Annotated in this window: 53 protein-coding genes and 3 tRNA genes (1 of these 56 running past the window's edge); 44 read left to right on the top strand and 12 right to left on the bottom strand. The window is 64.3% G+C overall.

Features of this window, described 5'->3' with window-relative positions; genetic code table 11:
• From E3T46_RS07645 to E3T46_RS07605, 9 genes are all read left to right on the top strand, one after another.
• A protein-coding gene (locus E3T46_RS07645) for a phage tail family protein (RefSeq protein WP_134578072.1) crosses the window boundary here: on the top strand, positions 1-808 show its 3' portion. The gene continues 47 nt to the left of window position 1, outside the view; 808 of the gene's 855 nt are visible here — the last part of the coding sequence; its start codon lies beyond the left edge, outside the window; the stop codon is at positions 806-808.
• A gap of 18 nt (positions 809-826) precedes the next feature.
• Positions 827-1,747 (top strand): hypothetical protein, encoded by a 921-nt coding sequence (locus E3T46_RS07640; protein ID WP_134578071.1) that lies wholly within the window; start codon positions 827-829, stop codon positions 1,745-1,747.
• On the top strand, positions 1,747-2,421 hold the full coding sequence (locus E3T46_RS07635; protein WP_134578070.1) for a M23 family metallopeptidase: 675 nt from the start codon (positions 1,747-1,749) through the stop codon (positions 2,419-2,421). The genes E3T46_RS07640 and E3T46_RS07635 overlap by 1 nt, the downstream gene beginning before the upstream one ends.
• 15 nt (positions 2,422-2,436) lie before the next feature.
• Positions 2,437-3,756: a hypothetical protein gene (locus E3T46_RS07630; RefSeq protein WP_134578069.1), complete on the top strand. Its 1,320-nt coding sequence runs from the start codon at positions 2,437-2,439 to the stop codon at positions 3,754-3,756.
• Complete coding sequence (locus tag E3T46_RS07625) at positions 3,756-4,553, top strand: tail fiber domain-containing protein (RefSeq protein ID WP_166790197.1); 798 nt, start codon at positions 3,756-3,758, stop codon at positions 4,551-4,553. Before E3T46_RS07630 ends, E3T46_RS07625 begins: the two co-directional genes overlap by 1 nt.
• Positions 4,554-4,759: 206 nt before the next feature.
• Positions 4,760-4,978: a hypothetical protein gene (locus E3T46_RS17805; protein WP_166790196.1), complete on the top strand. Its 219-nt coding sequence runs from the start codon at positions 4,760-4,762 to the stop codon at positions 4,976-4,978.
• A 199-nt stretch (positions 4,979-5,177) separates the two neighbouring features.
• Complete coding sequence (locus tag E3T46_RS07615) at positions 5,178-5,579, top strand: hypothetical protein (RefSeq protein ID WP_166790195.1); 402 nt, start codon at positions 5,178-5,180, stop codon at positions 5,577-5,579.
• Positions 5,576-5,875: a hypothetical protein gene (locus E3T46_RS07610; protein ID WP_134578065.1), complete on the top strand. Its 300-nt coding sequence runs from the start codon at positions 5,576-5,578 to the stop codon at positions 5,873-5,875. Before E3T46_RS07615 ends, E3T46_RS07610 begins: the two co-directional genes overlap by 4 nt.
• Positions 5,876-5,897: 22 nt before the next feature.
• On the top strand, positions 5,898-7,121 hold the full coding sequence (locus E3T46_RS07605; RefSeq protein ID WP_134578064.1) for a hypothetical protein: 1,224 nt from the start codon (positions 5,898-5,900) through the stop codon (positions 7,119-7,121).
• 661 nt (positions 7,122-7,782) lie between these two features.
• Here the strand turns inward: E3T46_RS07605 and E3T46_RS07600 are convergent.
• Positions 7,783-7,853: transfer RNA gene (locus tag E3T46_RS07600), tRNA-Gly, on the bottom strand.
• A 184-nt stretch (positions 7,854-8,037) separates the two neighbouring features.
• On the opposite strand from E3T46_RS07600, the gene E3T46_RS07595 reads away from it, so the two are divergent.
• The 6 genes from E3T46_RS07595 (at position 8,038) to E3T46_RS07570 (ending at position 13,697) form a co-directional block, all read left to right on the top strand.
• Positions 8,038-8,111 (top strand) — tRNA-Pro (locus E3T46_RS07595).
• Positions 8,112-8,154: 43 nt separating this feature from the next.
• Positions 8,155-9,564 carry a trigger factor gene (gene tig, locus E3T46_RS07590; protein ID WP_166790194.1) on the top strand — a complete coding sequence of 470 codons (1,410 nt, stop codon included), beginning with the start codon at positions 8,155-8,157 and terminating at the stop codon, positions 9,562-9,564.
• A gap of 180 nt (positions 9,565-9,744) precedes the next feature.
• Positions 9,745-10,341 (top strand): ATP-dependent Clp protease proteolytic subunit, encoded by a 597-nt coding sequence (locus tag E3T46_RS07585; protein ID WP_092450832.1) that lies wholly within the window; start codon positions 9,745-9,747, stop codon positions 10,339-10,341.
• A gap of 66 nt (positions 10,342-10,407) precedes the next feature.
• Positions 10,408-11,067 carry an ATP-dependent Clp protease proteolytic subunit gene (locus tag E3T46_RS07580; RefSeq protein WP_241977922.1) on the top strand — a complete coding sequence of 220 codons (660 nt, stop codon included), beginning with the start codon at positions 10,408-10,410 and terminating at the stop codon, positions 11,065-11,067.
• A gap of 131 nt (positions 11,068-11,198) precedes the next feature.
• Positions 11,199-12,476 carry an ATP-dependent Clp protease ATP-binding subunit ClpX gene (clpX, locus tag E3T46_RS07575; protein ID WP_092450827.1) on the top strand — a complete coding sequence of 426 codons (1,278 nt, stop codon included), beginning with the start codon at positions 11,199-11,201 and terminating at the stop codon, positions 12,474-12,476.
• 30 nt (positions 12,477-12,506) lie between these two features.
• Positions 12,507-13,697 (top strand): benzoate/H(+) symporter BenE family transporter, encoded by a 1,191-nt coding sequence (locus E3T46_RS07570; RefSeq protein WP_134578063.1) that lies wholly within the window; start codon positions 12,507-12,509, stop codon positions 13,695-13,697.
• 89 nt (positions 13,698-13,786) lie between these two features.
• Here the strand turns inward: E3T46_RS07570 and E3T46_RS07565 are convergent, their stop codons facing one another.
• Entirely contained in the window at positions 13,787-15,850 is a 2,064-nt protein-coding gene (locus E3T46_RS07565) for a M3 family metallopeptidase (protein ID WP_134578062.1), read from the bottom strand.
• A 90-nt stretch (positions 15,851-15,940) separates the two neighbouring features.
• On the opposite strand from E3T46_RS07565, the gene E3T46_RS07560 reads away from it, so the two are divergent.
• On the top strand, positions 15,941-16,774 hold the full coding sequence (locus E3T46_RS07560; protein WP_134578061.1) for a class I SAM-dependent methyltransferase: 834 nt from the start codon (positions 15,941-15,943) through the stop codon (positions 16,772-16,774).
• A 15-nt stretch (positions 16,775-16,789) separates the two neighbouring features.
• On the opposite strand, the gene E3T46_RS07555 is transcribed toward E3T46_RS07560, so the two are convergent.
• The 7 genes from E3T46_RS07555 to E3T46_RS07525 form a co-directional block, all read right to left on the bottom strand.
• A complete protein-coding gene (locus E3T46_RS07555) occupies positions 16,790-17,059 on the bottom strand; it encodes a hypothetical protein (RefSeq protein WP_134441207.1) in 270 nt (89 codons plus the stop codon).
• Positions 17,060-17,062: 3 nt separating this feature from the next.
• Positions 17,063-17,509, bottom strand: coding sequence for a GNAT family N-acetyltransferase (locus E3T46_RS07550; RefSeq protein ID WP_134441208.1), 447 nt, complete (start codon positions 17,507-17,509; stop codon positions 17,063-17,065).
• An 8-nt stretch (positions 17,510-17,517) separates the two neighbouring features.
• The gene (valS, locus tag E3T46_RS07545; RefSeq protein WP_134578060.1) at positions 17,518-20,127 is read right to left on the bottom strand and encodes a valine--tRNA ligase; all 2,610 of its coding nucleotides are present in this window, start codon (positions 20,125-20,127) and stop codon (positions 17,518-17,520) included.
• 121 nt (positions 20,128-20,248) lie between these two features.
• The gene (locus E3T46_RS07540) at positions 20,249-21,907 is read right to left on the bottom strand and encodes an ABC transporter ATP-binding protein (protein WP_134578059.1); all 1,659 of its coding nucleotides are present in this window, start codon (positions 21,905-21,907) and stop codon (positions 20,249-20,251) included.
• The gene (locus tag E3T46_RS07535; protein ID WP_241980534.1) at positions 21,904-22,698 is read right to left on the bottom strand and encodes an ABC transporter permease; all 795 of its coding nucleotides are present in this window, start codon (positions 22,696-22,698) and stop codon (positions 21,904-21,906) included. The genes E3T46_RS07540 and E3T46_RS07535 overlap by 4 nt, the downstream gene beginning before the upstream one ends.
• Before the next feature lie 62 nt (positions 22,699-22,760).
• Positions 22,761-23,729, bottom strand: a complete 969-nt coding sequence (locus tag E3T46_RS07530) for an ABC transporter permease (RefSeq protein WP_134578057.1) — start codon at positions 23,727-23,729, stop codon at positions 22,761-22,763.
• A complete protein-coding gene (locus E3T46_RS07525) occupies positions 23,714-25,378 on the bottom strand; it encodes an ABC transporter substrate-binding protein (RefSeq protein WP_134578056.1) in 1,665 nt (554 codons plus the stop codon). Before E3T46_RS07525 ends, E3T46_RS07530 begins: the two co-directional genes overlap by 16 nt.
• Positions 25,379-25,714: 336 nt before the next feature.
• On the opposite strand from E3T46_RS07525, the gene ileS reads away from it, so the two are divergent.
• The 4 genes from ileS (at position 25,715) to ndk (ending at position 31,377) form a co-directional block, all read left to right on the top strand.
• On the top strand, positions 25,715-29,128 hold the full coding sequence (gene ileS, locus E3T46_RS07520) for an isoleucine--tRNA ligase (RefSeq protein WP_277870936.1): 3,414 nt from the start codon (positions 25,715-25,717) through the stop codon (positions 29,126-29,128).
• Between the two features lie 85 nt (positions 29,129-29,213).
• Positions 29,214-30,584: a folylpolyglutamate synthase/dihydrofolate synthase family protein gene (locus E3T46_RS07515; protein WP_134578150.1), complete on the top strand. Its 1,371-nt coding sequence runs from the start codon at positions 29,214-29,216 to the stop codon at positions 30,582-30,584.
• Entirely contained in the window at positions 30,581-30,958 is a 378-nt protein-coding gene (locus E3T46_RS07510; protein ID WP_158251688.1) for a DUF4233 domain-containing protein, read from the top strand. The genes E3T46_RS07515 and E3T46_RS07510 overlap by 4 nt, the downstream gene beginning before the upstream one ends.
• Positions 30,955-31,377: a nucleoside-diphosphate kinase gene (ndk, locus tag E3T46_RS07505; RefSeq protein WP_092450801.1), complete on the top strand. Its 423-nt coding sequence runs from the start codon at positions 30,955-30,957 to the stop codon at positions 31,375-31,377. The genes E3T46_RS07510 and ndk overlap by 4 nt, the downstream gene beginning before the upstream one ends.
• Before the next feature lie 54 nt (positions 31,378-31,431).
• Here the strand turns inward: ndk and E3T46_RS07500 are convergent, their stop codons facing one another.
• Positions 31,432-32,031, bottom strand: a complete 600-nt coding sequence (locus tag E3T46_RS07500; protein WP_241980532.1) for a vitamin K epoxide reductase family protein — start codon at positions 32,029-32,031, stop codon at positions 31,432-31,434.
• A gap of 318 nt (positions 32,032-32,349) precedes the next feature.
• On the opposite strand from E3T46_RS07500, the gene E3T46_RS07495 reads away from it, so the two are divergent.
• Genes E3T46_RS07495 through E3T46_RS07480 form a run of 4 tightly spaced genes read left to right on the top strand, consistent with a single transcriptional unit; the run spans position 32,350 to position 38,590 of the window.
• Positions 32,350-35,292, top strand: coding sequence for a ribonuclease E/G (locus E3T46_RS07495; RefSeq protein ID WP_134578149.1), 2,943 nt, complete (start codon positions 32,350-32,352; stop codon positions 35,290-35,292).
• A 14-nt stretch (positions 35,293-35,306) separates the two neighbouring features.
• Positions 35,307-36,374 (top strand): permease, encoded by a 1,068-nt coding sequence (locus E3T46_RS07490; RefSeq protein ID WP_092450794.1) that lies wholly within the window; start codon positions 35,307-35,309, stop codon positions 36,372-36,374.
• A complete protein-coding gene (locus E3T46_RS07485; protein ID WP_134441216.1) occupies positions 36,364-37,131 on the top strand; it encodes a TIGR03943 family protein in 768 nt (255 codons plus the stop codon). Before E3T46_RS07490 ends, E3T46_RS07485 begins: the two co-directional genes overlap by 11 nt.
• On the top strand, positions 37,121-38,590 hold the full coding sequence (locus E3T46_RS07480) for a hypothetical protein (RefSeq protein WP_134578053.1): 1,470 nt from the start codon (positions 37,121-37,123) through the stop codon (positions 38,588-38,590). Before E3T46_RS07485 ends, E3T46_RS07480 begins: the two co-directional genes overlap by 11 nt.
• A 23-nt stretch (positions 38,591-38,613) precedes the next feature.
• Here E3T46_RS07480 and E3T46_RS07475 read toward each other — a convergent pair whose 3' ends face one another.
• Entirely contained in the window at positions 38,614-38,886 is a 273-nt protein-coding gene (locus E3T46_RS07475; protein WP_134471186.1) for a DUF4031 domain-containing protein, read from the bottom strand.
• Here E3T46_RS07475 and E3T46_RS17800 point away from each other — a divergent pair.
• The 15 genes from E3T46_RS17800 to E3T46_RS07405 all read left to right on the top strand — a co-directional run bounded on the left by E3T46_RS17800 (position 38,885) and on the right by E3T46_RS07405 (position 48,764).
• Complete coding sequence (locus tag E3T46_RS17800; protein ID WP_166790193.1) at positions 38,885-39,028, top strand: hypothetical protein; 144 nt, start codon at positions 38,885-38,887, stop codon at positions 39,026-39,028. The genes E3T46_RS07475 and E3T46_RS17800 overlap by 2 nt on opposite strands.
• A 108-nt stretch (positions 39,029-39,136) precedes the next feature.
• Positions 39,137-39,445, top strand: coding sequence for a 50S ribosomal protein L21 (rplU, locus tag E3T46_RS07470; protein ID WP_092450786.1), 309 nt, complete (start codon positions 39,137-39,139; stop codon positions 39,443-39,445).
• Positions 39,446-39,463: 18 nt separating this feature from the next.
• Complete coding sequence (gene rpmA, locus E3T46_RS07465; protein ID WP_092450784.1) at positions 39,464-39,721, top strand: 50S ribosomal protein L27; 258 nt, start codon at positions 39,464-39,466, stop codon at positions 39,719-39,721.
• A 228-nt stretch (positions 39,722-39,949) separates the two neighbouring features.
• Entirely contained in the window at positions 39,950-41,626 is a 1,677-nt protein-coding gene (obgE, locus tag E3T46_RS07460; protein WP_134578052.1) for a GTPase ObgE, read from the top strand.
• Positions 41,623-42,429 carry a glutamate 5-kinase gene (gene proB / locus E3T46_RS07455; RefSeq protein ID WP_092450780.1) on the top strand — a complete coding sequence of 269 codons (807 nt, stop codon included), beginning with the start codon at positions 41,623-41,625 and terminating at the stop codon, positions 42,427-42,429. Before obgE ends, proB (E3T46_RS07455) begins: the two co-directional genes overlap by 4 nt.
• Before the next feature lie 149 nt (positions 42,430-42,578).
• Positions 42,579-43,385, top strand: a complete 807-nt coding sequence (proB, locus tag E3T46_RS07450) for a glutamate 5-kinase (RefSeq protein WP_134441221.1) — start codon at positions 42,579-42,581, stop codon at positions 43,383-43,385.
• A 47-nt stretch (positions 43,386-43,432) separates the two neighbouring features.
• Positions 43,433-44,701, top strand: coding sequence for a glutamate-5-semialdehyde dehydrogenase (locus E3T46_RS07445; RefSeq protein ID WP_134578051.1), 1,269 nt, complete (start codon positions 43,433-43,435; stop codon positions 44,699-44,701).
• Between the two features lie 121 nt (positions 44,702-44,822).
• Complete coding sequence (locus tag E3T46_RS07440; protein ID WP_134441223.1) at positions 44,823-45,032, top strand: hypothetical protein; 210 nt, start codon at positions 44,823-44,825, stop codon at positions 45,030-45,032.
• A gap of 15 nt (positions 45,033-45,047) precedes the next feature.
• On the top strand, positions 45,048-45,641 hold the full coding sequence (gene nadD / locus E3T46_RS07435; protein WP_092450772.1) for a nicotinate-nucleotide adenylyltransferase: 594 nt from the start codon (positions 45,048-45,050) through the stop codon (positions 45,639-45,641).
• A complete protein-coding gene (locus E3T46_RS07430; protein WP_134578050.1) occupies positions 45,638-46,621 on the top strand; it encodes a hypothetical protein in 984 nt (327 codons plus the stop codon). The genes nadD and E3T46_RS07430 overlap by 4 nt, the downstream gene beginning before the upstream one ends.
• A gap of 124 nt (positions 46,622-46,745) precedes the next feature.
• Positions 46,746-47,159, top strand: a complete 414-nt coding sequence (gene rsfS, locus E3T46_RS07425) for a ribosome silencing factor (RefSeq protein ID WP_104133119.1) — start codon at positions 46,746-46,748, stop codon at positions 47,157-47,159.
• A gap of 73 nt (positions 47,160-47,232) precedes the next feature.
• Positions 47,233-47,308: transfer RNA gene (locus E3T46_RS07420), tRNA-Ala, on the top strand.
• Between the two features lie 317 nt (positions 47,309-47,625).
• Positions 47,626-47,970 carry an Lsr2 family protein gene (locus E3T46_RS07415; protein WP_134471191.1) on the top strand — a complete coding sequence of 115 codons (345 nt, stop codon included), beginning with the start codon at positions 47,626-47,628 and terminating at the stop codon, positions 47,968-47,970.
• A gap of 15 nt (positions 47,971-47,985) precedes the next feature.
• On the top strand, positions 47,986-48,375 hold the full coding sequence (locus E3T46_RS07410; RefSeq protein WP_134578049.1) for a YchJ family protein: 390 nt from the start codon (positions 47,986-47,988) through the stop codon (positions 48,373-48,375).
• 47 nt (positions 48,376-48,422) lie between these two features.
• A complete protein-coding gene (locus tag E3T46_RS07405; protein ID WP_134578048.1) occupies positions 48,423-48,764 on the top strand; it encodes a TIGR02611 family protein in 342 nt (113 codons plus the stop codon).
• 20 nt (positions 48,765-48,784) lie between these two features.
• Here the strand turns inward: E3T46_RS07405 and E3T46_RS07400 are convergent, their stop codons facing one another.
• Entirely contained in the window at positions 48,785-49,183 is a 399-nt protein-coding gene (locus tag E3T46_RS07400) for a hypothetical protein (protein ID WP_134578047.1), read from the bottom strand.
• A gap of 418 nt (positions 49,184-49,601) precedes the next feature.
• Here E3T46_RS07400 and glgX point away from each other — a divergent pair, with 418 nt between their 5' ends.
• The 5 genes from glgX to E3T46_RS07375 all read left to right on the top strand — a co-directional run bounded on the left by glgX (position 49,602) and on the right by E3T46_RS07375 (position 57,221).
• Positions 49,602-51,788 (top strand): glycogen debranching protein GlgX, encoded by a 2,187-nt coding sequence (gene glgX / locus E3T46_RS07395; RefSeq protein ID WP_134578046.1) that lies wholly within the window; start codon positions 49,602-49,604, stop codon positions 51,786-51,788.
• Positions 51,788-54,133 (top strand): malto-oligosyltrehalose synthase, encoded by a 2,346-nt coding sequence (gene treY, locus E3T46_RS07390; RefSeq protein ID WP_134578045.1) that lies wholly within the window; start codon positions 51,788-51,790, stop codon positions 54,131-54,133. Before glgX ends, treY begins: the two co-directional genes overlap by 1 nt.
• Positions 54,130-55,884, top strand: coding sequence for a malto-oligosyltrehalose trehalohydrolase (gene treZ / locus E3T46_RS07385; protein WP_134578044.1), 1,755 nt, complete (start codon positions 54,130-54,132; stop codon positions 55,882-55,884). The genes treY and treZ overlap by 4 nt, the downstream gene beginning before the upstream one ends.
• A gap of 78 nt (positions 55,885-55,962) precedes the next feature.
• A complete protein-coding gene (locus E3T46_RS07380; RefSeq protein ID WP_134578043.1) occupies positions 55,963-56,478 on the top strand; it encodes a hypothetical protein in 516 nt (171 codons plus the stop codon).
• Complete coding sequence (locus E3T46_RS07375) at positions 56,475-57,221, top strand: enoyl-CoA hydratase/isomerase family protein (protein WP_134441233.1); 747 nt, start codon at positions 56,475-56,477, stop codon at positions 57,219-57,221. Before E3T46_RS07380 ends, E3T46_RS07375 begins: the two co-directional genes overlap by 4 nt.
• Positions 57,222-57,347: the final 126 nt, after the last annotated feature.

Below are 57,347 nucleotides of genomic sequence, written 5' to 3'. Positions count from 1 at the left end.
TACAGGCTTCACCATCGGCCGGCTGAAAGGCTGGTGGGATGCCGCGCCGATGAGGTTGAACCAGAACGAGCGTCCTCAAGGGGATGGCAGTTTTGGTTCGGCTAAGAATTGGCGCGGCGCTCGTGTGATCAGCCAGCAGGGTTCCTATGTTGGCGAGACGATGACTGACACGTACGCAGCGATGGAGCAGATCGCGGCGGTTCAGTCGTCGGGGGTTCCGTCACCGTTTCGGGTGAATGAGCCGATCGGCGCGAAACAGTGTGTTGTGTCGCTGGCTAACGGCCCGATGCTGCCGGATCAGATCTACACGCCGTACTTCACGTACACGTTCGATGTCGTCGCGGCTGACCCGTTGAAGTACGGCGATGCACTCACGTTGTCGACCACCCTCCCCACTTCGGGCGGCGGTATCACATACCCGATCACGTACCCGATCAGCTACGGCACGGCAGGCTATCCGGGACGCATCACGGTATCGAATCCGGGCACTGCTGACACGTACTCGCTGCTGGAAGTAACGGGCGGGCTTGCGGGCGGGTTCGAGCTTACGGAGGTTAGCACGGGGCAGGTGATCCGTTTCGAGCGTACCATTCCTGTCGGCTCGACCGTCTACCTGAACCCGCGTACCGGGCGTGCATCCATCGACGGCCAGTCGGATGTGTCGGGCTATCTGACGCGCGCTGAGTGGTGGTCGGTCCCCGCTGCATCTGGCGGCATCCCGGGATCTCGCGAGGTGCAATTCAACGCAATCGGTGCCGCCACTGGCGCACCCACTCTCACGGCGCGTACCAGTGCTGCGTTCTGGTGATCCATTTTCTTCGACTGATTGGAGCCCATTGTGGCCTTGACTGATAGCTTCCCCGGCGCTTCTGGCGCCGTCGATTCCACCGAACTCCGCAAGAATCTCGCGGGTCTGATCATCCGTGATACCTCAGGCATCCCTCGCGCGGGCATCTTCCCGCGCCACGCGAACGCGCTGGTATTTTCCCGCGTAGATATGTATTTGGACATCGCGGCTTTTGAGGGTGTGAGTGTTCGCGGTGGTGGCCCTTTGTTCATGGCGAACGATGGGCTGGCGCAGGTGCAACTTGCAGCTGCTCCTGCATCGAATTCGCGCATAGACGTTCTGTACTTCAAGCAGAACGAGAATGGCTACGGCGGATTCGCCGACGGAGTAACCACTGCCATCTTCGGCGTGGTCACGGGCACTGCCGCAGCATCCCCGACGAAGCCGTCTATCACAGGCATTGCGGGTGCAACCGAGCTCGCAACGATCACGATTCCGTCGACGGCAACGGCCACGAACTCGAGCGGCGTGGTCATCACGAACACGTTCCAGTACACGGCTGCGGCTGGTGGGCTGCTCCTGTTTCGTACCACTGCGGAGCGTGACCTATTTTCTGCTGTTGCGAGCCAGCACGGGTACGTGCTCGCTAATTCGACAGAGTATCTGTGGAATTCTTCAGCATGGGCGACCATTATTCCTACGCAGCCGACGCGCGGAATTGCATCCTTCTCGACGGATGCTTCTGGTCTCGGGTCCATCACTCACGGGCTGGGCTCCACCCCGTCTGCGGTGATTCTTACGCCCGCCTTCACTACGGACACGAACTCCGTCTCCGCAATCGTCAAACCGACTGTCGGCGCCCTGACAAGCACGACGATTCAGGTTGTCACATACCGGACAGATAGCAGTGTCCGCTTGACGGGTACAACAGTTCAAATTCACTGGGTGGCGTTCCCCTAATGGCTTCCCTGTCTCTCATCCGCCCTGCAAATAAAGAGCCGGGCAGGCGCTACGGCGACCGGCCCGTCTCTGGTATCTCCACGATTCGACACCTCGGCAACGATTACGGCTGGGGTAACGGCTGGCAGATTTACGCAGCAGCAGCAGGCCGAGTTTCTGTCGCGCGCTGGTCCTCAACCACAAAGACCAACAGCCGTACTGGTGGTTACGGCAACTACATCATCATCGACCACGGCGACGCATACTCAACGCTGTACGCCCACCTGCCCAACACAGAAATGCTCGTCGCTGTCGGTGATCAGGTCGCGGCCCGCCAGCAGATCGGCGTGATGGGTAATACCGGCAACGCATCCGGGCCGCACCTGCATTTCGAGGTGCGTCTAAACGGTCTGATCATCGACCCTAACCCGTTCATCGGGACCTCTACCGCGGCCAGCAGTTCAGTCCCGATCGTCCTTGCAACCTTCCCCAACTTTGGAGTCAAAATGCCTAACCGTTTCATTACCCGCGACGGTGTAAGCCCGTGGTTCATCACTGACGGACTGACGAAGCGGCTCGTGGCTGACAGTAAAGAATCGCAGTTGCTCGTTGATTGCGGGCTGGCCGTGTACGAAGAAAAGACCAACGGCGTCAACATCGTTGGCGGGCTCGTGGACACCATCCCCAACGCTTAGCCACAAGGAGTTTTCATGACCGAGTACATTCTCGCCAATCTGCGCACTGGCCGGCGCATCCTGAACGTGCCCGTCATGTCGGGTCCGTGGGATGACCGGCTGGGCGCTGCGGAAACTGTCAGTGTGACCGTCGACATGAACGACCCGGACGTGCAGGCGCTGGATCTCCGCAACTCGGGCACACCTGGTCAGTCGGCGCTGTTCGTGGTTGAGGGCGACGTGATCATGGCGGGCGGGCCTGTCTGGGTTCGCAGCTACAACCGCGACACTAAGCGGCTTTCATTGGACGCGCAGGGCTTAGCGTCCTACTTTGATCACCGGCTTATTCTGCCGCTTCTGGCACAGACGGCCAGCGTCAACCAGTGGACCATCCCCGACCCGACAGATACCACTAAGACGATTCCGAACCCTGATCTGTCTTCTGTGTACTCGAACCTGAGTCTTGGAACGATTGCGAAACGGCTTGTGCAGCAGTCGCAAACGTGGACGGGTGGCAATCTGCCGATCGTGTTTCAGGCCGACGAGATCGCCACGGCCACGCGCACCTATCTCGGCGTAGATTTCAAGTCGATCGGCGAGGCACTCTCGCAACTGTCCGAGGTGGAGAACGGGCCGGAAATCAATTTCCAGCCGCGGTTCACCGCTGACCGGCTCGGCATCGAATGGCTCCTGCAAGTCGGCACCACCACACAGCCACTCATTACGTCGTCTGCGGTTCTGGCATGGAACGTCACGGCGCCAGAGTCACCCATCTCAGGGCTGCAGATCAAGGATGACGCCACGAACCTCGGCTCGCTCGCATGGCAGACAGGCGGGCGGATGGCTGACACCGTTCTGGTGGCGCGGTCCTACGATTCGGCACTGGTTGATTCAGGCTTCCCACTGCTCGAACTCACGGACACGTCACACTCGAGCGTCGAGATCCAGTCAACTCTCGACTCCTACGCAAACGCCGACACGGCCACTGGGAAACGCTCGGTGGAAGTCTGGTCGTTCACGGCGAAAGCGCGGCCCTACGACCAGTACGGCAAGGCTGCGGGCCCATTCGTCGGGCAGTATGCCCCCGGAGATTACGTCGATCTGATATTTGACGCACACGATAAAGACACGGGTACGGGCGGGTTCGTCCAAGTCGTGACCAGTTACTTCACCGACGTATTCAGTGACATGTTCGGGCAGATCACTTCGGTATCTGACCCGATAGTCAAGGGCCGGGGTGGCGGCGACCCGTACATGCCCGAGGGTGGAACTTTTCGGCAAAGAATTATTGGGATCTCCGGGGATGCCACGGGCGTCGATATCCAGATTCAATGCGAACCAAGATTGGCAGGCTAATGGCTGGGTACCACACTCCTCCGGGCGACGGCCTAGAGCCGTTCATCCGCGAGCTCAAGGACATTCGCACGCAACTAAGGGACCTTCAAAGACCGTCCGGTACGAACATCGGCAACACGGCCGCTCAGGTGCAACTCCTGGTCGCGAAGGTCGAGGCAACCCTCGTAAATATCGACTCGAGCGTGCAGACATCGATCAGCGCGAACTCGTACACGAAGAGCGTCATCGACGGGAAGATCGCCACCCCGCCGAGTGTGGCCGCGACGGGGGCAGTGTCTGGCACTACGGGAACATTCAATACGGGGCTGTACTCGACGGATGCCTACAGCTTCAATATCACAGGGACTCGGGTTTCGGGCTGGCACCAGAGCGACGGCCACATTGGCACGGCGTCATCGTCGGAACGGTATAAGACGAACATCGCGCCCGCCAATATTGACCCGCTTGCCGTCCTGTCGATCGGAGTCAAACACTACAACTACATCGCGGAAGTTGCCAAACGCGACGACTCCCTCTCGCCGGACTATGTTGGACCGGACTACAAGGTGCACGTCGAAGTTGGTGCCATAGCTGAAGAACTCCATGCAGCCGGGCTCTGGGAATTCGTTGTTTACGAGCGGACGCCAGACGGGAATCTTCTACGAGACTCGAGTGGTGGTCCGATACCTGAGGGCATCCATTACCAGATGTTCAGTGTTGCGGTCCTCTCTGCTGCCCAGTACCTAAACAAGCTCGTTGCCCAACAGGGCAACGAGCTTGCAGATATTCAGGTCCGGCTGACGGCCGCGGGCATTTAGGGCTTATACCACGCCGTGCACTCGTTGTTCTCGTTATAGGCAACGCACGGCTGGTTATCGGCATTCAGCGGTTGACAGTTGCTTTCGTTCCCGCCTGCATCTACCGCGTTCGCTGCGGTTCCATCCGGGCACTTTGTGACCGGCGCGGGCTCGGATGGCGCGGGCTCACTCGTAACCGTTCGAGACGCTTCGGCATCCTGCGCGGCTTGAGCGTCCTGCGCTGCCTGAGCATCTGCGGCGGCCTGAGCTGCTGCCTGAGCGTCCTGCACGGCCTGAGCTTCCGCAGCGACTCGAGCGGTCTCAGCGGCGGCGGCTTCTGTATCCGCGACCCGCTGCGCTTCACGCTCGGCAATGGCCGCATCCTGCTGGGCGTCCGAGGTATCCACAATAACCGCGACGGGTTCTGGATCCGCAGTCATTGCTGATACCCCAGCGGCGCCACCACCCAGCGCCAGGATCGCAGCAAGTCCGATAACGGCCCAATGTGACTTCTTGATTTTCCCCATGAGCGCATAGTACCGCTTACCACAGACAACGAGTACACCCTCGAAAGGGGCACACATTGCCATGCCGTCATAATCCCAATTCCACGTGCCCGTGCGGTCCGAGCTGCGATTCATGCCGATGCCCGCAGAAGTAAGCGAGAGTGGGCAGCTCATTCTGGGGCTGCTCACCTTGCTCGGACTCGTCGTTACGGGCGGCTTCGGATTCCTCAGCGTGCGTGCCACACAGACCCGCAATCACGCCCGTGCTGCTGAGGGCAACTCGGCCATTGCACGCGAGCAGGTGCAGAACTCGCACAAAACCAACTTCCGCGACGACACCGATGCAAACCATGCGGAGGTGCTCGGCATCCTCAAGTCGCACGGTGCGCAACTCAGCGGAATGCAGCGCGACGTTGGCCGGCTAGCTGATGCCGACCTCGAGCACACCAGACAGGCACGCGACGACCGCAAACGCCTAACCGACCATATCGACCGCGCCTTGACCGAGGCTGTCGCAACCGTACCCAAGGAGACCCCATGACCACCACCACCGCAACTCAGATCCTGCACCCCTGGATCGCCACCCTACGAACCCTGCTCGCCATCGTCGCCGGCTCCGTCGTTGCCATCTTCGGATTCATCACAGCCCTCGCCGTGTTTGCCCCGCAGTTCCTCGAAGCGGTCGCAGCGATCCTCCCGCCTGAATGGCTCGCCTGGGCAACTGCCGCGGTCGCCACCCTCGGCGCTGTCTCTGCTGCAATCACCCGTGTCATGGCGATACCTGGCGTCAACGAGTGGCTGGCGAAGATCCGTCTCGGCGCCCAGCCCTCCAAATAACCGACCGATCTAGGAGACCCCCATGGGATACACCGAAGGCCAGCTCGGCCACCTTGCAAAGCACGACAGCATTGACGCATCACTTGCGCAGAAAATTGACTCTGCGACGGCGGGCGATCAAGTTGACCACTTTGGAACTGCCCGTGTCGGGACCAGCCTCAACTACAAGGTAGGCACAGCTTCTGCGCCCACCTCGGGCGGCGGGCCGGTCATCAAGATCAGTCAGACAGAAAAAATCACTGACCTTGCAGCGCAGATGAGTGGCAACCCTGCCGACAACGAGGCCAATGCCGCCCTGCACGTCTCCGCGCTGTCCCTGCCAGGATCGTTTGGGCAAGTCAATGCGATTCTGGCAACAGCTAAGGGCGCACCAACCGGGACTGACGTGTGCGCTCTCGCCGCGTGGGGTCGCGTTACGGGTGGTGTCGGTGCAGGGTTCGGTGCCTATCTTGAAGGGCGACGTGACACCGCCACCTCTCGGGCGATGGGTACGGAAATTCGCGTGCAGAACGAGGGCGGCGCTGACGGGACACTCAGCCCGAATGGATCATCGGACACCCTCGGTCTATGGATCAGCACTGCTGCAACAGGCGGCTACAAGACAAGTGCAGGTGTCTCACTCGGTTCAGCCGACGCATCAAAATTCATTGCCGGTTATCACGTAACCGCAAACTCGGTCGCGAGTGACTCTTTTCGTGACGAATCAGGATCTGCAACAACTCTCAAGTCGGTTGGCAACCATCAGTTCGGACTGGATTTTTCAGGCGCAACCTTTTCGGGTTCAGCAGTATTCCTGCCACCGACCACCGCATCTACCGGTGGAATCAACTTCGGCAATGATGTCTTCTTTTTCCGCAACGCGGTAGGAGCGGTGCGCCTTGTCGGCAACGTCTCCGTATCAGGGGCGATCACCACCGATCTTTCAACAGGATGGATAACACCCACCCTTGGTAACTCGTGGGTTGCTCTCAACACAACAGATTCGACCGCCCAGTACCGGAGGATGGCTGATGGAACGGTACGTCTTCGCGGGTTCGTCAAGTCGGGCACGACCGGCACGGCAATCTTCACCCTTCCGGCAGGCTTTCGTCCATCCGTGGCCCGTGAAGTTGCATTGAATATCGGCGGCTCTGGGTTTGCTGAAATTGACATCATGGCAGACGGCACGGTGAAGGTCGCCCAATACGTTTCAGGCGGCAGCAATACCGCAGTCGCGTTATTTGGTATCAGCTTCACTACTGACTAAAAGACGCCTTTGTCCCATCCGTGTCGCCCGGACAGACGGACCCACATGCAAGACCCGCACACCAATGCCCCGCCGCTCAGTCCACACACACGGACTGGGTGGCGGGATTTTTGGTGTGCGCGGTGTGGGGCGTGGGGAGTGGCTGGGCGCCATAAGGTGCCGTGTCCTAAAAGCTTGCTCACAATCTCTAGTTGCGCGTGCGCACGCAATGAGATATGTTCTGGATATGGAAACGAACAGGTACAGCAGCTACAGGACAGAGACAGAACTGGGCCGGGCGCACGCGCTCGACATCCAGGCATGGCGAAACCTGCACCGCGAAATCCTGCCGCTAATCCAGGACTACAACGCCCGGTACGCAGAGATCCAATCGCTCTAACCCGAATAGACAGGAAACGATCATGCGCCGAACACAGTTCATCCACAGAAGACCCCGGCACACAGGCCTAATCAACGGAGCAGTATGGGGTGCTCATGGCAGAAGAAGAAGATGCCGGCCGAGCACCGGTTGACGAAGCACATTCAAGGGTGGCGGTCCGCGCATTTCGCGTGACCGCCACCCTTTCTTTCGTTCACGCCGCAAATCCATAGGGTGCAACATAGGGTGCAGGGCGTTAGCGGGGGAGAGGTAGAAAAGCTGCGATCCCTTTGATTCATTGGGAGGGGTCGACGGGAATCGAACCCGCGTCATAAGTTTGGAAAACTCAGGCTCTACCATTGAGCTACGACCCCAGGCCCAAAATCTGGGCACTCGAATATCGTAGTACAGGAAACCGGGGGTCGTTTGCCAGTGCGGGCGCATCCGCTCGAAAGGCGTGCATTAGACTGACGGAGGTCAATCCGCGTGTCGCGAGCTATTGCGTGCGCCACCGGATTGGTTCCCCAACAAAGTATTACCGATGGGTCGAAGTAGATCCGGGGCGTAGCTCAGCTTGGTAGAGCGCTCGTTTTGGGGGCGAGAAGTCGCAGGTTCAATTCCTGTCGCCCCGACATTATCCGCAGCACACCGTTTCAATACACAGGAGAGTCTCGAGTGAAGTCCACGGTCGAAAAACTGAGCCCCACGCGCGCCAAGCTCACCATCACGGTGAGCCCCGACGAGCTGAAGCCAGCCATCACCCATGCTTACGGCCACATTGCCGAAGACATCAACATCCCCGGTTTCCGTAAGGGCAAGGTCCCGCCGGCAATCATCGACCAGCGCGTCGGCAAGGCCGCCGTTCTGGAGCACGCCGTCAACGAGGGTCTCGACGGTTTCTACCGCGCGGCTGTCGAAGAGAACAAGCTGCGCCCGCTCGGCCGTCCAGAGGCCGACATCGTCGAATGGCCGAGCAACACCGACTTCTCCGGTGACCTGCTCCTCGCCATCGAGGTTGACGTGCGCCCGGAGATCGACCTGCCCAGCTACGACGGCCTCAAACTCACCGTTGACGCCGTCGCGGTGTCCGACGAGGAAGTCGCCGAAGAGCTCGACAAGCTGCGCAGCCGCTTCGGCACGCTCATCACGGTGGACCGCCCCGCCAAGACCGGCGACTTCGCCCAGATCGACCTGAACGCCGCGATCGACGGCGAAGAGGTTGATACCGCGAGCGGAATCTCCTACGAGGTTGGCTCCGGAGACCTCATCGACGGCATCGACGAGGCGCTTGACTCGCTCAGCGCCGGCGAGACCACGACCTTCAACTCCGACCTCATGGGCGGAGACCACGAGGGTGAGACGGCCGAGATCACCATCACGGTTATCGCTGTCAAGGAGCGCGAGCTTCCCGAGGCGAACGACGACTTCGCTCAGATCTCCAGCGAGTTCGACACGATCGCCGAGCTGACCGAGAGCCTCAAGGTTCAGGTTGAGAAGTCCAAGGCCTTCGGCCAGGGCAGCCAGGCCCGCGAGCGTCTCATTGAGACGCTTCTCGGCTCGGTCGAGGTTCCGATCCCCGCCGCGATCATCCTCGACGAAGTCAACCGTCACCTCGAGGGCGAAAGTCGCCTCGAAGACGACACTCACCGCGCCGAGGTCACCGAAGCCAGCGAGAAGACGTTCCGTCAGCAGATTCTGCTCGACACGATCGCCGAAGCCGAGCAGGTCAAGGTCAGCCAGGACGAACTCACCCAGTACCTCATTCAGGGTGCCAGCCAGTACGGCATGGACCCGAGCGAGTTCGTGCAGACGCTCAACACCAACGGACAGATCCCGTCGATGGTGGCCGAGGTCGCCCGCAACAAGGCCCTCGCCATTGCCCTGGGCAAGGCCGAGGTCGTTGACTCCAACGGCAAGCCGGTCGACCTGAGCGAATTCACCGGCCCGGTCGGCGACGACACGGCTGTTGAAGCGGATGCTGCTGACAGCGCCGTCGAGGCAGCTCCGGCCGCCGAGGCTGACCCTGAGATCGCAGCTGAGGCCGACGAGAAGCCCAAGAAAAAGAAGGCTGCTGCCAAGAAGTAGTACCTGCGTGCGTGAGAGGCCGGCTGGCCAGTACTTTTTAGAGGTGCTGGCCAGCCGGCCTCTTGCATGCAGCCGGGCACCTGTGCGATGGCCGGTAATCTGCCGAGGGCGAACAGAGCCATTTTGACGCTCGCGCTCCGATAGATTCATTGAGAAGCGACAACTGAAACGGAGCACGACATGGCCGACCCGACACCCACCAATGGTGTATTTGACCGACTGCTGAAGGACCGCATCATCTGGCTCGGCTCAGAGGTCCGTGACGAAAACGCGAACGAGATCTGCGCCAAGATCCTCTTGCTGGCAGCGGAAGATTCCAAACGCGACATCTACCTCTACATCAACTCTCCCGGCGGCTCGATCACCGCCGGCATGGCGATCTACGACACGATGCAGTTCGTACCCAACGACATCGTCACGGTCGGTATCGGCATGGCAGCCTCGATGGGTCAGTTCCTGCTTACCTCGGGGACCAAGGGTAAGCGGTACATCACCCCGAACGCTCGCGTGCTTCTGCACCAGCCGTCCGGCGGGTTCGGCGGCACGGCCGCCGACATCCAGACTCAGGCTCGCCTCATCCTCGACATGAAGCAGCGCCTCTCCGAGATCACGGCCGCGCAGACCGGCAAGACCCCCGAGCAGATCAACGCCGACGGTGACCGCGACAACTGGTTCAGTGCGCAGGAAGCCCTCGAGTACGGTTTCGTCGACCATCTCCGCGCATCCGCTTCGGATGTCATCGGCGGCGGCGGCACCGACCCCGACGCCACCAAGTAGTCCGCCGAAACTGAACAGGAAGAAATCATGACTATCCCCACATTCGGTGGAACGGCCTACAGCTCGATGGGCGGCTCGACCAAGCACTTGACTAATAACGGCGCACCTGAATCGCGCTACATCCTCCCCACCTTCGAAGAACGCACCGCCTACGGCTACAAGCGCCAGGACCCGTACGCCAAGCTGTTCGAGGACCGCATTATCTTCCTCGGCGTTCAGGTTGACGACGCCTCCGCCGACGACGTGATGGCCCAGCTCCTCGTGCTCGAAAGCCAGGACCCGGACCGCGACATCACGATGTACATCAACTCGCCCGGTGGATCGTTCACCGCCATGACGGCGATCTACGACACCATGCAGTACATTCGCCCGCACGTGATGACGGTGTGCCTCGGCCAGGCGGCATCCGCTGCGGCCGTATTGCTCGCCGGTGGAACCGCCGGCAAGCGCCTCGCGCTGCCGAACGCGCGTATCCTGATTCACCAGCCCTCGGTTGGTGGGCAGGGTGGCGGCCAGGCTTCTGATATCGAGATTCAGGCCGCCGAGATTCTGCGCATGCGGGTCTGGCTCGAAGAGACCCTCGCGCACCACTCCAACCGGAGCGTTGAGCAGGTCAATAAGGACATCGATCGCGACAAGATCATGAGCGCGGCCGAGGCCCTCGAGTACGGCCTGATCGACCAGGTTCTGACCAGCCGCAAGAACCTTCCGATGTTGGTAAAGTAGGCGCACACCTAAATACCGCTGCGGCGCGTCGCCTTCGGGCGCCGCGCCGTTTCGGTTTGTGGCGCGCTGCACGAAAGTGTCGGACGCACAGGCTAGGCTCAATTGCAGAGAGACCAATGGAGGAGGCGGACATGGCCCGAATAGGCGAAAGTGCCGACCTGCTCAAGTGTTCCTTCTGCGGAAAGAGCCAGAAGCAGGTACAACAGCTCATCGCCGGCCCCGGCGTGTACATCTGTGACGAGTGCGTCGAGCTGTGCAACGAGATCATTGAAGAGCGACTGGCCGAGGCCGGCTCTGAAGCGACCGCCGGTGAATTCGACCTCCCCAAGCCTAAAGAAATCTTCGGTTTCCTCGAGGAATACGTCATCGGCCAGGAACCCGCCAAGCGTGCCCTCGCCGTCGCCGTGTACAACCACTACAAGCGTGTGCGGTCTCGTGCCACGCTCACCGCGGCCGAGGCGATCCACGACGATGTCGAGATTGCCAAGTCCAATATTCTGCTGATCGGCCCGACCGGCTGTGGCAAGACCTACCTGGCCCAGACCCTGGCCAAGCGTCTCAATGTACCCTTCGCCGTAGCGGATGCGACGGCCCTCACCGAGGCCGGCTACGTCGGTGAAGACGTCGAGAACATTCTGCTCAAGCTGATTCAGGCCGCCGACTACGACGTCAAGCGCGCCGAGACCGGCATTATTTACATCGACGAGATCGACAAGATCGCCCGCAAGGCCGAGAATCCGTCGATCACCCGCGACGTCTCCGGCGAGGGCGTGCAGCAGGCGCTCCTGAAGATCCTCGAGGGCACCATTGCCTCCGTGCCCCCACAGGGTGGGCGCAAGCATCCGCATCAAGAGTTCATTCAGATCGACACCACGAACGTACTATTCATCGTGGCCGGCGCCTTCGCCGGGCTCGAAGACATCATCTCGTCTCGGGCCGGCAAGAAGGGCATCGGTTTCGGCGCTCCGCTGCACATCAAGGGCGACGACATCAACCTGTTCAGCGAGGTTCTGCCCGAAGACCTGCACAAGTTCGGGCTGATTCCCGAGTTCATCGGCCGGCTTCCCGTCGTCACGACGGTCACCCAGCTCGACCAGGTGGCGCTCATGCAGATTCTCACCGTGCCCAAGAACGCGCTCGTGCGGCAATATCAGCGCATGTTCGAGCTCGACGGCGTTGAGCTGGAATTTGAGCAGCCCGCCCTGGAAGCCATTGCCGACCTGGCTGTGCTTCGCAAGACCGGTGCCCGCGGTTTGCGCGCCATCCTCGAAGAAGTGCTTGGACCGGTCATGTTCGAGGTGCCCTCCAGCACCGACGTCGAGCGGGTCATCATCACCCGCGACACCGTGTTGAACAATGCCCCCGCTGAAATGGTGCTGCACAAAACCCGCCAGGTGAAGTCGGCGTAAGCCGCTGAATAGTCGCACGGGGAAGCGACGATGAGCGAGCAGTCATCCGGCGCAAGCCCCGGTGTGTTTCAGCCGATCTCGACCGGCATTGTCGCCGCGATCACCGGGTTTGCCAGTTCGTTCGTGTTGGTGATTGCGGGGCTGCGCGCCGTCGGCGCGTCCGAAGCTCAGGCGTCTTCAGGGCTGCTGGCGCTGTGCCTACTCGTCGGTGTGGCCTGCATCGCGTTGCCGTGGTACTTTCGCATGCCGATCTCATTTGCCTGGTCAACACCCGGCGCGGCACTCCTCGTCGCGGCGGGCGCCACGACCGACAACTTCGGCGCGGCCGTCGGCGCCTTTCTCGTCTGCGGTGCGCTCATCGTGCTCTGTGGCCTCTGGCCGCCGCTCGGACGGGTCATCACGAGCATCCCGAGGCCCCTCGCCGGCGCGATGCTGGCCGGCATCCTCTTTCCCATCTGTCTCGCGCCGATTCAGGCGTCGATTGAACAGCCGCTGCTGGCGATTCCCGTCGTGCTGGTGTGGCTGGTGCTCTACCGGCTGGCCCCGCGCTGGGCGGTCCCGACGGCCATGGTCGTGGCCGCGATCGGTATCGGCATAACCGCGGGAACGGGCTGGCTGTCAGCACCGACATCCGCTCCCGGTCTGGTCTTCGTCGCGCCGGTTTTTGATCCGCTCGTCATTGTGAGCCTCGGCTTGCCGTTGTTCGTCGTGACCATGGCGGGCCAAAACGTTCCCGGATTCGCCGTGCTCTCAACCTTCGGCTACCGGCCGCCGCCGCGTTCGGTGCTGGTCTGGTCGGGGATCGGCACCATGCTCGGATCGGTCTTCGGCGCGCACAATATGAACCTGGCGGCCATTACGGCGGCCCTCATGGCTAGCCCGGATGCTCACCGCGATCCGTCGAAACGCTGGATTGCCACGGTCGCATCGGGTTTTGGCTATCTCGTGCTTGGACTCGGGGCAGGGCTAGCCACAGCCCTCGTTGCGGCGTCGCCGCCCATTTTGATCATTGCCGTCGCCGGTCTGGCCCTGCTCGGTGCGCTTGTGACGAGTGTGACCAGCGCGCTCGAAGAACCGGAACACCGCATCAGCGCTATCGCGACCTTTCTCGTGACCGCATCGGGCATCACAATCGTGGGCATCGGGTCGGCGTTCTGGGGCCTCGTGGTCGGTGGCATCTTCATGCTCTGGCTTGGCTGGCGGCGGCCCCTCGGTGCGTAGACGACCATGGACCCGGCTCAGTGGACAACTTTGGTGGGTGCCGGCGGGTCCGCACCCACCAAAGTTGTCTATTGAGCGGATGCCTCAGCCTAACTCAGGCCGCGGCGGTCGAGGAGCGGCTGCAACGCTGCGTCTCGGCCGCGCCAGTGGCGGTAGGCCTCAAGCGGGTCCTCCGTACCGCCGACGCCGAGCAGGCGTTCCCGAAAGCGGTCACCGTTGGCGCGGGTCAGTCCGCCATTCTCCTTGAACCATTCGACCGTGTCGGCGTCGAGCACCTCGCTCCAGATATAGGAGTAGTACCCGGCGTCGTATCCGCCGGAGAACGTGTGCGCGAAGTACGTGCTCGCGTAACGGGTGGGCACGGCAGGATTGTCGAGTCCAACGGAGGCGAGGGCATCCGCTTCGAACTGGGCAACGTCGGTAACGACCGTGTCAGCGTCGATGCGGTGCCAGGCCTGGTCGAGAAGCGCGGCTCCGAGGTATTCGCTGGTCAGAAATCCCTCGTTGAAGGCCGAGGACGCCTGGATGCGATTTACCAGGTGTTGCGGCATCGCCTCGCCCGTCTCGTAGTGGTGGGCGTAGTGGGCCAGCACTTCGGGCCAGAGCATCCACATTTCGTTGACCTGGCTGGGAAACTCCACGAAGTCGCGGTACACGTTGGTGCCGGAGAACTTGGGATAGGTCGCGCGGGCGAGCAGCCCGTGCAGGGCATGGCCAAACTCGTGAAACAGCGTGGTGACCTGGTTATAGGTGAGCAGCGTGGGTTGGCCAGCTGCCGGCCTGGACACGTTGAGGTTGTTGCAGACCACGGTTGTGTCCGTGCTGAGCAGCGCGGACTGCGAGACGAGGGAATTCATCCACGCTCCGCCACGCTTGGAATCGCGGGTGTAGAAATCGCCGATGTACAATCCGATACCGGTGCCGTCGTCGGTGCTGACCTCGAACACGCGTGCTTCGGGATGCCAGCCGACCAGGTCGGGCCGCGCCGTGAAGCTGAGGCCGTAGAGCTGCTGGGCCGCGAAGAACACTCCGTTGGCGAGCACGCTTTCGAGTTCGAAATAGGGGCGCATCGCCGCAGTATCGACGTCGTACTTCGCCCGGCGCACCTTCTCCGTGTAGAACGCCCAGTCCCAGGCCGCCAGCTCGAAGCCACCGTCCTCGGCATCGATCACGGCCTGCAGGTCGGCCTGTTCCACGAGGGCGTTGCGGGCGGCGGCCGGGGCGAGCCCGCCGAGCAGCTCCCAGACGGCGCCGGGGGTCTTGGCGGTTTCATCGGCGGTCACGTAGGCGGCATGGCTGTTGAACCCGAGCAGGCGCGCACGTTGGGCGCGCAGGTGCGTGATCTCGATCACGAGCGGCCGGTTGTCGTTGCCGGCTCCGGCCTCATCAGAACGGATGCCGCGGGCCCGGCTCGCCGTCAGCAACCGTTCCCGCACGCTCCGGTTGGTTAGGCTCGCGAGGTACGGGTGCGACGTGGGCAGAACGAGGCTGATCAGGTATTTACCGTCGAGGCGGCGTTCGGCGGCCGCTTCAGCCGCAGCGGAGATCTCGCCGTCGGTGAGCCCGTCGAGCTCGGCCACGTCGTCGATCACCAGCGCGAGTTCGTTGGTATCGGCCAGCAGATTCTTCTCGAAGCGGGTGGTCAGGGTCGACAGGCGTGAGTTGAAATCACGCAGCGCCCGCTTGTTTTCATCGTCGAGCCCGGCTCCGGCGAGCGTGAACTCCGTGTAGTAGCGGTCGATCAGATAGAGCGACTCGGCATCGAGACTCAGACCCGCTCGCTGCGAGTGCACGGCGGTGATGCGCGTGTACAGTGCGGGATCGAGTCGGATCGAATCGGCGTGGGCGGCCAGCAACGGCGCGAGTTCTTCTTCGAGGTCGTTGGTGAAGTCGCTGGAGTCTGACGAACTCTGGTTGAAGAAGACCTCGGCGACCCGACCCAGGGTCTGCCCGCTGCGCTCGAGGGCGACGAAGGTGTTTTCAAAGGTGGGCGCATCCGCTGTGCCGGTGATGAGAGCGACCTCGGCGAGCTGGTCGGTCATGCCCTGCACAAAAGCCGGCCGGTAATGGGCGTCGGCAATCTGCGCGAAGGGCGGCAACTGGTAGGGCAGCGTACTGCGGGCGAAGAAGGGATTGTTCGCGGTGGAAGCCATACTCCCAGACTAGCGACCGGCCCGAGCTCGCTCGCCAGCGCGCGGCGCGCAAATCAGGCGCAGGCTGCCGCGGGGTCGTAGGATCTGACCATGACAGACCTGACCGCGAGCTCCGAGTCCGCTCCACGTGACCAGTACACCCACGGTCATCACGAAAGCGTGCTGCGCTCACACACCTGCCGCACGGTGGCCAACTCGGCCGCCTATCTGATTCCCGAGCTCGCAGCCGGCGGCGTGCTGCTGGATGTCGGCTGCGGACCCGGCACGATCACGGTTGATCTGGCCCGTCGGATCGCCCCCGGCCGAGTTGTCGGCCTGGACGCGTCGTCCGAGATCGTCGAGCGTGCAGCCGGGCTGGCCGCCGATGAGGGAGTGCACAACGCGCAGTTCCAGGTCGGAGATGTCTACGCGTTGGACTTTCCGGATGCGTCGTTTGACATTGTGCACGCCCACCAGGTGATGCAGCACCTGGCCCGTCCCGTCGCCGCCATGGCCGAGATTCGGCGGGTGCTGCGGCCCGGCGGCGTCTTCGCCGCCCGTGACGTCGACTACGGGGGAGTGATGATCGCTCCCGTGATCGATGGTCTTACCGAGTGGATGCGGGTCTACCGCGAGGTGCACTACTGGAACGGCGGTGACCCGGATGCCGGACGCTCGCTGAAAGCGTGGGCTTTAGCGGCGGGCTTCACCAGCGTGACGAGCAGTTCCTCCATGTGGTGTTTCGCGTCCGATGCCGAACGGGAATGGTGGGGAGAATCCTGGGCCGTGCGCGTGACCGAGTCGAGCTTCGCGGCGCACGCCATCGAAGCCGGCGTGGCCGAGCTGGCCGATCTGAAACGGATGGCGGCCGCCTGGCGGGCGTGGGTGCGCGATCCGAACGGGTGGTTCGGCATGCCGCACGGCGAAATTCTCGCGCGGTCCTGACCCAGGAGTTACGGGTTAGATCCACTCCTCGTCATCGTCATCCGTGTTGGTGGACGGCTGCGTGATGGTGGCGCTGTCATCGACCGGGTTGAACCGAATGATGGTGCCATCGTCCAGCTCAATCACCGGCTTGGACTCCAGCCAGGTCAGTGTCCAGCGCCAGGTGCTGGTGTCCACGGCGAGGGCAGCGAGGTCCTCCTCCACGGCGTGCACGGCGATTTCCACGACGTGGGGGAGGCCGGCGGGCAGGGTGCCGCCGAGCGACCAGCGAGTGCCGAGTTGCATGACTTAGACGTCGATCTCGTAGGTGACCCAGTCGGTGCGGGTGCCGACCTGGTCATAGAGCACCTGGGCGGTGGCGTTGTCGGCGGCGGTCAGCAGCTGCACCTGGGCCAGCTTTCGCGCACGCGCGTAGGACTTGGTGAAATCCATCAGCTGCGTTGCGACGCCCTGGCCGCGGGAATCCTCGGTCACGAACAGATCATCGAGAAAGAGCGCAAGATCACCGCTGAGCGTGCGCGGCACGGTGCGGTAGTGCGCGAAACCGACGAAGTCGCCGGCGTCATTGACCGCGACGGCACCGTCGAGAGAGTTGTTCGCGTCAATGATCCAGCTCCAGACCTGCAGCGCGATCTGGTCGGTCAACTCGCTCTCGTAGAACGCGCTGTAACCCTCAAACAGGCCCAGCCAGGGGAAGAAATCCTTATCGCCCAGCGGGCGTACGGTAACTGACATCTGGTTTCCTAACTTTCCAACACGGTGGCGAAAACGATGTCGGTCACGGCGAGTTCGCTGCCGTCGACAAAGGCTAATTCTTGAATTCGGCCGACCGCTTTGAGATCGGCGGCGGCCAGGGTAAGCAGCGCGATTTCGGCCGGTGCACCGCTGATCACTGCGGAATCCAGCTCGGACTTCTGGGAGGCCTTGGCATCCGTTTTAGCCCGACGGATGCCGGTGAGCGCGCGACTGGCCAAATCCAGCAGGGCGATGTTGCCGGTGGCAACCTCATCGCTGCCGAGCAGGTCGGCCGCGACGGGCCACGGTGCGGTGTGCACCGAACCCTCATTCGACCAGGACCAGGCTTCTTCGGTCGCGAACGGCACGAACGGTGCGAACAAGCGCAGCAGGGTGGCTAGCGCGGTGCGCAGCGCAGCAACAGCGGAAGCCTGGCCGGTTCCGGGCTCGCCGTAAGCGCGCTCCTTGACCAGTTCGAGGTAGTCGTCGCAGAAAGTCCAGAAGAAGCTCTCGGTGGTTTCCAGCGCCCGAGCGTGGTCATAGTTCTCGAACGCGGTCGTGGCCTGGGCGACGACGGCGGTCAGGCCGGCGAGCATGCTCTGGTCGACCGGTTCGGTCACTGGGGCGTCGATGCTGCCCTGCGACATGGAGACGAATTTGCTCGCGTTGAGAATCTTGATGGCGAGGCGACGGCCGATCTTGATCTGCGTCGGGTTCTGCGGATCGAAGGCCGCATCGGTGCCCAGGCGAGAGGAAGCCGCCCAGTAGCGCACCGCGTCGGATCCATGCTTTTCGAGCATGTCGGCCGGGGTGACCACGTTGCCCTTCGACTTCGACATTTTCTTGCGGTCGGGGTCGACGATGAAGCCGCTGATCGCGGCGTGCTGCCAGGGTGACTTGCCGTGCTGCTGCTCTGCGCGCAGCAGGGTGGAGAACAGCCAGGTGCGAATGATGTCCTGGCCCTGCGGTCGCAGCGAGTACGGGAAGACGAGGTTGAAAAGCTCCGGGTCCCGCTCCCAGCCGCCGGCGAGCTGCGGGGTGAGCGAGGAGGTGGCCCAGGTGTCCATCACGTCGACCTCGCCGACGAAACCGTTGGCCTGGCCGCGCTGGCTCTCGGTGTAGCCGGGGGCGGCATCCGACGAGGGGTCAACCGGCAGCAGATCGCGGGTGGCGACGATCGGCTGGTCGAAGACCGGGTTGGCGTCGGCGTCGAGCGGATACCAGACCGGCAGCGGCACGCCGAAGAAGCGCTGACGCGAGACGAGCCAGTCGCCGGTGAGGCCGTTGACCCAGTTCTCGTAACGCACCTTCATGAATTCGGGGTGCCAGGCCAGCTCGGTGCCGTGCTCGAGCAGGCGGGCGCGCAGCTTTTCGTCGCGAGCACCGTTGCGGATATACCACTGGCGGGTCGAGACGATTTCGAGCGGCTTGTCGCCTTTTTCGAAGAACTTCACCGCGTGCACGATGGGCTTGGGTTCGCCGATCAGGTCGCCGCTGGCTTTCAGCAGCTCGACCACGGCCGCCTTCGCACCGAACACCGTCTTGCCGGCGAGCTGTGCATACGCTTCACGGCCGGCTTCGGAGGTGATCGCCTCTGGGACTTCGGCCATAATGCGACCGTCGAAGCCCATGATTGCACGGTTGGGCAGGTCGAGCTCCCGCCACCAGACGACGTCGGTCACGTCGCCGAAGGTGCAGATCATGGCGATTCCCGAGCCCTTGTCCTTTTGGGCGAGGTGGTGGGCGAGCACCGGAACCTCAACGCCGAACACGGGGGTGGTCACCGTGGTGCCGAACAGGTGCTTGTACCGTTCGTCATCCGGATGCGCCACCAGTGCCACGCAGGCCGGCATCAGCTCGGGACGGGTCGTTTCGATCTCTATCGTGGTGCCGTCGGGCTTTGCGAACGACACCCGGTGGTACGCGGCCGGCATGTCCTTGTCTTCGAGTTCGGCCTGGGCGACCGCGGTGCGGAACGTGACGTCCCACAGGGTCGGTGCCATCGCCTGGTATGCCTCGCCGCGTTCGATGTTGCCGAGAAAAGCCAGCTGCGAGGTGAACAAGGCTTCCTGGCCGATGGTGCGGTAGGTCTGGGTCCAGTCGACGGAGAGGCCGAGGGTGCGCCACAGCGCTTCGAACTGCTTCTCATCTTCCTTGGTGAGGGTTTCGCACAGTTCGATGAAGTTGCGGCGGCTGATCGGCAGCTGGTCGGCGGCCTTGACGCTTTTGCCGTCGCCGCCCTCGAACGGCGGAACGAAGTCGTCGGTGTAGCCGAGCGACGGGTCGCAGCGCACACCGTAGTAGTTCTGCACACGACGCTCGGTGGGCAGGCCGTTGTCGTCCCAGCCCATCGGGTAGAACACGTTCTTGCCGCGCATGCGCTGAAAGCGGGCGACGACATCCGTGTGGGTGTACGAGAACACGTGGCCGATGTGCAGCGAGCCGGAGGCGGTCGGCGGGGGAGTGTCGATCGAGTAGATCGTCTCGCGGGTCGCGTTCTCCCGGGCGAAGCGATAGGTGCCGTCGGTCTCCCAGCGGGACTCCCATTTAGCTTCGAGCCCTTCGAGGGCTGGTTTCTCTGGCACTCGATTGTCTGCGGCGCGATCGGCGGTGGTCATAGCTCTCCGGTTCGTATGCGGCACCGTGTCGGTGGTGAGGTGCCTAAGTCTGCCCGTCTAATCTACCCGATCGGCTCTTTTTCCCCGAACGGGCAGAGCGGTAGGGCGCGTCGGCAGGTGTTTACCCGAGTAGTCGGGGCACAGCTGAGAGCAATTGCACCGAATACGGATGCTGCGGCGCGGCGAATACGCGCGCCGCCGGACCACTCTCCACGATGCGCCCGCTGCGCATCACCGCGACCTCGTCGCTGATGTGCTGCACGACCCCGAGGTCGTGCGATATGAAGATCAGGCTGAGTCCGCGTTCCCGCTGCACGTCGTCGAGAAGATCGAGCACCTGCGCCTGAACGCTCACGTCGAGGGAGGACACGGGCTCGTCGCAAATGAGGATTTCGGGACGCCCGGCCAGTGCCCTGGCGATACCGACACGCTGGCGCTGTCCGCCGGAAAGTTCGAGCGGGCGCCGCGACAGTACTGTTCCGGCCAGTTCGACCTCATCCAGCAGAGTCGTGAGCCGGGCAAGGCTCTGCGGGGACCGCCGCGAACCCCGTGAGTCGGTGAGCGCGGGACCGAGGGCATCCGCGAGAATCTCGGCGACGCTGCGGCGCGGATCGAACGAGCCGAGGGCATCCTGATAGATCGCCCCGATGCCGGGTCGTTGTCCCCGCCGGTCCTTCTCGGCGATCGAACTCCACGGCCGGCCAAACAGCGCTACTTCGCCCTGTTCCGGTTTCAGCAGTGCGAGCATCAGGCGAGCCGTCGTGGTTTTTCCGGAGCCGGATTCACCGACGATGCCGAGGGTGCTGCCCCGGTGCAGTGCGAACGAGACGTCGTCGACGGCGAGCTGCCGACTGCCGTCGGGACGCCGAAAACTCCTGGTCAGGCCGATGGCCTCGAGCACGATTTCGCCCTGCTCCGTGGCGTTCGGGGCCGGAGCCGGTGAGCGGAGAACCGTTCTGGCGGCGGGGGAATCCAGCGGGCTCAGCCGGCTTCCGCGCGGCTTGTCCGCCGGAACCGCGGCGACCATGCGGCGGGTCTGCTCGTGCTGTGGGGAACCCAAAACCTGTTCGGTCGGGCCGGATTCAATGAGCCGGCCGTCGTGCATCACCGCAACCCGATCGGCGATGCGGCTCACCACCGCGAGGTCGTGGCTGATCAGGAGCAGGGCGGTGCCGCTCAGTTTGATCTGCTCGAGCAGCGCCAGAATCTGCGCCTGCACGGTCACGTCGAGCGCCGTCGTCGGTTCGTCAGCGATGAGCAGCGGCGGGCCCAGCGCGATCGCCGCCGCGATCAGTGCGCGTTGGCGTTCACCGCCGGAAAGCTGCCCGGACAGTTTGTGTACCTGTTGAGCCGGGTCGGGCAACCCGACGGCATCGAGCAGTTCGACCACCCGGCGGGCACGAGCCGCGGCGCCGAGGGTCGTGTGCAGCCGCAGCGAATCGGCGATCTCCCGCCCGATTGGCCGGAGCGGGTCGAGCGAGACCAGGGCATCCTGCAGCACCAGGCCGACGTCCTTGCCGCGCCGAGACTGCCAGGCCCGGTCGGTCAGCCCCAGCACGCTGCGCCCGCCGAGGTCGAGCCGGTCGGCCTGCACCCGGGCGTTGCCGCCGGCGAGTCCGAGCAGGCTGCGCGCGGTCACGCTCTTGCCCGAGCCGGATTCGCCGACGATGGCGAGGCACTCGCCCGGTGCTATCTCGAACGACACTCCGTTCACGACCGGCTCGGTCGCGCCGAAGCCCACACGCAGGTTGTGCACGGTCAGCGCCGCGGTGGCGCTCATGCGTGCCGCATTCGGCGGTCGATGCTGCGGCCGAGCACGGTGGCGGTCACGGCGGTGAGCACGATGAACAGACCGGGAAAGAAACTCATCCACCAGGCCGAGGTGATGTAAGTACGTCCGGCCGAGAGCATCGCGCCCCACTCTGCGGTCGGCGGTTCGGCACCGAGGCCGAGATAGCTCAGTGTTGCGGCCCAGACGATCGCCTGGCCGACTCCGAGGGTGGCGAGCACGAACAGCGGCGCGAGCGTATTCGGCAGAATATGACGCACCAATATCTGCCAGCGGGTGCGGCCGAGCACGGTCGCGGCCTCGACGAAGGCGGCCCCGCGCACGGCGATGAGCTGCGCGCGAATAATGCGGGCGTAGCCCGGGGCGGTGGACAGCCCGACCGCTATGGTCGCCGTCGCCACGCCGGGGCCGAACACCAGGATGAACAGCAGGGCCAGCAGCAGACCCGGAAACGCGAACAATACCTCGAGTAACCGGTTCACGGTGAAATCGACGATGGGTCCGAGCATTCCGGCCAGGGTGCCGAGCACCACGCCGAGCCCCAGACCGATGGCGGTCGCGGCGATGCCGATCACGAGCGAATACTGGGTGCCGTGCACGACCCGGGTGTAGATGTCGCGGCCGGATTCGTCGGTGCCGAAACCGTGCGCGAAGGTCGGTGGCGAAAACGCCGCCAGCGGGTCGATGGCGAGTGGATCGCCAGGGGCTAGAAACTGAGGCACCACTGCCGCGATCAACAACAGAAGGGCGAGCAAGCCGGCCACGCCCTCGGCCACTCCCAGACGTCGTGGCCGAACGGACTGGTTGGAACGTACGGCGAGCTCGGCCTGCACCTCGAGATCGCTCACGAGAGTCGCAGCCGGGGATCGACCAGGCGACTGACGGCATCCGTCAGCAAAGTCATCAGGATATAGGCGACGGCGACGATCATGACGACGCCGATCACCACTGGAACGTCGCGCAGGGTGACCGCGTTCAGCAGGGTGCGGCCCAGTCCTGGCCGGGCGAAAATAGTCTCGACGACGACCGCGCCACTGATGAGTGAGCCGAAGGCCCAGCCGGAGAGGCTGATCGCCGGCAGGGAGGCATGACGCAGTGCGTGGATCCAGCGGACGCCGCGCTCACCCTCGCCACGCGCCCGCGCCGAGAGCACGAACGGGCTCTCCAGGGCGATCATGAGGGACTCACGCATGATCTGCCCGAGAAAACCGGCCAGCGGAATGGCCAGGGTGAGCACCGGTAAGACCAGTCCGGCCACCCCGCCAGTACTGATCGGGGGCAGTGCGCCGAGCCAGATGCTGAACACGACGATCAGTGAGGTCGCGAGCCAGAAATGCGGCAGCGCCGCCGCGACGATTTCGAGGCACGACCCCACCCGGGCAGCGACCCGACCACCGCGCGTCGACCAGGTGGCCAGGGCCAGCGCAATCACCCAGGCCAGGCCGAGGGCGAGCACGGCGAGCAACAGGGTGCCGCCGAGCTGGGCCAGAACGAGCGGACCGACCTCCATATTAAGGGCATAGGAACGCCCGAGGTCACCGGTCGCGAGGCGTCCAAGCTGAACCAGGTACTGCGTGAAAACGGGCTGGTCGAAGCCGTACTCCGCGGTGACCGCAGCGAGTGCCTCGGGGGAGGCCTGCGACCCCGGGCCGCCGAGCACAGCCTGAGCCGGGTCGCCGGGAATCAACCGCACCGCAAAAAAAGTGACGGATGCCACGGCCCACAGCACGAAGATCGCTCCGGCCAGACGCACGCCGAGTCGGCCGAGCGCCCGCGGCCCGGAGCGATCGGTCGGCGCTACCGGTTCAGCCACGCGTCGTACAGCGTGGGAACGGCCACGGTCGGCAGCGTGCGCAGGCCAACGACGTCGCTGCGCAGCAGGTAGTGGTTCTGCTGGTCGTAGAGCGGCAGAATGTAGAAGCCCGCCAGAATGCGGTCCTGCGCTTCGGCGTAGAGCGACGTGCGCTCTGTTTCATCCGCGGTTCGGGCCGCCGTCGTGAGCAGTTCGTCGATCTCGGGATCGTTGACCTGGGCGAGGTTGGCGAAGTACCCGCTCGGGGCCGGCACGATGCTATCGGAGTGATACAGGATGCGCAGCACGTCGGGGCCGACCTTGGTATACGGCGCGCTCACGGCGTCGTAGTCGTTGGTGGCGAGCGCGGCATACCAGCTGGAGAGATCCATCGGGGCGAGGTTCACTTCGAAACCGGTCTCCTTGGCCGTGGCCTGGATCTGTTCGAACACGCTCTGCTCGGCCGGAATGGACTGGTTGGTGCTCACCGGAAATTCCACCGAGAGTCGCACGCCGTCTTTGACCCGGTAGCCGTCGGCATCCGTCTCACGCCAGCCCGCTGCATCGAGCAGCTCCGCGGCGGCCGACGGGTCGTAGTCGAACAGGGCTTCGTTCGACACGCCCATGGCCTCAACGCTCGACAGCGCCGAGTACGACCGAGTGGCGGTGCCCTGGAACAGGCTCGACACCGCGTCGTCGACGTTGGCCGAGCGGATGAACGCCTCACGAACGCGCACATCGTTGAACGGTGCCTGACCCGAGTTCAGTTCAATGCGGTTGGAGGCGCCGGGGCGCGGCGAGTCGAGCTGCTCGATCGAGTCGCTCTGCTCGGCCTGCACGATGGTGTCGGGCTGAGCGTTGTCGATCACGTCGACCTCGCCGGACTGCAGCGCGGCGTAGCGGGAGGCCGAGTCGGGAATGAAGCGCCAGATCACCTTGTCGAGGTAGGCGGGACCGCTGTGGTCGGCATCCGCCGGCGGGGAAACATAGTCATCATTGCGCACGAGGGTGATCGCGTTCTGCTTGACCCAGCTGTCGACCCGGAACGGGCCGGTGCCCACCGGGGTGGCACAGTTCTCGTCCTGGCTGCGCTCGAGCGCGGTGGGGGATTCCATCGCGAGCCAGACCTGCGACAGCGACTCGAGCAGAGCACTGTCGGGCTCGGTCAGAATAAAACGCACCACGGTGGGGGAGACAACCTCAGTGCTGGCGACCTTGCCGAGGGCGAGGTAACCAGTCGAGGAGAGCGTTTCGGGATCCTGCAGGTGGGCGACATTCGCCTGCACGGCTGCGGCGTCGAAGACCGTGCCGTCGGTGAAGGTGACGTCATCGCGCAGAGTGAAGTCCCAGGTCAGGCCATCGTCGCTCGGCGTCCAGGTTTCGGCCAGCCACGGAATGATCTGGCCGGCGGAATCACGCGAAACCAGCGACTCCAGGTACTGCGCGCTGATCATTCCCTGCGGAAAATTGCCCCCGACGTGCGGGTCGAGGCAGCTCGGTTCGGCATCGCCCGAGGCGTAGGTGAGGGTGCCGCCGCTTTGCGGCTCGCCGACGGGGTCGTTCGAGGTGGTCGGCGTGCAGCCGGCGACCAGCAGGCCGACGGTGACCAGGCCGACGAGCCCTCCGAATGACCGATCGGTGCGCGTGGAAAGGCGGTGGGGAGCAGACATTCACAAACTCTTTCATCCATTGCCGAGTTGGTCTCAACTGAACCGACCCATCGTGCAAATGGGCCGACCTATAACACTAACGCCGTCCCACTCCAGTACAATCGAAAGTGGATGACAGTGACCCGGCCATCACCGGGAAGTCTTCGGAAGAACGGATGCCCACCTTCGGGTGGACAGCTCAGTAGAACCGAACGAGTCGGGCCCGTTACAGCCTGTGAACAAGCGGTCGCCCGGCGGTTTTGGGCGGCAAGCGAGGTGGTACCGCGGCGATTTCTACAGAATCGTTCGTCCTCGTGGAGCAGGGCCCCAGTGACCCGTCCCGGTAGGAGAAGCATTTTGTACCCCAAGAGCCGCAACACGACCCCCCATGGCACGCCCGCCGAGGCCATCGTTCCGTCACCGAACTTTCCGGCACTCGAGAGCGAGGTGCTGGATTTCTGGAAGAACGACGACACCTTCCAGGCCTCGATCGACGCACGCGCCGGCGCCGAAGAGTGGACCTTTTACGACGGCCCGCCGTTCGCCAACGGCCTGCCGCACTACGGACACCTGCTCACCGGATACGCCAAAGATCTGTTCCCCCGGTTTCAGACCATGCGCGGCAAGCAGGTGCACCGCCGCTTCGGCTGGGACACCCACGGCCTGCCGGCTGAGCTCGAGGCTGAACGCAAGCTCGGCATTACCGACAAGAGCCAGATCGAAGAGATGGGCCTCGCTGCCTTCAACGCCGTCGCCCGCGAGTCGGTGCTCGAATACACCAAGGACTGGGAAGAGTACGTCACCCGGCAGGCCCGCTGGGTCGACTTCGAGAACGACTATAAGACCCTCGACATCACCTTCATGGAATCGGTGATCTGGGCCTTCAAGCAGCTGCACACCAAGGGCCTCGCCTACGAGGGCTACCGGGTGCTGCCCTATTGCTGGCGCGACCAGACCCCGCTCTCCAACCACGAGCTGCGCATGGACGACGACGTCTACAAGATGCGCCAGGACCAGACCGTCACGGTCACGTTCCCGCTGATCGGCACGAAGGCCGAAGCCCTCGGCCTGACCGCGGTGCGTGCCCTGGCCTGGACTACCACCCCGTGGACCCTGCCGTCCAATATGGCCCTCGCCGTCGGCCCCGACATCACCTATGCCGTCGTTCCGGCCGGCCCGAACGGCACGCCGGACGCCGAGGTGCTGCGGGAGGCCGCCGATGCCACGGCAGAGGTACTCGGCGCCGAATACCTGATCGCCATCGACCTGGTCGGCAACTACGCCAAGGACCTGGGCTATGAGTCGGCGGCCGACGCCGTCGCATCCGTTTCGCGCACGGTTACCGGCACCGAGCTCGCCGGTGTCGGCTACGACCGCCTGTTCGACTACTACGCCGACACCGCAGTCTGGGGCACCGAGCAGGCCTGGCGTTTCGTCGTCGCCGACTACGTCACCACGAGCGACGGTACCGGCATCGTGCATCAGGCTCCCGCCTACGGCGAGGAGGACCAGAAGGTCTGCGAGGCCGCCGGAATCCCCGTCATCCTCTCCCTCGACGACGGGGGAAAGTTTCTCAGCGACATTTCCGAGGTGGCCGGCCAGCTCTGGAGCGACGCCAACAAGCCGCTCACCGCGCTGCTCAAGGCCAACGGCCGGCTGTTGCGCCAGGCCAGCTACGAGCACTCTTACCCGCACTGCTGGCGCTGCCGCAACCCGCTCATCTATAAGGCCGTGTCGAGCTGGTTCGTGCGCGTCACCGACTTTCGCCCGCGCATGGTCGAGCTCAACCAGGAGGTGAACTGGGTTCCGGAGAACGTCAAAGACGGCCAGTTCGGCAAGTGGATCGGCAACGCCCGCGACTGGTCGATCAGCCGCAACCGCTACTGGGGCTCCCCGATTCCGGTCTGGAAAAGCGACAACCCCGATTACCCCCGAACGGATGTCTACGGCTCGCTCGACGAGTTGGAAGCCGATTTCGGGGTGCGCCCGACCGACCTGCACCGCCCGTACATCGACGAACTCACCCGACCGAACCCCGACGACCCCACCGGCCAGTCCACCATGCGCCGCATTACGGACGTGCTCGACGTCTGGTTCGACTCGGGCTCCATGCCGTTCGCCCAGGTGCACTACCCGTTCGAGAACCGGGAATGGTTTGAAGCGCACAACCCGGCCGACTTCATCGTGGAATACATCGGGCAGACCCGCGGCTGGTTCTACCTGCTGCACGTGCTCTCCACCGCCCTGTTCGACCGGCCGGCGTTCAAGAACGTGGTCAGTCACGGCATCGTGCTCGGCAACGATGGCCAGAAGATGAGCAAGTCGCTGCGCAACTACCCCGACGTCAACGAGGTCTTCGACCGCGATGGTGCCGACGCCATGCGCTGGTTCCTGATGAGCTCGCCGGTGCTGCGCGGCGGCAACCTCGTCGTCACCGAGGAGGGAATTCGTGAGGGTGCCCGCCAGGTCATGCTGCCGCTGTGGAGCACCTGGTACTTCTTCTCCCTCTACGCCAACGCGTCTGCCTCCACTGACACCGCCGGTGCCGCCGGCTACGACGCCACCTGGCGTACCGACTCGACCGACGTGCTCGACCGCTACCTGCTCGCCAAGACCCGCGACCTCATCGTCGGCGTCACGAGCGACCTCGAAGCCCTCGACAGCACGGTCGCCGCCGCCCGCCTGCGCGACTTCGCCGACGTGCTCACCAACTGGTACGTACGCCGGTCCCGCGACCGGTTCTGGGGCGGCGCCGCTGCCGGTGCCACCTCGCACGAAGCCTTCGACACGCTCTACACCGTACTGGAAACCGTCTGCCGGGTCACGGCTCCGCTGCTGCCGCTCGTCACCGAACGCATCTGGCAGGGCCTGACCGGCGGCCGCAGCGTGCACCTCGAAGACTGGCCCGATGCCGCCCTGTTCCCGGCCGACGAAGAACTCGTCACCGCGATGGACCAGGTGCGCCTGATCAGCAGCACCGTGCTGTCGCTGCGCAAACAGGCCGGCCTGCGCGTGCGCCTGCCGCTGACCAACCTCACCGTCGTCACCGGCAACACGTCCGCTCTCGCTGCGTTCGTCGGCATCCTCCGCGACGAACTCAACGTGAAAACGGTCACCCTGATCGAGCTCGAAGATGACAGTGCCGCCGCGTACGGCGTCACCAGCAAACTCGTCGTCAACGCCCGCGCCGCCGGTCCTCGCCTCGGCAAGCAGGTGCAGCAGGTGATCAAGGCTGCTCGCGCCGGCGACTGGAGTGAGACCGACGGCATCGTGACGGCCGGCGGCATCGCCCTCGAGCCGAGCGAATTCGAACTGACCCTCGAAGCGAACAACGAGGCGGGTGACGGCAGCACCGCGCTGGCGTTATTGCCCGGCGGCGGGTTCGCCCTGCTCGCCACCAGCACCACGCCCGAACTCGAGGCCGAGGGCTTTGCCCGCGACCTCATTCGCGCCGTGCAGGACACCCGCAAATCGGCCGGTTTTCAGGTGAGCGACCGCATCCGTCTCGATCTGCTGTTTCAGAATGAAGCGGATGCCGACTCCTTCGACCTTGCCCTCGGGGTGAACGTCGCGGACGAAACCCTCGCCACGACGTTCAGCACCCATCGGCCGTCGCAGGGCGAATTCTCCGCCGATCTGCCGTCCGAGTGGCTCGAAGCGCGTGTCGGCGCGCCGGTCGAACACTACGTGCGCTTTGAAGCCGACCACTATGTCAATTTGGGCGCCGTCATTGTTGCCGTCGCACGCGTGAATGGAGCCATCCTTGTCTGACACCAACGCCCCTGCTGAGGGCATGCCCGACGACGACACTGCCGGCTGGAAGAACATCACCGGTCGCGGTGACGATGAGGAGCCGATGAACCAGCCGGCTCCGCTCGATTCTTTTCGTGAAGCCGGCGACGCCGTCTTCGCCGCCCTGCTGCAGCGGGTGGGCGAGGCCCAGCCGCAGCCGCGTCTCGCACCGACGCGTCGGGCGCTGGAATTCCTCGGCGACCCGCAGACGTCGTATCCGATCATTCACATCGCCGGCACTAACGGCAAGACCAGCACGAGTCGTATGGTCGAGAGCATCGTGCGCGCCTACGGGCTGCGCACCGGCCTGCTGACCAGTCCGCACCTGGTCCGGCTGAACGAGCGCATCGTTATCGATGGCGAACCGATCAGCGACCAGATCCTCGCCGCGAACTGGACCGACATCCAGCCCTACCTGCAGCTGGTCGACGGCGAGCTTGAAGCCGCCGGCGAAGCGCCGCTGACCTTCTTCGAGGCGCTCACCGTGCTGGCGTTCGCCTGCTTCGCTGACGCGCCGGTGGATGTCGCCGTGATCGAGGTCGGCATGGGCGGCGAGTGGGATTCCACCAACGTCGCCGACGGCCAGGTCGCCGTCTTCACCCCGATCGCCCTCGATCACACGCTGCGCCTGGGCAATACCGTCGCCGAGATTGCCCGCACCAAGAGCGGAATCATCAAGCCGGCGGCATCCGTGGTCTCGGCGGCGCAGAGCGCCGACGTGCAGGCCGAACTTAATCGCGCAGCGCAACTGACCGAGTCGACGCTGGCCCTCGAGAATGAGGGCTTCGAACTGCTCTCGAGCACCGTCGCCGTCGGCGGGCAGGTCATCTCGGTGCGCGGCCTGGCCGGCACCTACAGCGAACTGTTCCTGCCGCTCTACGGCACCCACCAGGCGCAGAATGCCACCGTGGCCATTGCCGCCGTCGAATCGTTTCTCGGCGCCGGCAGTCAGGCCCTCGCCAGCGATCTCCTCGCCGAGGGCCTCGCGACGGCGACGTCTCCCGGCCGCTTGCAGCTTGTCGGTATCGAACCGACCGTGCTCGTGGACGCCGCGCACAACCCGCACGGTGCCGCGGCCCTCGCCGCAGCCCTCGAGGCGTACTTCGACTTCGACGAGATCGCCGTGGTCGTGGGAATTCTGGCCGAGAAAGACGCGCAGGGAATCATCGCTGCGCTCGCGCCGCGGGTTGACCGCTTCTACGTGACCGAGCCGCACTCGGAGCGGGCCGTGCGCATGGACGACCTCGCCGACAATATTGCCGAGTGGACCAGCGACCAGATCACCTTCCGCTTCGATGACCTGGCCGGTGCCCTGGAGAGCGCCCGTGAATGGGCCGCCGAGGCACCCAAGCGTGCTGTGCTCGTTACCGGGTCGATCGTGCTCGTCGGCGACGCGATCACCCTCGCCGCCGGCGGTGAGTGGATGGAGAAGTGAGCGGTCCGCGCTCGGTCAAGCGGTCGCTCGCGACGATTCTGCTCGGTTTCGAGACCATCGTCGTCTTTCTGGGCGGTGTCGTCACCCTAGGGCTGGTGTCCGTGGCGACCGAGCCTGGCCCGGTCGCACCGCTCGGCGTGATCATCGGCGGCGTGCTGCTCTGTGCGGCCATGGTCGCCCTGATCCCACTGCTCCGCTACCGCTGGTCGTACCCGATCGGCTGGGCGCTGCAGGCGATCATTATCGCCACCGGGTTCGTCACCCCGGCCATGTTTTTTGTCGGCGCCCTGTTTGCCGCCATGTGGACCTACTGTATGGTCACCGGCTCCCGAATAGATCACACGCATCCCGATCAACACAAGGAGATTGAATGAACACCCCGATTGAAGAAACCCTCGTTTTGGTCAAGCCGGACGGCGTTGCCCGCAACCTGACCGGCGAGATTTTGCGCCGCATCGAGGCCAAGGGGTATTCCCTGGTCGACGTGAAGCTCGTCGAACCCGACCGCTCACTGCTCGCCGCGCACTACGCCGAGCACGCGGGCAAGCCCTTTTACGAGCCCCTCGTCGAATTCATGGAGAGTGGCCCCATCGTCGCGTTCCGCGTTGCCGGCAATCGGGTCATCGAAGGCTTCCGTGCTCTGGCCGGAACCACAGACCCCACGACCGCCGCTCCGGGCACGATCCGTGGTGACCTTGGCCGCGACTGGGGTTCCAAGGTGCAGCAGAACCTCGTGCACGGCTCCGATTCGCCCGAATCCGCCGCGCGTGAACTCGCGCTCTGGTTCGACTAGGCACCATCTAAAAGGCCCCCGTCTCGAGGAGACGGGGGCCTTTTCTGGTTATCGTTACAGGCGGTTCAGCACGTCCATATTGACCTGGGCCACGATGAAGAACACGATGTAGCAGACGATCGTGATGACGAACATCCACGAATAAGCCCCTGCAGCCGCGCGGCGAACGGATGCCCCACCCGGCAGATTACCGACCTTGAAGTTGTACAGCGTCACGGCTAAAAAGACCGGAATGGTCACCGCCCAGGTGGCCATGCACCACGGGCAGAGCACGTCGAGTACGAAGATGCTCTGCCCGATCAGCCAGATCACAAAGATCATCGCACCGAGCACACCGACGTTGAAGCCGACCCAGAACCAGCGCGCAAACCGGGCGCCGGCCAGAATAGCGACGCCGATCGTGATCACGACGCTCCAGGCGGCGAGCCCGATCAGCGGGTTCGGAAAACCGAAAACGGCGCCCTGTGGCGAGGACAGATTCGTCGCGCAACCGATCAACACACTGAAGCTGCAGCTGAGCTGCGCAGTGGGATCCTCCAGCAGGTGGATCTTGTCCAGCGTGAGGGCGAATGCGGCGGCAAACGCGATGATTCCCGCGATGATCAGGAAAAAGGCCAGCCCGGTTGGACGGTGATAACGCTCTGTCTGCGGCACTCTTGTGATTATGCCACCCGCACGGCGTGGCTTAGTGCGATTGCATGCGATAATCGTTGGTAGTCGTTGAGCCGCGCTCAAGCAGACGCCACAGTGCTTAACGAGTACAGAGCTTAATGGGCAATAGTCGCCCAGTAGAAGGGTCCCACGACCCGCAGTTTTAGCAGCCAGAGCACAGGTCCCCGAATTTACACCGGGGGTCAAAGCCGGGTGCAGCAGTAAAAGATTCGCGGGGATTTCACGCAGGTGGAGACCTCGCACGAGAGAGTAACCGGTGGATGGCGCGGTCATTCACAGCGGTCAAGGAGCGCACCAGTGATGGTGGAAGACAACGAAAACAAAAAACGCAAGAGCCTGTTCGGCACTCGCAAGTCAACCCGGAAGACGCCGGTCACTGTACCGACCGTTGCGCCAGCAGTCGAAGCGCCCGCCATCGAAGCGCCCGCAATGCCGCCGGAGCCTCCGATTAACAAGGTGACCATCGCCGAGTACAACAACGTCACCGGAGCGCAGCAGATGACCGACTCCACGCCAGAGCGCGCCAAGACGACGGACGACCAGAAGGACGGCCAGGCCCAGGCCCCGGTTCGCCCGTCGTTCTCCCTGTTGTTTCAGGCGCCGGAGATTCTGCCGTTGCCAGCGCGCACCGGCATCCGCTCGTCGCAGCAGCAATCGCAGCAGGGACTGCACGAGCTGGATGACGACGAGGAAGAAGAGTCCACGACGGTTCGTCGTCGGGCCCGTCGTCGCACCGGCGACGAGAACCGTTCGGGCACCGACGACCCCGCCAACACCGTGGTCAAGGTGCGCGCCCCGCGCGAACCCGAACTCATCACCGAACCCCAGCGCATCAAGGGCTCGACCCGGCTCGAAGCGAAGAAGCAGCGTCGTCGCGACGGCCGCGATGCCGGACGTCGTCGCCCGGTGATCACCGAGGCCGAGTTCCTCGCCCGTCGTGAGTCCGTCGACCGCCTCATGGTCGTGCGCGCCAAGCACAACAAGATCCAGATTGGCGTGCTCGAGGACGGCGTGCTGGTCGAGCACTACGTCGCCAAGAACCAGGACGCCTCGCTCATCGGCAACGTCTACCTCGGCCGGGTGCAGAACGTGCTCCCCAGCATGGAAGCCGCCTTCGTCGACATCGGACGCGGTCGCAACGCCGTGCTCTACTCCGGTGAAGTCGACTGGGACGCCGCCGCCGAGAACTCCGGCACCAGCAACCAGGCCCGCCGCATCGAGCTCGCGCTCAAGCCCGGCGACAAGGTGCTCGTGCAGGTCACCAAAGACCCGATCGGCCACAAGGGTGCCCGCCTCACCAGCCAGGTTTCGCTACCCGGCCGCTACCTGGTCTACGTGCCCAACGGGTCGATGAACGGCATCAGCCGTAAGCTTCCCGACACCGAGCGGGCCCGCCTGAAGAAGATCCTCAAGGAGGTTCTGCCCGACAACGTCGGCGTCATCGTGCGCACCGCCGCCGAGGGCGCCACCGACGAGCAGCTCACCGTCGACGTCAACCGGCTGCGCCTGCAGTGGGCGAACATCGCCGAGCAGGTCGAGTCGGCGCAGGCGCCCGCCGAGCTGCACAGCGAGCCCGACCTGCTGGTCAAGATCGTGCGTGACGTCTTCAACGAAGATTTCCAGCGGATGGTCGTGGCCGGCCCCGACGTGCGCTCGACGATTGAGAACTACCTCAGTCAGGTCGCCCCCGACCTGCTCGAGCGCGTGGAAACCCACGAGGGCGAGGTCGACGCCTTCGACGAGTACCGCATCTCGGAGCAGATCGAAAAGGCCCTCGACCGCAAGGTCTGGCTGCCGTCCGGTGGATCCCTCGTGATCGACCGCACCGAAGCCATGACCGTCGTTGACGTCAACACCGGCAAGTTCGTCGGCAGCGGCGGCAACCTCGAAGAGACCGTCACCAAGAACAACCTTGAAGCGGCCGAAGAGATTGTGCGCCAGCTGCGCCTGCGCGACATCGGCGGCATCATCGTCGTCGACTTCATCGACATGGTGCTCGAAAGCAACCGCGACCTCGTGTCGCGTCGCCTGATCGAATGCCTCAGCCGGGATCGCACCAAGCACCAGGTGGCCGAGGTCACCTCGCTTGGACTCGTGCAGATGACCCGCAAGAAGCTGGGCCTCGGGCTGCTCGAATCGTTCAGCGAGAATTGTGAGGCCTGCGCTGGCCGCGGCATCATCGTGCACCACGACCCGGTCATCAAGCACCGCCAGACGGCGCAGCCGCCGCAGGAACGACGCCCGCGCACCAAAAGCGGAAGCAACGGGGGTACGAGCAACGGTGACAGCGCGCACAACTCGGGCCAGCGTGACGGCTCCAACCGTGACCAGCACGCGGGTTCCAACTCGTCGTCCGATGCTCCCAAGAGCGGGGCGGGCACGCACGGCATAACCGAAGACGCCAAGCATGCCCTCGCATTGATCGCCGCCCGCACCATCACCCGCACCGGTTCCATCGCCATCGTGACCGCACCGGATGCTGCGGCGCCTGCGGTCTCGCAGGCTGGTACCGCGCAGGCCGGTACCGCGCAGGCTGGTATCGAGCAGGCCGGTGTCCAACCGGAAGCAGCGGTTCAGTCGACAGCCGTGCCAGTCAGCACGGAATCGGCCGACCCGACGACGGGCACCGAGCGTTCGCGTGGTCGCCAGTCGCGCTCGCGCGGCCAGGGTGGGCGCGGCCAGCAGTCGCGATCCGAACAGGCCCGCGCCCGCCAGGCGGAGCAGGCCAGCACAGCTCAGGCCAGCACAGCTCAGGCCAGCACTGCACAGGCCAGCACTGCTCAGGCCAGCACTGCACCGGCGAACACCGTGCCGACCGAGCCAGCGGCATCCGCTGCCCCGGCCGCTGAGACAGCACCCGCGGCAACAGTCGAGCCGGCAGTCGAGTCGGTCGCCACGGAAGCAGCACCCCGCACCCGCGGCGGTCGCAGCACCCTGGCAGCCGGTGCGCCGGCCGTGCAGACACCCGCGCCCGAGCAGTCGGAATCCGTCGAAATTCTTGACATCCCGGTCAAGAAGTCCACCCGCAATACGCGGCGCCCCAGCAAGCAGGTCACCGACCAGCTGTTGGACTCCGTGCTCGATTCCCTGCCAGAACCGAAACTGCCCGGTCAGGGACGCGCGCGCAGCCGTCGCGTCACGACCGCTGGTGGTGCCGCCGGCCAGGCAATTCTGACCGCGACCGGAACGGTTCCGGTCGCGTCCGCCGCCTCTGCCACCAGCCAGCCGCCGCACGGCGAGTAGGCGCGAGCAGCGAGTTGGGCGACGACGTAATCGGCGGGCGGCTTCCGCTCCTGCGGCGATGGCCTCTCGGCCTCACCGCGGGGGTGTTGGTGGTGCTCGCCGTTTTCGTCGTGCGGGCCCTGTCGCCGGCCTTCGTCGACGAGCAGCTCACCGACTGGCAGCTGCCCGACCGGGTACAGGACACCCTCACCCTCGCCATTAGCGTCATTATCGAGTCGGTGCCCTTCGTTTTTCTGGGCATTCTGCTGTCCGCGGTCGTGCAGGTCTGGCTGCCGCACGGTGTGCTGGCCCGGCACCTGCCGCGCAATCCGATTTTGCGGCGGGCATCCATTTCTCTCCTCGGCATGTTCTTTCCGGTCTGCGAGTGCGGCAACGTTCCACTCGCGCGCGGATTCATGGTGGGAGGCTTCACTGTGTCCGAATCGATCACGTTTCTGCTCGCCGCGCCCATTTTGAATCCGATCACCATCATCACCACGCACCAGGCCTTCGGCTGGGACGGCCACATCCTGGTCGCCCGGCTGCTCGGCGGGTTTCTGATCGCTAACGTCGTCGGCTGGCTGTTCAGCAAGCATCCAGACCCCCAAAGCCTGCTGACGACGAGGTTCGCTGCCGCCTGCGCGGTCGGTTCGACCAGCGGCCACGGCGGTGCAGGCCACGATCATGAGCACGGCCGTGAGAGCCGGTTCAGCCGCACCACCGAGATCTTCATTCGCGAGACCTCGGTCATCATGCCGGCCCTGTTTATCGGATCGGCCGTGGCCGCCCTCACCCAGGTGTTCGTGCCGCGCTCGGTGCTGCTGGCCCTCGGCAGCAACCCGGTCTGGTCCGTGCTGGCCATGATGGCCCTGGCCTTCATCGTGGCGGTCTGTTCCAACGTCGATGCCTTCTTCGTACTGTCCTTTGGTAGCACTTTTCTTCCCGGCGGTATCGTGGCATTCCTCGTGTTCGGTGCCCTGATCGACGTCAAGATGCTCGCCCTTATGCGCACGACTTTCACGAGTCGCACGCTCCTGCACATCACAGTGGTGGTGGGGCTGATGAGCGCGGCGCTCGGATTGCTGGTGAACTATGTTGCGTAGGAACGGTTCGGCACTCCGCTACTGGGCTGAGCGCTGGCAGGGTGTTTTGCTCAGCCTCGTCGTCGTCGTGGCGACCCTGTGGCTCGGCCTGAGCGGTCAGCTCGGGCTGTATATCCACCCGCGCTACTTCGTCTTCACGATCGCCATGGCCGTCGTCGGGCTCGTGCTGGTGAGCGCCGGTTTCGCGCGCCGCCGCCACTTCGCGGTGGAACGTACCGGCCGGGTGGAAACGACCCTGACCGGTGTGGGGGTCGTGCTGCTGCTCGTCATGGGTGTCGCCATTGTCGTGGTGCCGCCGACCACACTGACGAGCGCGACCGCTACCCAGCGCGAGGTGAACTCCGGCGGACTCGGCACCGACGAGGATGCCGAGCAGGCGGCTGCACTGATCGGCACGGGTGATTTTGAGAAGCTGAGCGTACGGGAATGGGTCTCCCTGCTCGCGCAATCCTCCGACCCAGCCTTTTACTCCGATAAGACCGCGCAGGTCACCGGGTTTGTGACCCCCGATGCCGGCGACCCGGAGAACGTGTTCTACGTCGCCCGGTTCGTCGTGACCTGCTGCGCCGTCGACGCCCAGCCGATCGGCGTCCCGGTCTATCTGCCCGGCTGGCAGGCCGAGTACGAGGTCGATGACTGGGTGCAGGTCACCGGTCGGTTCGAGGTGAGCGCGAGCGCTGCGGCGAGCGACCCGCTCGCGATTACCCCGGTCGAAATTCTTCCCGTCGATCAGCCGAATGATCCCTATGTCTATTGAGCAGGCTACGCAGCAGCAGCCAGCACTGCGTCCGTTTCGTCGCGCACTCTGGCTGCTCGTTGGCGGTCTGGTCGTGGCCTGTTTCGCCCTAATCGCCGTGAACCTGATGAGTGGTCCCCGGCTCACCTCCGTCGACGTCGACACGACCGCTGTGGTTTCCGCCGCGAACCAGCGCCTGGTCCTAGCGACCAATCGTCAGCTCGTCGAGGTCACGCAGGACCAGGTGGATATCGCGCCCGCCACGGACTTCCAGGTGACGACGAGCGGTAACTCCGTCGTGATCTCCTTTCCCCAGCCGCTCGCCTACAACACCGACTACGCCGTCTCCGTGCGGGGTGTCACCGGGTCAGCCGTTGACCGCCAGTCGTCCTTCAGTACGGAGTTCAGCACCTCCGAACCGTCGTTGTACTACCTCAGCCGGGCCGCCCCTTCGGTCGGTGCCGACGCACGGGCCCTCGACCGGATCCTTCGCACCACGGTCGGTTCGACTGAAACAAGCGTTGCCTTTGCCACCGCGAACATTCAGGAGTTCGTACCGATGGGCACGGAGCTAGCCGTCGTTACGGTCAACGACGACCTGGCCAACGCGCTCTACCGGGTCGACGCCGACGGCACCGCCGAGGTGCTCAACTTACCCGGAGTTGGCCTCGTGCACGACTTGCAGGCCGCTCCCGGCCAGTCCCTGGTCGGCTTTCGATTCACCAGCGCAGCGGATGCCGCGGGCCCCCGCTACGACAATGTGCTGTTCATCCTCGACCTGCGCACCAACGCGTCCACTCCGGTAGCCGATCTGAACGGCGACCCACTCAGCGTCACTACCTGGGGATTCATGGCGAATCGCGCCGATATCGTCGCGCAGCAATACGACTCGACCATGCTGCTGATCAACCCGATCGACCAGTCCGGCGGTAACCCGCTCGAGAATGAACCAGAGCTCGACCCGCCGGTACCGCTCGGCCAATTTGCCAACCTCACCGCCTTCGCCCCCGACGGGGTGCGCATCGCCGTCTCCGACCGCGATGGCCAATACGTGCTCGATCTCTCGCAGGGCACTGAGTCGGCGATTGTGCCGCAGAGCGTGGCAGGCACCACGCGGTACACGGCCGAGCTCAGGTTTCTGGCCGGGGGAGACGGGGATACGGAGACCGACCGGTACGTGCAGCGGGTGGCCGAGTTTGATCCGGCGACCGGCGCGGTGCGGCAGTACCTGTCCCTCGTTGCGGGGGGTGAGGCGCGCACTGTCTACGCGCCGGCATCCGCTTTGGAAACTATCGTCGGCTTCGAGATCTCACCCAACGACCAGTACCTGGCGGTGCAGGTGGTGCCCAATCGAGACAGCGAACTCTCCGACGGCTACCCGGAGAATGCCCAGGCGACGGATGCGACGACCCTGTTTGTGAACGTGGCGACCGGTGAGCTGCGCCGCAGCGTGCTGGGTTTCGACGCCACCTGGCAGTAGTTGCCGGGTGGCCAACGCCGCGTCTACAGCCCGCGGCGCTCCCGAGCGGTCACCCGCAGGCCACTGGCGCGCAACCGCACGATCATCTCGCGAAAGGTGACCGGGAGAGCGCCGGCGGCCACCAGCTCGTGGTAGCTGGCTTCCGGCACGTCGTAGTGATCCAGGTCGAATCCGCGCCGCGGAAGGCCGGCGACAGCGGCGAAGGCGTGTAATTCGTCAAGATTCAAGTCGCTCACGAGGTGTGCCCACACCGTTCCGTGCGCCGGCCAGCTAGGCTGGTCGATAAGTATTGCCATGATCGAAGTCTACGAGCCGCACCGTGTTTCAGATGTGGTTCAGACACGCCGCGCCGTTGGTTTGACCGCGGGTAACGAATCAGGTAAAGTCAACCCTTGGTGTGCGTTAGGCAAAATCAACGCAAATGCCAAGGTTTTCTGAGTGTGCGCAGCCAACCGGTTCGTACGCTGCAGTCAATTACAGCAGTCAATTCACACTAGTGAGTTTTCAGATTCGGAGCCTTGGGCTCCCCAGAGATTGGTACGTAAAGTGGTTTACGCAGTTGTGCGCGCCGGAGGGCGGCAGGAGAAGGTAGAGGTCGGTACCATCGTGACGATGGACCGAATCAAGGCTGACAAGGACGGCAACGTCGAGCTGGCCGCCGTGCTTCTCGTCGACGGCGACAAGATCACCTCTGACGGGGCGTCGCTGGCCAAGATCAAGGTCACCGCTGAGGTTTTGAACAACCTTCGCGGTCCGAAGATCGTCATCCAGAAGTTCAAGAACAAGACCGGGTACAAGAAGCGTCAGGGGCACCGTCAGGAGCTCACTCGCGTTCAGGTTACCGGCATCGCCTAGGCCTGAGGAGATAGACAGATGGCACATAAAAAAGGTGCGAGTTCCACTCGCAACGGTCGTGACTCGAACGCTCAGCGCCTCGGCGTGAAGCGCTTCGGTGGTCAGGTTGTCGGAGCGGGCGAGATCATCGTTCGTCAGCGCGGCACGCACTTCCACCCCGGCGTTAACGTCGGCCGTGGCGGCGACGACACGCTCTTCGCCCTGGCAGCCGGCTCCGTGCAGTTCGGTGCCAAGGGTGGCCGCAAGGTCATCAACATCGTGGTGGCAGCCGAGTAGGTTTTCACAGTACGGTGCTTTTCAGCACATCGTCAGGGCGGGCTTCGGTCCGCCCTGACGTGTTTCACCGCGGTGTTGATCAAACACAGCACCGATTTACCGCAGCACCGATTTACCGCAGCACCGATTCACCGCAGTACTGATTTACCGCAGCACCGATTTACCGCACAACGTTTCATAGCACCTTCGTTTTGAAGCATTTCTTGCGCCACCTGAAAGGGGCACTCCATGGCCACATTCGTTGACCACGTGACGCTGCATTTACGAGCGGGCAATGGAGGAAACGGATGCGTTTCGGTCAAGCGTGAGAAGTTCAAACCCCTCGCCGGCCCCGACGGCGGCAACGGCGGCGGCGGCGGAGACCTCGTGCTCGTGGCCGATCCGAGCACGACCACCCTGCTCGGCTACCACCGCTCACCGCACCGCAGCTCCGACAATGGTGGCCCCGGCATGGGTGACCACCGCAACGGGCACAACGGCGACCTGCGTGAGCTCATGGTGCCCATCGGTACCGTCGTCAAAGACATCGAGGGCAACGAGCTGCTCGATATGAATGAACCCGGGCTGCGCCTCGTCGTCGCGCCCGGCGGCCAGGGCGGGCTCGGTAACGCTGCCCTCGCTTCGACCAAGCGCAAGGCCCCCGGCTTCGCCCTGCTCGGCACGCTCGGCTGGGAAGGCGACGTTTACCTCGAGCTCAAGACGGTAGCGGATGTCGCGCTCGTTGGATATCCCTCCGCGGGCAAATCCAGCCTCATCGCCGCCATGAGCGCGGCTCGGCCCAAGATTGCCGACTACCCGTTCACCACGCTGCACCCCAACCTTGGCGTCGTCGAATCCGGCGAGTCCCGCTATACCATCGCCGACGTACCCGGACTGATCGAGGGCGCGAGCGAGGGCAAGGGCCTCGGCCTGGAGTTCCTGCGCCATGTCGAGCGCTGTACCGCCCTGCTGCACGTGCTCGACTGTGCCACCCTCGAGCCCGGCCGCGACCCGATCAGCGACCTCGACGTCATCCTCGGCGAACTGGACGCCTACCCGGTGCCTGAGGGCCAGAAGCCGCTGCTGCAGCGCTCCCAGCTCATCGCCCTGAACAAGATCGACGTACCGGAAGGCCGCGAACTTGCCGCCTTCGTCAAGGCCGACCTCGAAGCCCGCGGCTACCGCGTCTTCGAGATCTCCACCGTCACCCACGAGGGCCTCAAGCAGCTCAACTATGCCCTCGCCGAGGTCGTCGAACAGGGCCGCGCCGAGGCCGCTGCAGCCGAAGCGAAGAAGCCGCGCATCATCATCCGTCCCAAGGCCGTCGACGAGGGTGGCTTCGTCATCAAGGTCGAGGGTGGCACCTTCGGCAATATCTACCGCATCCTCGGAACCAAGCCGGAACGCTGGATCCAGCAGACCGACTTCACCAACGACGAGGCCGTCGGCTTCCTCGCCGACCGACTCGCCAAACTCGGTATCGAGAACGAACTGTACAAGTCGGGTGCCATCGCCGGCTCGACCGTCATCATCGGCCCGGGCCATGGTGTCGTCTTCGACTGGGAGCCCACGCTCACCTCGACCGCCGAACTCATCACGGCTCCCCGCGGAACCGACGCCCGCCTTGACGAGCCCAAACGTCGTACCAGCAACGAACGCCGCGAGGAGTACTTCGGCAGGATGGATGCCAAGTCCTCGGCCCGCGCCGAACTCATTCGTGAGCGCGAAGCCGGCATGTGGCAGACCGGTGAAGAGGAATACAACGAGGACGTGCGCCTCGCCGACGTCACGGTGGCTGCGGACGGCAGCGTCGCCCCGGTCGACAGTGAGGTCGAGGTCGAGGTCGAGGTCGAGGTCGAGGCTGACGACGAAACAAACGTCGACGCCGACAGCGAGAACGACACAACGGAAGAAGTACAGAAGTGAGTGGCTTAGCCAGAGAAAATGTAGCGAGCGCGAAACGGGTCGTCGTGAAGGTCGGCTCGTCGTCGATCAGCGGCGACAACTCCGACCAGATCACCCTACTGGTCGATGCTCTGGCCGAGTCTTACGGTCGCGGCACCGAGGTCGTGCTCATCTCCTCCGGCGCGGTTGCCACCGGCATGCCATTCCTGAACCTGGAAGAACGTCCGAGTGACGTCGCCACCCAGCAGGCGGCTGCCGCCGTCGGTCAGAACGTGCTCATCTTTCGATACCAGGAAAGCCTGGACCGGTACGGCATCGCCGCCGGCACGGTGCTGCTGACCGAGGGCGACGCCCTCAAGGAGCCGCACCGCAGCAATACCCGGCGCGCGCTCGAGCGTCTGCTCGACCTGCGCATCCTGCCCGTCGTCAACGAGAACGACACCGTCGCCGTGTACGGCCTGCGCTTTGGAAGCAACGACCGTCTCGCCGCACTCGTTGCCACGCTCATCCACGCGGACCTGCTCATTATGCTCAGCGACGTTGACGCGCTCTACACCAAGCCGCCGCACCTGCCCGGCGCCGAGAAGCTCGATTTCATCGCAGCGGATGACCCGCTCGACGGTTTCGAGTTCAGCTCGAGTGGAGCGACCGGGGTCGGTACCGGGGGAGCGAGCACTAAGGTCGTCGCCGCCCGCCTCGCGACCAAGGCCGGAACCGCCGTTCTGGTCACCTCGACCGAACTGGCCGCTGCAGCCCTGCGCGGCGAGCACGTCGGCACCTGGTTCGAGCCGACGGCCAGCGAAGAGCGTCGCGCCCTGCTCTGAGCCGGATCGGGTCTGAGCCGGATCGGGAGCCCGACCCGGCTGCGCTAAACTGCCCCTGGTCGCTTCCGTTGCGTCCGTAATTCTCGCCGGAGGACCAGTTACATGTGCGGTTGCAGTCTGTTGATACGTGCACTATTCATGGTTTCCGAGTGAGGGCCCGCTCGCAGGAACTTGTTCGCTCGGCGGCGCGCATCGTCGTCAAAGTGGGTTCCTCGTCGATCAGCGGCGAGAATTCCGGGCAGATCGCACCGCTCGTTGATGCCCTCGCCGAAGCCCATGGCCGCGGCACCGAGGTCATCCTGGTGTCGTCGGGTGCGATCGCCATCGGCATGCCGTACCTGAAGCTGCAGGAGCGCCCCACCGACCTGGCGACCCAGCAGGCCGCGGCATCCGTTGGTCAGAATTTGTTGATCTTTCGCTACCAGGACAGCCTCGACCGCTACGACATCGTCGCCGGGCAGGTGCTGCTCACCGCGAGCGATCTCGATAACGCCACCCACCGCGGCAATGCCCAGCGGGCGATGGAGCGCCTGATGGCGTTGCGGATCCTGCCGATCGTGAACGAAAACGACACGGTTGCGACCCACGAAATTCGATTCGGTGACAACGATCGACTCGCCGCCCTCGTAGCCATCCTGATCGACGCCGACCTGCTGGTGCTGCTCAGCGACGTCGACGCGCTCTACACCTGCCCGCCGCACCTGCCCGGCGCCGAGCGCATCAGCCACGTCGCTTCCGGCGATCCCCTGATCGGCATGGAATTCGGCGCGACCAAGGTGAACGGGGTGGGCACCGGGGGAGCGAGCACCAAGATCACGGCCGCCCGGATCGCCGCGCAGGCCGGAACCGCCGTGCTCGTCACCGCGACCGGACTCGTGGCCGAAGCGTTGCGCGGCGAACCGGTCGGAACCTGGTTTGAACCCTCGCCGGCACCGTCGGCCCAGCGCATCCGCTGAGAAAGTCTAAATAGTCTCTCGGCAGGCCCTCCGGTAAACTTGAGGGCATGTTGCAGTCACTGAACGATGTCGCCCAGCTCACGCCCACCCTTGAGGCCGCTCGCACCGCTTCTCTGTCGCTCGCTTCGGCACCGACAGAGGTGAAGAACAGGGCGCTCAAGCTGATCGCCCAGTCTTTGCGGGAGAACGTCGCGGCCATCGTGACGGCGAACCAGATCGACCTCGATGCTGGGGCGACCAACGGCCTGACCGCCGGGCTGCTCGACCGGCTCAAGCTCGACGAGGCGCGTATCACGGCTCTCGCTGATTCCGTCGACCAGATCGCCCTATTGACCGACCCGGTCGGCCAGATCGTGCGGGGCAGCAGCCTGCCCAACGGCATTAAGATCAGCCAGGTGCGCGTGCCGTTCGGCGTCATCGGCGTCATCTATGAGGCCCGCCCCAACGTCACCGTCGACCTTGCCGCCCTCGCCATTAAGAGCGGCAACGCTGTCGTGCTGCGCGGTGGGTCCGCCGCCGAGAACAGCAACCGAGTTCTCATCGATCTCGTCCAGGCCGCCATCGCCGCCGCCGGGCTCAACCCCGACTCTGTGCAGACCATCGATCCCTTCGGCCGGGCCGGCGCGACCGAACTCATGAAGGCACGCGGCTTCGTCGATGTGCTCATTCCGCGCGGCAGCGCCAACCTCATTCGCACCGTCGTGACCGAGTCCCAGGTTCCCGTCATTGAAACCGGCGCCGGCGTCGTGCACATCTTCCTCGACGAAACGGCCACCAAGCAGTGGGCGATCGACATCGTGCACAACTCCAAGACGCACCGGCCCAGCGTCTGCAACGCCCTCGAAACCCTGCTCGTGCACCGCAGCGCCGCCGAACGACTTCTGCCCGACGTGCTGGCCAAGCTGGAAGCCTCCGGGGTGACGATTCACGCGGATGCCCGCACCCGCGCCCTCCACCCGTCCGCCGTCCCGGCGACCGACGATGACTGGGCCACCGAATATATGAGCCTCGACCTTTCGGTCGCGATCGTGGATTCTCTCGACGAGGCGATTGCGCACATCCGTCGCTATTCGACCGGGCACACCGAGTCGATCATCACCAACGACCTGCAGAACGCGGAGCGGTTCCTGAACGAGGTGGATTCGGCCTCGGTCATGGTCAACACCTCGACTCGGTTCACCGACGGCGGCGAGTTCGGTTTCGGCGCCGAGGTGGGCATTTCCACCCAGAAGCTGCATGCCCGTGGCCCGATGGGGTTGCCCGAGCTGACCAGCACCAAGTGGATCGTGCGCGGCACCGGACAGGTGCGCTCGTAGCTTTAGCCAGGTCACTGCTGGCTGCCGCTAGAATGGGGACGGCGGCGTGAAACGTCGCACCCATAATTTGATTTGAACAGCTCGAGCAGCGTGCTGGTCGTTGTGCTTGAATGGAGAACCGATGTCCTTTGTGACTGCTGTGCTGACCGAGGTCGAGCACATCGCCCTGCCGCTGCCCCTGATTGCCTACCCGATGGTCGCGGCCGTGTTGTTCCTCGCCCTCGGCATCGTGCTGTGGAGCTTTCGCGATGTCTCCAACCGTCACAGTGCCAAGGCCGACGCCTACGCGGCAGCGCACGGGGGACGTGGCTCCAGCACCGGTGGCCACTAGAAGCCTGATCGTAACGTGACAGTTCGTCGTCCGCGCATCGGCGTGATGGGCGGTACCTTCGACCCCATCCACCATGGACACCTCGTCGCCGCGAGCGAAGTGGCGCAGAGCTTCGACCTGGACGAGGTCGTCTTCGTACCCACCGGGCAACCTTGGCAAAAAAGCGGAGTGACCGGCGGGGAGCATCGCTACCTGATGACGGTCATTGCCACCGCGTCGAATCCCCGATTCACCACCAGCCGCGTCGATATCGACCGGGTCGGGCCGACCTATACGATCGACACGCTCCGGGATCTGCACGAGGAACGACCAGACGCCGAACTGTTCTTCATCACCGGAGCGGATGCCATCACGCAGATTCTCGGGTGGAAAGACGTGCGCGAGCTGTGGCAGCTGGCCCATTTCGTCGCTGTGAGTCGCCCGGGGCATGAGCTGAGCGTTTCGGGTTTACCCAACCAGGACGTAAGCTTGTTGGAAGTTCCGGCACTGTCCATTTCGTCTACTGACTGCCGGGCACGGGTCAATCGGGGTTTCCCGGTCTGGTATCTGGTCCCCGATGGGGTCGTCCAGTACATCTCAAAGCATCATCTGTATCGGAGTGTGGCATGACGTTGGGAGAGCCTCAGCCGCTCAGCCGACGTCAGGCGCGTGAACTTGCGCGTCATCGGGAGCCCGTTCCCGTTCTTGACGTGCCCGCGCTGACCCCCGCAGCCTTACGCCCAGCTGCGCTGGCAGCCCCGGGGAGTGCCCCAGTCGCGCGGCGGTCCAGTCGCCACCACACGCCCGACCGGGCCAGCGAACCGGCCGAGTCTGCGGCATCCACTGCACCAGCGGAAACCCCGACACCCCCGTCTGCGGTTCCCGCCGTCGAGCCCGCCCTCAGCCGCCGCGAACTGCGAGCCCTGCAGGCGCGTCAGAATCAATCAGCGCAAGAGGATGCCGTTCCGACGGTGTCAGCGCCGGTCGCGCGCGAGGCCGCGGTTCCCGAGGCCGAGCTGATCGAGGCCGAGCTGATCGAGGCCGAGCTGATCGAATCGGAGCAGATCGAACCGGAGCAGATTGAGCCGGACCGGAGTGAGCCCGCCGGTTGGACTCCGCCCGTCGGTCACTGGTCCGTTGATTCGGGCGAGCAAACGCCGGTGCACGCACCTGAACAGTCGCTGGATGAACTGATCAATCGCGGAATCGGGGCCGGCGGCATCCCAACGACGACGAATGCGCTCATTCTGCCGTCGATTCCGCATCAGGGCCCCAGCGTGAGTCCGATCTCCAACACCGGTGAGATCATAATCACAGGATCTTTCGATCTGCCACGCAGTCTTGGCTCCACCGGGGCGCATCCCAATCTGTTTGATTCGTCCGAGATGGACCACATGATGGACCAGCTCGATGCTGACCAGCTTGGCGGCGACTCGGCACCGGTCAGTGCCAGTCGCGCAGTGAGTACGCATGCCTCGACTCGCGGCATGCTTACGCCGCCAAAGAAGCAGCGAGCGTCGCTTCCCATGGTTCTGGTCATCACGACGGCGATCCTCGCGGTCAGTGTTCTCGCTCTCTTCGTGACTGGCTACCTGTTGGGCATTTTCTAGTGCCGCTACGCGGATCGATCCCACAAATTTCTCCGACGCGTCGATGTGACTCGTTTCCCTCCGTTCCCCCCATCATCGCCGCGTGCGCATTCACGCCCCGCGGCACAATCTCAAGGATTCAGTTATGACCACGTCGCCGCACGCTCTCGAGCTGCTCAAAATTGCCGTTGCCGCCGCCGATTCGAAGGGTGGGGAAGATCTGGTTGCGCTTGACGTGTCCAATCCGCTTCCCCTGGCTGATATTTTCTTCATCGTCACCGGACGCTCCGAACGTAACGTCGTTGCCATCGCCGGTGAAATCGAAGACAAGCTGATCGAGGCCGGCCACAAGCCGCTCCGCCGTGAGGGACGCGCTGCGGGACGCTGGGTCCTCGTTGACTTCGGCGACCTGGTCGTGCACGTCTTCCACGAGGAAGAGCGCCAGTACTACGCTCTGGAGCGCCTGTGGAAGGACTGCCCGGTGATTCCGACCGGGATTCCGGCCAAAGTGGCAGCCGAAGTTGACGCAGAAGGCGACACGGAAGAGGTCGCGGAGTAGCTTCGGTTTCGCAGATCACATTCTGTGTTGTAAGCTAACAAAGTTGTTTCGGAGAGATTCGAAACGACAATCTGGGTCCGTGGCGCAGCTGGTAGCGCACCTGCATGGCATGCAGGGGGTCAGGGGTTCGAATCCCCTCGGATCCACCAGAATAGAAAAGCCCCGACAGTGTCGGGGCTTTTTTGTGCCCTCTCTCGGTATTTTTGGAGCCGGCTAAAAAGTCTTGCAATCTTTGTGACGAGTTTTTTCGTGAGTTTCTGCGGGCGAGTGCCAGAGTTAGTCAAGTCCCCCGACCTGGCTGGGCAAGAGTGGCATCCTTGCCCGGTTCAAAGCTGCCGAAGAAATACCGCGTGGCGGGTATCGGAAAAAGTTTCGGGCAGCGATAATCTCTTAGTGGTTAATCCCACAAGCACGAATTCAATATATGCGTCCCGAATGCATCCCTCATAAATTGGAGATTTACAGCATGAAGAAGACCACCGTTCAATTGTTAGACGACCTCGACGGTTCCGTTATCGAGAATGGCTCGGGGGCATCCGTTTCTTTCGCGTTTGAGGGCGACTCCTATGAGGTCGATCTGTCAGAAAAGAATCTCGCTGAGTTTCGTGCAGCCTTGAAGCCCTATGCCGACGTTGCCCGCAGAGTTGGCTATGTTCCCGCGAAAGCGCGAGCCGCCAGCGGATCAAAGTCGGATCGTGCCGAGCTTCAGGCCGTGCGGGCATGGGCTTCGGCCAATGGCATTCAGGTTTCCGACCGCGGGCGCATTGCGGCGACCGTTCGCGAGGCCTATTCACGAGCACAGGCCAACTAAGACAGGTTCTGCTTTATGCACGAGGATGTGCGGTGTCCCTGCCTGAGCGGAGACAGCTATTCCGCCTGCTGCGGTCGGTTTCACGCCGGCGCGGCCGTTCCTTCCACCGCCCAGTGGTTGATGCGGTCGCGTTACAGCGCCTTTGCACTCGGTCACGCGCAGTATCTGCTGGACACCTGGCATCCGCTCACTAAGCCCAGCTCGCTCGAATTAGACCCGTCCCTCACCTGGCGTCGCCTTGACATTCTGCGGACCGAGAGCGGGGGAATGCTCGATAGCGACGGCGTCGTCGAATTCACTGCTCACTATCGCCAGGATGGTATTTCCGGGCAGCAACATGAAGTTAGCCGCTTTCAGAAGGTGACGGGGCGTTGGTATTACCTCGACGGCGAATCGGCGGGCTGACCACTCCCGGCGGCGTCTTCCCAGCCATGCGTCATACATTGAATGCCATGTCTAACGCCCTCTCCCGCGATATCGCCACCGGCACCGATCCCCGGCATCCGGTGCGTCGCGCGTTGGGTCGGGCACGGGCTTGGGTTGATGGGCATGCTTATCTGCTCTTCGCCTATCGCCTGGCGGTTGCCCTGCTGGGCACCCTCGTCATTCTGGTGGGAGTCATTCTGATCCCCCTGCCTGGGCCGGGCTGGCTCATCGTTTTTCTGGGCCTCACCGTGCTCGGAACGGAGTTCGCCTCGGCTCGACGGGTGGGTGCGTTCCTTAAACGGATCGTTACCCGGGCCTGGGCCTGGTGGCGCGCACGCCGTGATCGCCGCGTTGCGAGCTCGGCGTAACCCTCGCCAGGGCAGCTGCCTCAGCGGCCGAAGGGCATGGCGGGAGCGCTGAAGAACAGTGACGTCAGAATGGCGACGTAAACGATGACGAAAATTGCCGGGGTGACGTAGCGCACGACATTCACCCACGGCGCCATGGCAATGATGCACCGGGTGAGCGCGCTGGGCGCTTCCAGGGCCCGCAGGTCGGCGATGACGGCGAGACCCTCGTTGGCGGCACTTATCTGTGCAAGGGCACCAAAAATACCCGAGGCGAGCAGGATGCCTGCCGCAGCGATGCGCACGGCCGGGTCAGCGGTTGCCAGCCCGAGTGCGAGAAAGCCGACGACAGCGGTCAGCAGAAACGTCGGGGCGGCCTGGGACACGATAATGTGTGCGCGTGCCTTGCCCCAGAAAGTTATGAGCTGGGATTCCGTCATGGTGGCTCCATTCGTTGTGGCACCGCCGACGGCGCCTGACTCCATTCTTGCGTGTTCAGCGAGATCATCCGATGGATCGGACGATGAATTGGCCGTGCCGTTGGCCGTGCCGTTGGCCGTGCCGTTGGCCGTGCCGTTGGTTCGGCGCACCGCATCCACGATGGGCTTCGGGCTGTCGCCGACGATCCCATAAATTCGGCGGACGCCCGCCTGCAGAAGTTGGCCGATGGGTTGATCGGCGACTGACCCTCCAGCGCCGCGAGGAACTTCTCAGGGTCCCAACCAACTCCCGCTCGAGCGGAAGGCAGATATGTCGGCGGATGCCTGTAGCGTATTCTCCAAGCGCGGCCACCGTCGGGTGCTGCCGTGTCCCTCAACTCGCACCTGACCGTGTCCCACCTTCCCTTCGAGGAGTCTCATGGAAACCTGGCCCGGCACCGCCTACCCCCTCGGCGCAACCTTTGACGGGAGCGGCACCAACTTCGCCCTGTTCAGTGAGGCGGCCCAACGAGTCGAACTGTGCCTCTTTGATGAAGACGGCGGTGAGACGCGCATCGAGGTACGCGAGTCATCCGCTTATATCTGGCACTGCTATCTTCCGCTCGTGCAGCCGGGCCAGCGCTACGGCTACCGGGTGCATGGCGATTACAACCCCGCAGCGGGCAACCGGCTCAACCCGAGCAAGCTGCTGCTTGACCCCTACGCCAAGGCTACGACCGGGGCCATCGACTGGGATCCGTCGCTGTTCTCCTATGACTTCGACGACCCGGATTCCCCGAACGACGAAGACTCCGCGGCACACATGATGCTCGGCGTGGTCGTCAACCCATTCTTTGACTGGACAGGCGACCGGTCGTTGCGCACGCCATACAGTAAGTCCCTCATCTATGAGGCACACGTCAAAGGACTCACCAAGCTTCAGGAGTCCGTACCGGAGACCCAGCGGGGCACCTACGCGGGATTGGCGCATCCTTCGGTCATCGACCATCTGCAGAAATTGGGGGTGACGGCTATCGAACTCATGCCGGTGCACCAGTTCGTGAACGACGGCACCCTCATGGAGCAGGGCCTGAACAATTACTGGGGCTACAACTCGATCGGATTCTTCGCGCCGCACAACGCGTATTCCTCCACCGGTGATCTCGGTCAGCAGGTGCAGGAGTTCAAGGGCATGGTGCGCAGCCTGCACGCCGCCGGAATTGAAGTCATCCTCGACGTGGTCTACAACCACACCGCCGAGGGCAACCACATGGGACCGACCCTATCGTTCAAGGGCATCGACAATGAGGCCTACTACCGCCTCATGGACGACGACAAGCGCTACTACATGGACTACACGGGCACCGGCAACACCCTCAATGTTCGGCACCCGCACGTGCTGCAGCTCATCATGGATTCGCTACGCTACTGGGTGCTCGAGATGCACGTTGACGGCTTTCGGTTCGATCTGGCCTCCGCTCTGGCCCGAGACCTGTACGAAGTCGACAAACTGTCCACCTTCTTCGAGCTCGTGCAGCAGGACCCGATCGTGTCGCAGGTCAAGCTCATCGCCGAGCCGTGGGACGTCGGGCCGGGCGGCTACCAGGTCGGTAATTTTCCCTCCCAGTGGTCGGAATGGAACGGCAAGTACCGCGACACCGTTCGAGACTTCTGGCGGGGAGAGCCGTCCACACTCGGCGAGTTCGCCTCGCGCGTGGCCGGCTCGGCCGACCTGTACGAGCACTCAGGGCGGCGCCCGATGGCCTCGATCAACTTCGTCACGGCGCACGACGGCTTCACCATCGCTGACCTCGTGTCCTACAACGAGAAACACAACGATGCCAACGGCGAAGACAACAACGACGGCGAATCGCACAACCGGTCCTGGAACTCCGGCGTCGAGGGCCCTACTGACGACCCCGAGATTCGCGGGCTGCGCGCCCGCCAGACGCGCAATTTCCTGGCCACCCTGTTGCTGTCGCAGGGGGTTCCGATGCTCTTGCACGGCGACGAACTGGGCCGCACCCAGCTTGGCAATAACAACACCTATGCGCAGGACTCCGAGCTGACCTGGGTGCACTGGGACGAAGCCGACCTGCCACTGATCGAGTTCACGGCGGCGGTCTCCCGCCTGCGCCGCGAGCACCCGACGTTCCGGCGCAGCCGGTTCTTCGACGGACGCCCGGGCAAACGGGTGGCAGGGGAGTCCCTGCCCGACATCGTCTGGCTCAACACCGACGGCGAGCCGATGGCGTCAGAAGACTGGGACGAGAATCTGGCCCGCACGGTGGCCAAGTTTCTCAACGGCAACGGAATCCGCGAACGCGACGTGCGCGGGCAAGAGGTCGTCGACGTCAATTTTCTGCTCCTGTTCAACGCGGATGCCGAGGACGTCGAATTCAAGCTGCCGCCCGATGAGTACGCCCCGGCCTGGGAGATCGTCGTCGACACCGCCGGCGAGGGGGCCGATTCCATTGCCCGTCCGGCCGGAGCCATTCAAACGGTAGTTGGTCGGTCCCTCGTGGTTCTGCGCGCGTATCACGAACCCGAAGCTGCCCCGGATCATTCGGTGGCCGCGTCACTCGCGGGCAACACCGGGTTGATCTCCCTCCCGGGCCTGACCTGATGCCGCTGAGCACTTATCGGCTGCAGATCACGGCCGGATTCGACCTCGATGCAGCGGCCGAAATCGTGGACTACGTGCGCTCCCTCGGTGCTGACTGGGTCTACCTGTCGCCGCTGCTGAAGGCCGAACCCGGATCGGATCACGGCTACGACGTGGTCGACCACTCGCTGGTCGACCCGGCCCGTGGCGGTGCGGCGGGGCTCGTCCGGCTTGCAACGGCAGCGCACCAGGCCGGGCGCGGCGTGCTCGTAGACATTGTGCCCAACCATATGGGGGTCGCCAGCCCGGCGCAGAACGCCTGGTGGTGGGACCTGCTGCAGAACGGTCAGCAGTCGCGTTATGCCGAGGCTTTCGACGTCGACTGGGCGTTCGGCAATGGCAAGATTCGCATTCCGGTTCTCGGCGACGATGGTTCGGATGAAAGCACGGAACTGGACCGGCTCGAGATCGTGGGCGGCGAGCTGCATTATTTTGACAACCGATTTCCCCTGGCGGCCGAAAGCAACAATGACGGTGCCAGCCCGGCCGAGGTGCACTCCAGACAACACTACGAGTTGGTGAACTGGCGTCGCGCCGACGCCGAGTTGAACTACCGCCGATTTTTCGCGGTGAACAGCCTCGCTGGTATCCGGGTCGAGGTGCCGTGGGTGTTTGAGGAATCGCACCGCGAGATCGTGCGTTGGGTGCGCGACGGCCTCGTCCAGGGATTGCGGGTCGACCACCCCGACGGGCTCGCCGATCCGGCCGGCTACCTGGAAGCCCTGCGGCGGGCCACCGACGGCTGCTACGTTCTGGTCGAGAAGATCCTGGAAGGGCGCGAAGCGCTGCCGACCAGCTGGGCGACTGCCGGCACCACCGGTTATGACGCCCTCGCCGACGTCGACCGGGTGCTCGTCGATCCGGCCGGCCAGGAGCCCCTCGATGCGCTCGAGGCCAGCCTGCAGGGCGTCGCTACCGACTGGGCCGACCTGGTCTATCGCAACAAGCGCGACGTGACCGACGGCATTCTGCGCTCCGAGGTGCTGCGAATCGCTCGACTCGTGCCGAGCGATACGGGGAACCTGGCACAGACCGCCGAGGCCCTGGCTGACCTGCTGGCCTGGTTTCCGGTCTATCGCTCGTACCTGCCCGTTGGCTCGGAGAATCTGCGCGAGGCGGCCCGCCGCTCGGCTACCCGCCGCCCGGAACTTCAATCCGAGATCGACCGGATGCTGCCCCTGCTCGGCGACCCGGGGCATCCGGCCGCCGTGCGCTTTCAACAGACCTCGGGCATGGTCATGGCCAAGGGCGTGGAAGATCGGGCTTACTACCGGTTCAGTCGGTTGACCTCGCTCAACGAGGTCGGGGCCGATCCCGACGAGTTCGCCGTGCCGGTGGCCGAGTTTCACAAGCGGCAGCGCACGCGTCAGGCGGGTTTTCCGCACTCGATGACGACGCTGTCGACCCACGACACCAAACGCGGCGAAGACGTGCGGGCGCGCATTGCGGTGCTTGCCGAGATCCCCGCCGAGTGGGCGGAGGCGCTACACCAGCTGCGGGCAGCGCATCCGCTCGACGATGCGCCCTTCGAGAACCTGCTCTGGCAGGCGATCGTGGGCGCCTGGCCGGCCAGCCGGGAGCGGCTCGCCGCTTACGCCCTCAAGGCCGCGCGCGAAGCCGGCACGTCGACCACCTGGACCCAGCCGAACACCGGTTTCGAAGCGGCTCTCGACGACCTCGTCACAGCCGCCGTCGAGTCGGGGCCGACCCGCGATCTCCTCACCGCACTGGTTGACCGGCTGCAGCAGCCCGGGTGGAGCAATTCGCTTTCCCAGAAGCTGCTGCAGCTGACCATGCCGGGCGTCCCAGACGTCTACCAGGGCAGCGAGCTGTGGGAGACCTCGCTCGTCGACCCTGACAATCGTCGCCCGGTCGACTATGCGCTGCGCCGCGAGCTGCTGACCCGTCTGGAAAGCGGATGGCTCCCCCCGGTCGACGAGACCGGCGCCGCCAAGCTGCTGGTCACCTCCAGCGCCCTGCACCTGCGCGGCAACCGGCCAGAGCTGTTCACCCGCTACCTGCCCGTGCCCGCCTTCGGCCCGGCTGCTGGCCATGTCGTCGCGTTCGACCGCGGCGGAGCGATCACCGTGGCCACGCGGCTGCCGATCGGGTTGCACGAGGCCGGCGGCTGGCGCGACACGACCATTGCCGTGGCCGGTCGCACCGTCGTCGATGTGTTCACGCGCCAGCGCTTTGACGGCCCAAGCGTGCGAGTCGCCGATGTGCTGGCCCGGTATCCGGTGGCGTTACTGGTGGCTGTCGACGACCGAGACCGCCCTTCCCACCGCATCGGACGTCACACATGAACGAGCAGAGATTCGAGGTCTGGGCACCCGACGCGCAGACCGTGCAGCTGGTGTTGGGCACGCGAAGGCTGGAACTTACCGCCCGCGATGACGGTTGGTGGGAACTGCCGGCATCCGCTCGACCGGCGGTGCGCGCCGAGATCGACTACGGCTTCATCGTGGACGGGCGCGGGCCGTACGCCGACCCGCGATCACGGCGGCAGCCTGCCGGGGTGCACGCCCCGTCGCGTAGTTTCGATGCGTCCGTGCATGTCTGGCAGGATGCCGACTGGACCGGGAGGCAGCTGGCCGGCGCCGTCATCTACGAGTTACATGTGGGAACCTTCACACCGGAGGGTACGTTCGGGGCGGCCGCGAGCCGGCTCGATCACCTGCAATCGATCGGCGTCGACTTCGTCGAGCTGTTGCCGGTGAATGCCTTCAACGGCACCCATAATTGGGGCTACGACGGTGTGCTCTGGTACGCCGTGCACGAGGGTTATGGCGGTCCGGCCGCGTACCAGGCCTTCGTCGATGCTTGCCACCAGCGTGGCATTGGCGTCATTCAGGATGTCGTTTACAACCACCTCGGCCCGAGTGGCAACTATCTGCCACAGTTCGGTCCCTACTTGAGCGAGGCCGCCGGTAACACCTGGGGGTCCTCGCTCAACCTCGACGGGCCGCACTCCGACCCGGTGCGCCGATACATTCTCGACAACGCACTCATGTGGCTCGGCGAGTACCACGTCGACGGCCTGCGCCTCGACGCCGTGCACGCGCTGCGCGACAGCAGCGCCACCCACCTGCTCGAGCAACTCGCCGTCGAGGTCGCCGCGCTCAGCGCCGAGACCGGGCGGCCCCTCACCTTGATCGCCGAATCCGACCTCAACGATCCGCGCCTCATCACCCCCCGAGAGGCGAACGGCTACGGCCTTGACGCCCAGTGGAGCGACGACTTTCATCACGCCGTGCACGTCGCCCTCACCGGGGAAACCTCGGGGTACTACGCCGACTTCGAGCCGCTCGACGCCCTGGCCAAGGTGCTCACCCACGGGTTTTTTCACGACGGCAGTTATTCCAGTTTTCGGGAGCGCACCCACGGTCGCCGGATCGACCGGGAACGGATGCCCACCTGGCGGCTGGTCGTCGCATCCCAGAATCACGACCAGATCGGCAACCGGGCCGTCGGTGACCGGCTCAGCGCCCAACTGGATGTCGGCCAGCTCGCAATTGCCGCGGCGCTGACCCTGCTCGGGCCGTATACGCCAATGCTGTTCATGGGGGAAGAATGGGGGGCGACGACACCCTGGCAGTTCTTCACCTCGCATCCCGAACCCGAACTCGGCACGGCAACGGCCACCGGACGCATCAGCGAGTTTGCCCGCATGGGCTGGAATCCGGCGCTCGTCCCCGACCCGCAGGACCCGGCGACGTTCGAGCGCTCCAAGCTCAATTGGAACGAACTGGCCGAGCCCGAGCACGCTCGACTGCTCGAGTTCTACCGTGCTTTGGCTGCGCTGCGCCGCACCCACCCCGATATCACCGATCCCCGGTTCGACCAGATCGCCGTCGAGGCGGATGCGACCGAGGGGTGGCTGCGGCTGCACCGTGGCCGCAGCAAGATTCTGATCAACCTCGGCGAGCGTTCGGCGCACATTCCGGCCGGCGGGGGAGAGGTCGTGCTGTCCTTCGCCGCCGCTGGCGATGCTGTGCAGGACCGACTGCCTAACGCCCTGCAGCTGGCTCCGCACTCGGTCGTCGTGCTGGCGTAATCTGTTCAAACGACGCGTTGGATCTGGCAAGATGGGGCTGCTGCCTCCAGTCGCAGCACACTCGATGGGGGACCACGCATGGGATCGTTTCTGGCGCCGACCACGGCGGCCGCGCTCGAGCGGGTGCTGACGCTGCAAACGGATACCGCTGGTTCGCCCCTGGATCGGCTGCGCGCCATCCGCTTGCTGCAGACCGCCCTCGAACAGGACCCGGCGACCCTGGCCGCTGTTCGCGGCGCCCTCGCTGCTGATGTGTCGTGGGACCAGATCGCTGATGCGACCGGACTCAAGCCTCCGGCGGCCAAATGGCGTTGGGGCGGCACCGACGACGAGATCAGCGCGCGCTTCGAAGCCGGCCGCAAACGATCCGTGCGGCCAAGCAGTGTGCCGACCGACCTCCCCGGTCTGTCCGTCGCCGAGGCGGCGGCCGAACGCGGTGTGAGCGCTCAGGCGATTTACCTGCAGGTGCGGCGCGGCACCCTGGTCAGCCGCACGGTGACCCTGCCCGACGGCCGCAAGTACAAGCGGGTGTTCCCGGCCGGCACGACTGACCCCGATTCCAACCCCGACCTCAACGGAGACGTCCCACAATGAACAGCATTCCCACCACTCTCACGATTGAGCATCGCGCCGACCGGGTGCACGTGCAGCTCGACCGGCCCGACGTGCGCAACGCCATCGACCAGACCATGATCGATGAGCTGCACGCAATTTGCGCTGAACTGGAGCAGCAGCCGCGTATCCTGATTATCAGCGGAGCGAACGGTGTCTTCGCCTCGGGTGCCGACATCGCCCAGCTGCGGGAACGGCGCCGCGACGACGCGTTGCTCGGCATCAATTCCGGGCTGTTCTCCCGCATTGCGAAGCTGCCGATGCCGGTGATCGCCGCGATCGACGGCTGGGCGCTCGGCGGCGGCGCCGAACTGGCCTATGCGGCTGACTTCCGCATCGCCTCCACGAGCGCCCGGATCGGCAATCCGGAGACAGCCCTCGGCATTCTGCCCGCTGCCGGTGCGCTTTGGCGACTGGCCGAGCTCGTCGGCGAGCCGGTGGCCAAGGAGATCATCCTGGCCGGACGCATTCTGAGCGCCCCCGAATGCCTTGCCGTGCATCTGGTCACCGAGGTGCACGACCCCGACGACCTGCTCGCTGCCGCCCACGCGCTGGCCGACCGCATCGCCGCGCAGGACCCGCTGGCGACCCGTTTGGCCAAGGAAGTTTTCCACGCTCCGCGGGCGGCGCATCCGCTCGTCGACAACGTTGCTCAGTCGATTCTGTTCGAATCCGAGGCCAAGTTCGCCCGAATGGATGCCTTCCTCGCCCGTCGCAAGCGCTAGCTGAAGACTGAACCGTCCCGGGTTTCATGCCGCCGTTTTGTTGGCGGCTTCGATATTTATCGGGCCGTTTGTTTCAGCGTAATAGTTGCGTTCATATTCTTCGGGCGGCATGTTCCCGAGTGCGCT

The sequence above is a fragment of the Cryobacterium sp. Hh11 genome (genome assembly GCF_004404045.1).
GTDB lineage: Bacteria > Actinomycetota > Actinomycetes > Actinomycetales > Microbacteriaceae > Cryobacterium > Cryobacterium levicorallinum.
The sequence above is the reverse complement of the archived record's forward strand: the minus strand, read 5'-3'. Positions and strand labels throughout refer to the sequence as shown.

Bases quoted from the DNA above. Each gene is read 5' to 3' on its own strand.
- E3T46_RS07635 (WP_134578070.1), top strand. From the start codon at position 1,747: ATGGCTTCCCTGTCTCTCATCCGCCCTGCAAATAAAGAGCCGGGCAGG.
- E3T46_RS07630 (WP_134578069.1), top strand. From the start codon at position 2,437: ATGACCGAGTACATTCTCGCCAATCTGCGCACTGGCCGGCGCATCCTG.
- E3T46_RS07625 (WP_166790197.1), top strand. From the start codon at position 3,756: ATGGCTGGGTACCACACTCCTCCGGGCGACGGCCTAGAGCCGTTCATC.
- E3T46_RS07615 (WP_166790195.1), top strand. From the start codon at position 5,178: ATGCCCGCAGAAGTAAGCGAGAGTGGGCAGCTCATTCTGGGGCTGCTC.
- E3T46_RS07610 (WP_134578065.1), top strand. From the start codon at position 5,576: ATGACCACCACCACCGCAACTCAGATCCTGCACCCCTGGATCGCCACC.
- E3T46_RS07605 (WP_134578064.1), top strand. From the start codon at position 5,898: ATGGGATACACCGAAGGCCAGCTCGGCCACCTTGCAAAGCACGACAGC.
- E3T46_RS07585 (WP_092450832.1), top strand. From the start codon at position 9,745: ATGGCCGACCCGACACCCACCAATGGTGTATTTGACCGACTGCTGAAG.
- E3T46_RS07580 (WP_241977922.1), top strand. From the start codon at position 10,408: ATGGGCGGCTCGACCAAGCACTTGACTAATAACGGCGCACCTGAATCG.
- clpX (WP_092450827.1), top strand. From the start codon at position 11,199: ATGGCCCGAATAGGCGAAAGTGCCGACCTGCTCAAGTGTTCCTTCTGC.
- E3T46_RS07570 (WP_134578063.1), top strand. From the start codon at position 12,507: ATGAGCGAGCAGTCATCCGGCGCAAGCCCCGGTGTGTTTCAGCCGATC.
- E3T46_RS07565 (WP_134578062.1), bottom strand. From the start codon at position 15,850: ATGGCTTCCACCGCGAACAATCCCTTCTTCGCCCGCAGTACGCTGCCC.
- E3T46_RS07560 (WP_134578061.1), top strand. From the start codon at position 15,941: ATGACAGACCTGACCGCGAGCTCCGAGTCCGCTCCACGTGACCAGTAC.
- E3T46_RS07555 (WP_134441207.1), bottom strand. From the start codon at position 17,059: ATGCAACTCGGCACTCGCTGGTCGCTCGGCGGCACCCTGCCCGCCGGC.
- E3T46_RS07550 (WP_134441208.1), bottom strand. From the start codon at position 17,509: ATGTCAGTTACCGTACGCCCGCTGGGCGATAAGGATTTCTTCCCCTGG.
- valS (WP_134578060.1), bottom strand. From the start codon at position 20,127: ATGACCACCGCCGATCGCGCCGCAGACAATCGAGTGCCAGAGAAACCA.
- E3T46_RS07540 (WP_134578059.1), bottom strand. From the start codon at position 21,907: ATGAGCGCCACCGCGGCGCTGACCGTGCACAACCTGCGTGTGGGCTTC.
- E3T46_RS07525 (WP_134578056.1), bottom strand. From the start codon at position 25,378: ATGTCTGCTCCCCACCGCCTTTCCACGCGCACCGATCGGTCATTCGGA.
- E3T46_RS07515 (WP_134578150.1), top strand. From the start codon at position 29,214: ATGAACCAGCCGGCTCCGCTCGATTCTTTTCGTGAAGCCGGCGACGCC.
- ndk (WP_092450801.1), top strand. From the start codon at position 30,955: ATGAACACCCCGATTGAAGAAACCCTCGTTTTGGTCAAGCCGGACGGC.
- E3T46_RS07495 (WP_134578149.1), top strand. From the start codon at position 32,350: ATGGTGGAAGACAACGAAAACAAAAAACGCAAGAGCCTGTTCGGCACT.
- E3T46_RS07485 (WP_134441216.1), top strand. From the start codon at position 36,364: ATGTTGCGTAGGAACGGTTCGGCACTCCGCTACTGGGCTGAGCGCTGG.
- E3T46_RS07480 (WP_134578053.1), top strand. From the start codon at position 37,121: ATGTCTATTGAGCAGGCTACGCAGCAGCAGCCAGCACTGCGTCCGTTT.
- E3T46_RS17800 (WP_166790193.1), top strand. From the start codon at position 38,885: ATGATCGAAGTCTACGAGCCGCACCGTGTTTCAGATGTGGTTCAGACA.
- E3T46_RS07475 (WP_134471186.1), bottom strand. From the start codon at position 38,886: ATGGCAATACTTATCGACCAGCCTAGCTGGCCGGCGCACGGAACGGTG.
- rpmA (WP_092450784.1), top strand. From the start codon at position 39,464: ATGGCACATAAAAAAGGTGCGAGTTCCACTCGCAACGGTCGTGACTCG.
- obgE (WP_134578052.1), top strand. From the start codon at position 39,950: ATGGCCACATTCGTTGACCACGTGACGCTGCATTTACGAGCGGGCAAT.
- E3T46_RS07445 (WP_134578051.1), top strand. From the start codon at position 43,433: ATGTTGCAGTCACTGAACGATGTCGCCCAGCTCACGCCCACCCTTGAG.
- E3T46_RS07440 (WP_134441223.1), top strand. From the start codon at position 44,823: ATGTCCTTTGTGACTGCTGTGCTGACCGAGGTCGAGCACATCGCCCTG.
- E3T46_RS07430 (WP_134578050.1), top strand. From the start codon at position 45,638: ATGACGTTGGGAGAGCCTCAGCCGCTCAGCCGACGTCAGGCGCGTGAA.
- rsfS (WP_104133119.1), top strand. From the start codon at position 46,746: ATGACCACGTCGCCGCACGCTCTCGAGCTGCTCAAAATTGCCGTTGCC.
- E3T46_RS07415 (WP_134471191.1), top strand. From the start codon at position 47,626: ATGAAGAAGACCACCGTTCAATTGTTAGACGACCTCGACGGTTCCGTT.
- E3T46_RS07410 (WP_134578049.1), top strand. From the start codon at position 47,986: ATGCACGAGGATGTGCGGTGTCCCTGCCTGAGCGGAGACAGCTATTCC.
- E3T46_RS07405 (WP_134578048.1), top strand. From the start codon at position 48,423: ATGTCTAACGCCCTCTCCCGCGATATCGCCACCGGCACCGATCCCCGG.
- E3T46_RS07400 (WP_134578047.1), bottom strand. From the start codon at position 49,183: ATGACGGAATCCCAGCTCATAACTTTCTGGGGCAAGGCACGCGCACAC.
- glgX (WP_134578046.1), top strand. From the start codon at position 49,602: ATGGAAACCTGGCCCGGCACCGCCTACCCCCTCGGCGCAACCTTTGAC.
- treY (WP_134578045.1), top strand. From the start codon at position 51,788: ATGCCGCTGAGCACTTATCGGCTGCAGATCACGGCCGGATTCGACCTC.
- treZ (WP_134578044.1), top strand. From the start codon at position 54,130: ATGAACGAGCAGAGATTCGAGGTCTGGGCACCCGACGCGCAGACCGTG.
- E3T46_RS07380 (WP_134578043.1), top strand. From the start codon at position 55,963: ATGGGATCGTTTCTGGCGCCGACCACGGCGGCCGCGCTCGAGCGGGTG.
- E3T46_RS07375 (WP_134441233.1), top strand. From the start codon at position 56,475: ATGAACAGCATTCCCACCACTCTCACGATTGAGCATCGCGCCGACCGG.